Genomic DNA, 55,362 nt, shown 5'->3' with positions numbered 1-55,362 from the left:
GGCGACCAGCGCATGCGGATCGACGACGACGCCGTTGCCGATCACCGAGATCTTGCCCGGACGCACGATGCCCGACGGCAGCAGCGAAAGCTTGTAGCTGACGCCGTCGATGACGAGCGTATGGCCGGCATTGTGACCGCCCTGGAAACGCACCACCACATCGGCGCGTTCGGAAAGCCAGTCGACAATCTTGCCCTTGCCTTCGTCACCCCATTGCGAACCAACCACGACTACGTTCGTCATCTTTGCTTCCTGTACTGCGGGCAAAAAGCCCCACGCGACCATACGCGCACCGCCATAGGTCAATATCGATTGACTACGGTCGATGCGCCATTTCCGATTTCCCGCATTGCCGGGAGCGACGAAAACCGCCCAAGGCACTGCAAACGGCCGCATCTATAATGCCTTGGCCGGAGGAAAGCGACCTGTTTGTGACTCCGCCATGGTTTTTACGTGACAAAAGCGCGAGCCACACGCTATTTCCCGCCCCAACCTTACAAATCGCCGCCATCCGGCCGGCGCCGGAGACGCAATCTTGCACAGAACGGCCTATCTTTCCCTCGTTATCGCGACCTTGGCCTGGGGCGGCAATGCGGTGGCCGGCAAGCTTGCCGTCGGCCATGTGAGCCCGATGATGCTGACCTTCTGCCGGTGGTTCGTCGCCGTGGCGATCATCTTCGCGATCTCGATGCCGCAGATCAGAAAGGACTGGCCGGTCGTAAAGAAGAACCTGCCGATTCTCACCTTCCTCGGCATCATGGGCTACGTCTTCTTCAACGCCGCCATCTACACGGCCGTCAACTACACCACCGCGATCAACGTCACCGTCGAGCAGGTGCTCATTCCGATGCTGATCTTCGTGATGAACTTCGCGCTGTTCCGAATGAAGGTCTCCTGGGCGCAGGTTCTCGGCTTCACGCTCACCTTCGTCGGCGGACTGATCACCGCCGTCCACGGCGATCTCAATACGCTCATGACGCTGACGGTCAATATCGGCGATGCGATCATGATGATCGCGATCGTCAGTTACGCCGTCTATACGGTGGCGCTCAGATGGCGGCCGCCGATCAACTGGCGGACGCTGATGGCGGTACCCGCTCTCGTCGCGATGATCTTCAGCGCCCCGCTGGTGTTGTGGGAATATTCGGCCGACCGGTTGGTCTGGCCGGACGCGACCGGCTGGATGGTGGTGCTATACACGGCCGTTTTCGCATCGCTGGTCGCGCAGGTCCTCTATATCGTCGGCGTCGAGAAGATCGGCCCCAATCGGGCGGGCCTGTTCATCAATCTCATACCCGTCTTCGGCACCCTGCTCTCCGTCACCCTCGTCGGCGAGGCCCTGCAATCCTTCCATATCGTCGCGCTGGCACTTGCCCTCGGCGGCATCGCCATCGCCGAATGGGGAAAGCCCGCCTCCGTTTGAGAAGGCGGGCCTGCGAAGGCGCGAGACGCCAGAAGATCAAAGATCAGATGAAGATCAAAGATCAGATATCGTAATAGGCCCGCGTGACGGCCGGCTCGCGCCGGGGCGCAAGGCTCGGCGACTGCTTGCCGGACATGTCGACCACCGGGCTGTCATTGCCGAGGATCACGTCGCCGCGGTCCGTTGCGATCACCAGAACCCGCTCGACGCGTCCCATGCCGTCGATCGCATAGGCGATCCGCATCGACCTTGCCGGCCAGCCGCGGGAAAGCAGATGATCGCGCTTCAGATCGGCGCAATCGAAGCAACTGCCGGTGCCCAGATCGAGGGAGAAATCGCCGGCGATTTCGTCGAGATAGCCGTCGATGTCGGAAATCGTGCCGTTGACCGCGGAGTTGATCCGCAGCAATTCGCGCCGTTTTGCGAAAGTCAGCACCAGCAGGCCGTCTTCTGCGCCGTCGTGGCGCTCGATCGCCGGGATCTCCGACGTATGGATCTGTGCGGTCGATACGGACGAAAGCGCCCGGGCGAAACCGCCGGCGCCGGCGGCATTCGCTTCCTTGCCGGCAATGAGGGCCGTCAGGACGACCGCGGAAATAATGAGTTTCTTGATCATGACGCTGCACCCTGTTTCACCGGACGACTTCACTGCCGTCTCGTCTCTTGATGGCACAACCATATGCGGGATGGTTTTCGGGGCGCTTAAGCGGATCGATGCAATTTTATTGAAATCGGCTTTTTTCCCGTCCTGGCACAATGCCGGAGCCCGACCGCACGCAAAAAAGCATCGTACCGGGCGGAAATTGATGCTTTTCGAGACGTGCCCTATCTCCTAACCGTGTGGGGAGCATGAAGGAAAGGCAGGGCAGCATGGGCAAGCCGTTTTACTGGAACGAACTCAACACACTCGATTTCGCTCATCTTTCGCCTGAAAAGACCATCGCCATCCTGCCGATCGCCTCGACGGAGCAGCACGGGCCGCACCTGCCGATCGCGACTGACGTGGCGATCGCCAACGGCATGCTGGCGGAACTCAAGGTCCAGCGGCCGGAGGACCTGGACATCCTCGTGCTTCCGACCCAGGAGATCGGCAAGGCGAACGAGCATGTCTACGGCGCCGGTTCTCTTTCCCTCGGCCCGGAAGTCCTGATCCCGGCCTGGACGGCGATCGGCGCCAAGGTGGCGGAGGCGGGCGTCAGGAAGCTCGTCATCGTCAATTCGCACGGCGGCAATGTCGACATCATGAGCATCGTCGGCCGCGAGCTGCGTGTCCGCTACAAGATGGCGGTGATCGGCACGCAATGGGGCCGCTTCGGGCACCCGGAGGGACTGATTTCCGAACACGAGCAGAAATTCGGCATCCACGGCGGCGAGGTGGAGACGTCTCTCATGCTGCACTTCCGCCCCGATCTCGTCCGGATGGAGAAGGCGGAGAATTTCGTCTCCAAGGCGGAGTGGATGAAGTCGCAGTCGAAATACATCCAGCCGACACCGCCGCATGCGCTCGCCTGGATCGCCCATGACCTGAACCCGAACGGCGTGGTGGGCAATGCGGCGGCCGGCACGGCGGAAAAGGGCGCGCTCATCTGCCGTCACCAGGTGGCGGGCTTCGTCGAGATGCTGCGCGATTTCGAAGCCTATCCGCTCGACAATCTCTATTCGCGCTGAGCATCCTTCGCCTGGGATTGCGCCGGCACATGTCCTTTTGACTGCAGTTCGGCGACGATCGCCGCCAGTTCCGACAGCAGGAATTCCACGAAAAGGCTGGTCGCCGTATCGAGCGTCGCACGCGAGCGGGCGAAAAGCTTCATCGGCTGGTGCCGCGCGTGGGGATTGGCGAGCGGCCGGAAGACGAGCTCGCCGCGCCGGCATTCCGGCAGCACGTCGAGTGGATTGAGCAGCGTCAGCCCGGTGCCCGCCTTGACGAGTTTCTTCAGCATTTCGGACGCATTGGTTTCGACCACCGGCTCGACCGGGACGGAGAGCGGCGAAAGCGCCAGGTTGATGATGTTCCTGAGGCTCGTGCCGGGCTGGGCGAGCACCAGCGGCTCCTGCACCACGTCCGCGAGATCGACCGCGCCCTCGCCCGCCAGCCGATGCCCTGGAGGTATCACGGCGCCGACCGGAATATCGAAATTGGCGAGCGTCCGGATGCCGGGCGTCGCAGGGATGTTGAAGCCGAGACCGATATCCACCTCCCCTGAAATGACCGGCTGGATGGTGTTGGAAGGTCCGTCGTTGCGAAGATGAATGCGCACGCGCGGATGTTGCGTGACGAACCGCGCGATGATCTCCGGCAGCGGGCCGGCGGCAAGCCCGACGGTCGAGACGATCGATACCTTGCCCACCTGCGGCATCTTGAGACCCCGGATGCGCGCCTCCATCCGCTCATAGGTCTTCAGCACCTCGCGGATATGCTCGATGCAGAGCTCGCCGGCCGCGGTGAGCTTCAATCCGCGCGGCATGCGCTCGAAGATCGGCGCGCCCAGTTCGTCCTCCAGGGCCAGGATCTGCCGGTTGACGGCCGAGGACGCGACGTTCAGCCGGGCCGCCGCCTTGCGGATCGATCCGCAGCGGGCGATCTCGTCGATATAAAGCAGCTTTCGCGAATGCAGCATTTTACCTCAACCCTCATTGCATATTTTTTGATCATGCCGCACAATTTGGCATATCAAATTTCGACCGCTGCCTCAAAGGCATCAATGCGGACGAATTTTGATGCTTTTCAAAGAGCAAGGCAACCGTTCAAATGCTGTGAAGAAAAAGCTCTCACGATGCCGCAAGGTTTAACAGGGGAACAAAACAACATGTCCAACGCATTGACGATGAAGAGTTTTCTGGCCGCCATCGGCCTTTCCGCGGCAGCCCTTGCCGCACAGCCCGCCGCAGCGCTCGATGAAGTCTCCTACGGCACCAACTGGCTCGCCCAGGCGGAGCACGGCGGCTTCTACCAGGCCGTCGCCGACGGCACCTACGAGAAGCATGGTCTGAAGGTGACCATCGTGCAGGGCGGCCCGAACGCCGCCAACCGCGCGCTTCTGATCGCCGGCAAGGTGGATTTCTACATGGGCGGCCCGTTGGGCGACATGGACGCCGTCAAGCAGGGCATTCCGCTGATCAGCGTCGCCTCGATCTTCCAGAAGGACCCGCAGGTCCTGCTCGCCCATCCGGATGCCGGCGTCGAGACATTCGCCGACCTCGCCAAGCTCAACACGATCTTCATGGGCAAGGAAGGCTACGTCACCTATTTCGAATGGATGAAGAAGAATTTCCAGGGTTTTCGCGACGACCAGTACAAGCCCTATACCTTCAATCCGGCGCCCTTCATCGCCGACAAGAAATCAGCGCAGCAGGGCTACCTGACCTCCGAGCCCTATGAGATCGAGAAGCAGGCCGGCTGGATGCCGAAAGTCTTCCTCATCGCGGATGCCGGCTACGGCTCCTATTCGACGATGATTACCACGACCCAGCCGATGATCGACGCGAAGCCGGATGTCGTGCAGCGCTTCGTCGATGCCTCGATCGAGGGCTGGTACAACTATCTCTACGGCGACAACAAGGCGGCCAACGACCTGATCAAGAAGGACAATCCGGAGATGACGGATGGCCAGATCGCCTATTCCATCGCCAAGATGAAGGAATACGGCATCGTCGAATCCGGCGACGCGCTCGACAAGGGCATCGGCTGCATCACCGACGAGCGCTATAAGAAGTTCTTCGACAGCATGGTGGCGATCGGCGTCGAGCCGGCCGATCTCGATTACAAGAAGGCCTATTCGACCAAGTTCGTCTGCAAGGGCGTCGGCATGGCGTTGAAGAAATAGAACGGACTTAGCCCCTCATCCGGCTGCCGCCACCTTCTCCCCGCCCGCGGGGAGAGGGATATGCCGCCCGCTCTTCCTCCGACCGGGACGTCGCGTTGGCAAGTCCCCTCTCCCCGCAAGCGGGGAGAGGGTTAGGGTGAGGGGCAGATTTCTTCGCATTCATCGCAAGGCCCGTAATGACCACGTCCCAAGCCCCGTTGATACCAGCTCCAGGAGACAGCCGCCGGCGGCCGCTGGTCGTCATGCGCAACGTCTCGAAAATGTTCTCGAGCGGAACGCTCGCGCTCTCCGACATGTCGCTGACGGTCGAGCCCGGCGAATTCGTGAGCCTGCTCGGTCCCTCCGGCTGCGGCAAGTCGACGGCGCTGCGCATCATCGCCGGATTGGGCGACGTCTCGACCGGCACGATCGACTGGCCGAGCTCCCGCATCAATTCCAAAGGCCTGCCGGAGGGCGACATTTCCTTCGTCTTCCAGGAGCCGACGCTGATGCCCTGGCAGACGGTGTTCGGCAATGTCTACCTGCCGCTCAAGCTGCGCGGCGTTTCGAAATCCGCCGCCCGCGACGAGATCATGAAGACGCTGGCGACGGTCGGGCTGCAGGATTTCGCCGGCGCCTATCCGCGCGAGCTTTCCGGCGGCATGAAGATGCGCGTTTCGATCGCCCGCGCGCTGGTGACCAGGCCGAAGCTGCTTCTGATGGACGAGCCCTTCGCCGCGCTCGACGAGATCACCCGCCAGAAGCTCAACGACGACGTGCTGCGGCTCTGGCGCGAGACGGGCATCACGGTGATCTTCGTCACCCATTCCGTCTTCGAATCGGCCTATCTTTCCAACCGCATCGTGGTGATGAAGGCGCGGCCAGGCCGGGTGCACGCGGATTTCCCGCTGGTGACGAGCATGAGCCGCGACGCCCATTACCGCACCTCGGAGGAATACCGGCAGGCCTGCGAGAAGGTCTCCAACATGCTCCTGGAAGCGATCGGCGGGGAGGAACACTGATGGTACCGGCCAGCCTTGAAAACAGCCCGCCCCTTGCGCCTTCGAAACCCGGCTTCTTCGGCCGCAATCGCGACAGGCTCCTGCGCACCTTGATTCCGGTCGGCGTGGTGATCTCGCTGATCCTGCTCTGGCAGGCGATCATCACCGTCAACGGCATCCCGCAATACATCCTGCCGGGACCGCTGGCTGTCGCCAATTCGCTCTACAACGACTGGGGCACGCTCTGGCCGGCGCTCTGGGTCACGACGCAGATCACCATGCAGGCGTTGGCGCTCGCCCTGATCGGCGGCGTCGGCATCGCCATCTTCCTCGTTCAGTCGAAATGGATCGAGACCGCCTTCTACCCGATCACCGTCATATTGCAGGTGACGCCGATCGTGGCGATCGCGCCGCTGATCCTCATCTACGCCCCGACGACGCAGGTCGCGCTGCTGATCTGCGCCTTCCTCGTCGCCTTCTTCCCCATCCTGTCGAACATGGTGCAGGGCCTGAAGAGCGTCGACCACAACCTCCTGAACCTCTTCGATCTCTACGGGGCCTCGCGCTGGCAGATGCTGCTTTACCTCAAGCTCCCCTCCTCGCTTCCCTATTTCATGACGGGTCTGCGGATCGGCGGCGGCCTGGCGCTCATCGCCGCGGTGGTGGCGGAATTTGCGGCAGGCTCCGCGGGTGCCGGCTCCGGCCTCGCCTTCCGGCTGCTGGAATCCCAGTACCGCCTCAACATCCCGCGGCTCTTCGCTGCACTTATCCTGCTCTCCGTGCTCGGCGTGGTGATCTTCATGATTACCTCGTTCATCGCCTGGATATCGCTGCACCGCTGGCATGAAAGCAGCCTCAAGAGGGAAAACTGATGGCCGGCGAATTCATGACGCTTCCCGATGCCCGCCGCTTCGCGCTGACCGACGCGACATTGCCGGCCGTCCTCGTGAAGGACTTTTCCGGGCTTGCCCGCGAAGGCCTGATCCAGGCGGATATCGTCATCGCCGACGGCAGGATCGAAAGGATCCTGCCGGCCGGCTCCGCACCCGCTGACATCGTCAAGGCCGATATGCGCGGCGGCATGGCGTGGCCCTGTTTCGTCGACATGCACACGCATCTCGACAAGGCGCATTTCTGGGATCGCCGCCCAAACCCCGACGGAACCTTCATGGGCGCGCTGGAAAATGTCCGGGCCGACCGCATCGCCAACTGGTCGGCGGAGGACATCCGCGCCCGCTTCGAATTCTCGCTGAAAAGCGCCTATGCGCACGGCACCAGGCTGATCCGCACGCACCTGGACTCCATCCCCCCGCAACCGGATATTTCCTTCCCGCTGTTTGCGGAACTGCGCGAGGAATGGAAGGACAGGATCGCGCTTCAGGCGGTCGCGCTACTGCCCCTCGAATGCGTTCTTGAACCGGAGATTTTCGACGGCATCGTCGCGACGACGAAACGTTACGGAGGCTTGCTGGGCGGCGCCACGCGCATCCTTCCCGATTTCGAACGCATTCTCGACACGCTGTTCCGCGCCGCCGCGGACAACGGTCTCGATATCGATCTGCACGCGGACGAAACGGAAGACCGGCAGGTCCTGACGCTGGAAGCCATCGCCGAAGCGAAACTCCGCAACCGCTTCGAGGGATCGGTCACCGTCGGCCATTGCTGCTCGCTCGCAAGGCAGGACGAAGAGACCGCCAGGCGCGTCATCGGCAAGGTCGCCGAAGCCGGCATCTCGGTCGTGTCGCTGCCCATGTGCAACATGTACCTGCAGGACCGTCATGCCGGTGCGACACCCCGCTGGCGCGGCGTCACGCTGTTCCACGAACTGACCGCCGCGGGCGTCAAGACGGCCGTCGCCTCCGACAACACCCGCGATCCGTTCTACGCCTATGGCGACATGGACCCGGTCGAAGTCTTCCGCGAGGCGGTGCGCATCCTGCATCTCGATCACCCACTCGATACGTCGGCGCGCGTCGTCACGGCGACGCCCGCCGAAATCCTCGGGCGGCCGGAGATCGGCGTCATCGCCGAAGGTGCTCCCGCCGATCTCGTCCTCTTCAGCGCGCGCCGCTGGAGCGAATTCCTTTCCCGTCCGCAGGCCGACCGCATTGTTATGCGGAATGGCATGGGCATCGACCGTCGCCTGCCGGATTACCGTGACCTTGACCCGCTAATGGAGAAATGACCCTGCGCCCGAAAAACGGAAGCCGTTTTCGGACAGGCGCAAGGTCTGGAGGATGAAGTGACAATGCCGGATTATGCGAAGATCAAACAGGAACTCGAAGGCATCGCGGTGGAGGACAACCCGGCGCTGGTGCGCCAGAAGAGCCGCGACTTCTATTGGTATTCCCCGATCCTGAAAGCCGAGCTCGACAATGTCACGGCCGACCTCGTCGTCTCGCCGAAAACCGAGGAAGAGGTCATCCGCACGCTGAAAGTCGCCTTCGCGCATGGCGCGCCGGTGACCCCGCGCGGCGCCGGCACCGGCAATTACGGCCAGGCCATGCCGCTTTCCGGCGGCATCGTTCTGAACCTCATCAACATGAACAAGGTCAAGGAAATCCATCCCGGCCGCGTCGTCGCCGAACCCGGCATCGTCATCGCCGAGCTCGACCGCCAGACCCGGGCCCATTCCGGCCAGGAGCTGCGCTTCCACCCTTCGACTGCCCAGACGGCGACGATCGGCGGCTTCGTCGCCGGCGGCTCCGGCGGCGTCGGCTCGATCCACTGGGGGGGCCTGCGCGATCTCGGCAACATCCTCAGGCTGCGCGTCGTCACCATGGAGGCCGAGCCGCGCGTGCTGGAGCTCACCGCCTGGGACCTGCAGAAGGTCACCCATGCCTACGGCACCAACGGCATCATCGTCGAAGTCGAAATGCCGCTTGCGCCGGCCTATGACTGGGTGGACGTACTTGTCGGCTACGACGACTTCATGGACGCGGTGCGCTTCGGCGACGCGATCGCCCACAAGAACGGCATCCTGGTGAAGGAGATCGCTCCGATCGCCGCACCCATCCCCCACGATTATTTCCCGCGCCACAAACAGTTCATCCGTCATCGCGGCCAGTCGATCTGCGTGCTGATGGTGGCCCCGCATTCGATCGATGCCTTCACCGCCTTCGCCGAACGCCAGAAGGGCGAGATCCTCTTCCGCTCCGACAAGGTCGAGAGCATGAAGGGCATCCCGCACGCCTATGAGCTCGCGTGGAACCACACGACGCTGCGCGCCCTGAAAGTCGATCCCAGCTTCACCTATCTGCAGGTTCAGTATCCGGGACCCGACCATGTCGCCAAGGTCGAGAAGATGGTAAAGCTCTTCGGCGACGAAGTGCCGGGCCATCTGGAATTCATCAGGTTCGACGGCCGCATGCAGTGCTCCGGCCTGCCGCTGGTGCGCTACACGACCCGCGAACGGCTGGAGGAGATCATCAGGATCCACCAGGACAACGGCTGCCCGATCTTCAACCCGCACCGCTACACGCTGGAGGAAGGCGGCATGAAGCAGACCGACGTGGTGCAGCTCGCGTTCAAGAAGGAGACCGACCCCAAGGGCCTCCTCAATCCCGGCAAGATGATCGCCTGGGAGAACCCGAACTTCGATTTCTCCGCCGGCAAGAACTATCTCTTCCCCGGATTGGCCGTCGCGGAGGGCTGATGCGGGTCCTGCTTCTACACTCGCATCCGGTCGAATCGAGCTATGGGGCGGCCCTGCACGCGCAGGCGCGCGAGAGCCTGAAGAAGGCCGGACACGAAGTGGATGACTGCAACCTCTATGCGGAAGAATTCGATCCGGTCATGTCGCGTCGTGACCGGATGATCTATCACACCTATCCCGACAATCTGGAACTGGTCAGGCCCTATGTCGACCGGCTGCAGAAGGCGGAAGGCCTGGTGATCGTCACCCCGGTCTGGAATTTCGGCTGGCCGGCGATGCTGAAGGGCTATTTCGACCGCGTCTGGCTGCCGGGCGTCACCTTCGAACTTAACGGCGGCACGCTGACCCGGAAGCTGCATATCGAGAAGGTCGCCGTCGTGCTCACCTACGGCGCCACCCGCTGGCGGGCATTCCTCGCCGGCGATCCGCCCCGAAAGCTTGCCAAGCGCGTGCTCAGGGTGCAGACCAACCCCGCCCGGGCGGTCAGGTTTCTCGCCCATTACGACATGAACAACTGCACGCCACAGACGCGTGCCGCCTTCCTGGAGAAGGTGAGGCGCGAGATGGAGCGATTCTAGGCCGCATAGCGCAAATGGACGATGCCGTCGTTGAACGGCAGCGCGTCGATGAGCGTCATCTGCCCGACGGAATAGCCTTGCGGGAAAAGCCGCGTGCCGCGTCCGAGGACGGTCGGATAGATCATCAGGTTATACTGGTCGATCAGCCCCGCCGGCATCAGCGAATGCACCAGCCCGGCGCTGCCATAGATCAGGATTTCACTCTCCAGCGTTTCCTTGAGTTCCCGGACCTTCGCCGCGACATCGCCGGACAGTACCATTGTATTGTTCCAGGCCGCTTCCGAAAGGCTGTTGGAGGCGACGAATTTCGTCATGGCGTTGATCCGGTCGGCAAACCCCTCCTCATCCTTCACCAGTGGCCAGACGGCAGCGAAACCGTCATAGGTCGTGCGGCCGAGCAGCAGGGCGGAAGCGGAGAACAATTCGTCATGCTTGAACCGGTCGCCCTGAGGGCCACGGGTAAAGGGGCCGATCCAGTCGCCTAGGCCGGAATTCTCCATGCCGACAGGGTCCTGTATCACGCCGTCGAGCGAGATATATTGCGAAACGATGATCTTGGCGGTCATTGTCATGTCCTCTGGGGTTCATTGACGGGAGGCTTTCTCACGTCCTTCCCTGCCTAGGACGCGTCTGCTTCGCAGCTGCCGACAGCGCCCACCTCCAGATTAAATTCTTTCTTATCTTCAACACCGGCCGGTTTTACCGAAACGGCGGGCCTCCACCTCGATCATCGCGACCCGCGTCGCCGGATCGAGACCGCCGACGTCGGACCCGTCCCGCTCCGAAATGAACAGGAACCGATCCACCTCGGCACCTGCCGCCGTCACCGTCCGATAGGTTTCCCACCGCTGGTGAACCCGCGCGGCGGCGCGCAGGGACGGAATATTGTCCGGACTGACGATCGAGACGATCCGGCCGAAGCCGAGTTTGTAGAGACCGAAGTCCCGGCAGGCTGAAGCCGCTTCAAAGGCATAACCGCGCCCCAGCCATTCGCGCCTCAGGTGATAGCCGATCTCCGGCTCCATGCCCGATGGCGTTTTCTGAAGGGTGATCCCGCAATCGCCGATCAGCTCTCCGCTCGCCTTCTCGACCATTCCCCAGAGCCCGAAACCGTTCTCGGCATAGCTTTGAAACGCGAGCTTGTCGAACCAGTCGAATGTCTCTTCCAGGGTCTTGGCGCGGGGATAGTAGCGCATGCTGACGGGATCGCCGAAGATGCGATGGAGGACAGGCACGTCGTTTCGCGTGAGCTCCCGCAAGACCAGCCGGTCCGTCGTCAAAACCTCTCTCATCGGCCCCTGCCCTTCATATCGACCCCGATGCCAACCCTGACAACGACCACTAAACTTTTCCTTAAATTTTACCGGTTATTAATCTCTCGAAGTTGAGAGATTTTGCGATGCGTACTGCGTTTTTCATCGCCCTCATGGCCCTTTCGCTGACCGCCTGCGCCTCCGCGCCCAGCCGGGTCACCAATGCCTGCGCGATCTTCGAGCAACGGGACGGGCTTTTCAACAACTGGGCGCGCCAGGCGAAAGCCGCCGAACGGGAGTTCGGCGTGCCGGTGCCGATCCTGATGGCGACGATCTATGTGGAATCCGGCTTCCAGCCCTATGCCAAGCCGCCGCGCAAATACGTCCTCGGTTTCATCCCGTGGGGACGCGTCTCCTCCGCCTACGGCTATGCCCAGGCGCTCGACGGCACGTGGCTCACCTACAAGAAGGATACCGGCCGCTGGAGCGCGAGCCGCAGCGATTTCGGCGATGCGATCCATTTCGTCGGCTGGTACCACAATCGCAGCCATCAGAAGAACGGCATTCCGCTCACCGACGGCTACAATCTCTACCTCGCCTACTATTCCGGCCATGCGGGTTATTCGCGCGGCCAGTTCGGCAGCGGCGTCAGGCAGACGGCGCAAAAATCCGCCGCCATGGCGGCAAGATACGAGGCCCAGCTCAGAAGCTGCGGATACTGACGATATCGAACGGCGTGCTCAAAGCACCTTGGCCGCCGTCACTTCCACCTCGACCAGGAATTCGGCGCGCGTGAATCCGCCGACGACGATCAGCGTCGAGACCGGCTTCGGCTCCATGGTGTAGCGGTCGCGCACCGTCATATAGGCCGGAAAATCCTCGCGGCTCGTCACGAAGCCGCAGATGCGGATGACATCCGCATAGGTCATGCCCGCCTCATCCAGGATGGCGCCGATCGCCTTGAAGCAGAGTTCCGCCTGGCTTGCCACGTCCGGCGGGATCTTCTCTTCCGACGAAATGCCGAGCTGGCCGGAGGTGACGAGCAGGCTCGCGCCCGGCGGCACCAGAAGCCCGTGATTGTACTGCCCGAACGGCTTTCGGACGGATGGCGGATTGAAAACGCGCTTCATGGCGGCAAGCTCTCGTTTGGCGTGGGACTCACCTGACGGCAAACCAATAAACCGGCTTTCATCGTCGGGTTCAAGGCATGGGGACGAACCGCACATCTCCAGGCCCTTGCCTCGCCCCTGTTTCTGATTATTCTTCACCGGGAAAAGAAGTAAGGACAAGACGAGGGGGCTTCATGTCGCGTGCTGTCGCTTGGTGGCGCTATCCCGCTTTCGCTCTCGGCATCCTCGGAAGCGAGAAATCTTTCCGGAAGAACCCGCTGCTCGGCCATCCCCGCCTCAACGAACTCGGCCTGCATCGCGAGCGTGTCCGGCTCGCCGCCCGCATGGCTGATTACCGTCGCAGCCTCCTCGGCATGTCCGTGAGCGCGGAGGAACGGGCGGCCTTCGACCGGGACGGCTTCGTCGTCCGCGAGAACGCCCTGCCCCAGGACGTATTCCAGCGCATCCGCGATTACCTTGAGAACGAGCCGCTGCCGGCGCGCGAGATGCGTCAGGGACAGGCGGTGACGCGCATGACGCCCATCAATCCGAACGCCCTGGAGAAACTGCCGGACCTGGCCCGCTTCAGCCGGGACCCGTCGATCGCCGGCCTCATCCGCTATGTGGGCGGCGTCGCCGGCGACCCCATCTATTTCGTCCAGACCGTCATTGCCGAACCGGCGATCAAGCAGGCCGACCCGCAGACGGCCCTGCACGCGGATACCTTCCACTCGACGTCGAAGGCCTGGCTATTTCTTCAGGATGTCGGCCCGGACGACGGTCCTTTCGTCTTCGTGCCCGGCAGCCACAAGCTCACCGAAAAGCGGCTCGAATGGGAATACCGGCAGAGCCTGCTGGCCAATGTCGACAAGCGCACCCATCATGCGGACGGATCGTTCCGCATCACGCCCGCCGAACTGCTGGAACTCGGCGATTTCACTCCGCAGAAGGTGGTGGTGCGCGCCAATACGCTGGTGGTGGCCGATACCTACGCCTTCCATTCACGCGCCGTCAGCGACCGGCATACGGTTCGGGTGGAGCTGCACGCCTATCATCGCGCCAATCCCTTCACACCGCTTCCCTTTTCGCTCACCGGCCTCGTCCCCGGCATTCGCGACCGCCGCCTCGATCTCTATCTCGCCTTTGCCGACAGGAAAGCGAAGCGCGCCGGCAGGCAGCCCGTCTGGAAGGATGTCGGCGCCTGCACCGCCTTCTCCGAGCCGCATATCTGACCGGCGGTCCTTGAGGCGCCCGGTCAGGCGCCGTAACCGACGATGCCTTTGACTTCGAGGAAGTCGTGAATGCCCCAGTCGGCATACTCCCGGCCGTTGCCGGACTGCTTGTAGCCGCCGAACGGCGCGAAGAGGTCCCATTCGGGATAGTTGACGAAAACCGAGCCGGCGCGCAGGCGCGACGCCACCTTGCAGGCGTGATCGATATCGCCGGACTGCACGTAAGCAGCCAATCCGTAAGGCGTGTCGTTGGCGATCTCGATCGCCTGCTCCTCGCTGTCATAGGGCAGGATCGAAAGCACCGGGCCGAAAATCTCCTCTCGGGCAATCGTCATGTCGTTGGTGACGTGGCCGAACACGGTCGGGCGCACGTAATAGCCGCGGTTGAGGTTTTCCGGCCGGCCCGGTCCGCCGGTGACGAGCGTCGCCCCTTCCGAAACGCCGGCCTCGATCAGCCGCTGGATCTTGTCGAACTGCACCTTGCTGACGACCGGGCCGAGATCGGTATCTTCGGCGCGCGGATCGCCGGTCTTGAGCTTTTCCGCAGCCGCCTTGGCCACCTGAAGCGCCTCGTCATGGCGCCCGGCGGGCACCAGCATGCGGGTCGGCGCATCGCAGGACTGGCCGGAATTGCCGAAACAGGCCGTGACGCCGTCCGCCACCGCTTTTTCGAATTCCGCGTCGGGCAGGATGATGTTGGGCGACTTGCCGCCGAGCTCCTGCGCCACGCGCTTCACGGTATCGGCCGCCGTCTTCGCGACGATCACGCCGGCGCGGGTCGAGCCCGTGAAGGAGACCATGTCGACATCCGGATGGCCGGCCATTACCTGGCCCACGTCCGGCCCGGTGCCGTTGACGAGATTGAAGACGCCCTTCGGCGTGCCGGCCGCTTCCATCACCTCCGCGAAGATGATGCCGGAAATCGGCGCGATCTCGGAGGGTTTCAGGACCATGGTGCAGCCCGCGGCGATCGCCGGTCCCACCTTGCAGGTGATCTGGTTGAGCGGCCAGTTCCAGGGCGTGATGAGGGCGCAGACGCCGATCGGCTCATTGACGATCATCGTCGATCCGCGTGGTTCGGTGAATTCGTATCTCTCCAGAGCCTCGATCGTCGCCTTGAGATGCCCCTGGCCGGCTGCGGCCTGCGCATCGCGGGCAAAGGCGAGCGGCGCGCCCATTTCCCGGGAGACGGCCTGGGCGATATCCTCGTAACGCTTTTCGTATTCGGCAAGGATGCGCTTGAGCAGCGCCAGCCGCTCCGCCTTCGGCCATTGGGAAAATGCCGGAAACGCAGCCTTGGCGGCGGCGACCGCCTTGTCCACATCCGCTTTCGATCCAAGCGCGATCTGCGTATAGGCCTCTTCCGTCGAAGGATCGATCACGTCGAGCGCGACGGGTATCGCGGGCGCCACCCAGGCGCCGTCGATGAAGAATTTCAGATGATTGCTCATGGAAGACCTCCCGGACAGCCGGAGAAACGGCAGGCCACTATCGGACATGGCCGTTTCCCCCGCAAGTCCGGAAGTCATTAGACCTGCCCCTCATCCGGCTGCCGCCACCTTCTCCCCGCTTTGCGGGGAGAAGGAATATGCTGCGCCGCCTCTTCCACTTTCGAGTATTGCGTTTGGCACATTCCCTCTTCCCGTTTCTACGGGGAGAGGGTTAGGGTGAGGGGCAAGCATCAAGCACCGTAAGGCGCGAAGAATTTCTTGGCCGCTTCGATCTCGTTCGGCCGGATCTCATGACCGCCGAGATGCCATTCGAGCGTCACCCTGTCGCCCTGCCGCTTGAAATAGTCGGCAAGCGCGGCGGTCTGCGGCACGGGGCAGATCGGATCGTGCTGGCCGGCGGTGATCAGCACATGCGCCTGCTCGCCGGTCTTGCGATCCTCCGGCTGGAACGGGATCAGCGGATGCATCAGCACCCCCGCCTCGAACAGGCCGGGCTTCTCGATCATGATGTTGGCGAGGATGTTCGCGCCGTTCGAGAAGCCCAGGCCGAGCACGGTCGAGGATTCATGAGCGTCCCGGTTGGCGGCCACGAATTCGCTCATCCGCTCCGTCGCCCGGGCAAGGTCGTCGCAATCGTAGACGCCTTCCGCCTTGCGCCGGAAGAAGCGCGCCGCGCCATGTTCGGAAACATCGCCGCGCGGCGAGATGACGGTGGCGTTCGGCAGCAGCCGGCCGCCGAAATCGAAGAACTGGTTCTCGTCGCCGCCGGTGCCGTGAAAGACGAACAGGATCGGCGCCCCGGGCGCACCGGGTCTCGCCCGGTGCACATAGCTGTCGTAACTCATCTTATTCTCCTGGTGCCCGAACCGTTATTCAATGGGTTCAAGGTGCTGTTCGAGGGCTTCCCTCAGATGCGCGTGCTGCCTCGGCAGCTTCAGCGCCTCGCCGAGATGGGCCGTGTCTTCGTCGCGATCGAAGCCGGGCTCGTTGGTGGCGACTTCGAAAAGCACGCCGCCGGGGGTCCGGAAGTAGATCGCCCAGAAGTAGTCGCGGTCGATCACCGGCGTGACCTGATAGCCGGTATCCATCAGCGCCTTGCGGACTTCGAGCTGCTTTTCGCGGTTCTCGACCGCAAAGGCGATGTGATGGACCGAGCCGGCGCCAAGCCGCGCGCCGCTGATATTGGGCATGGTTTCGATGTCGATGACATCGGCGCCGTTGCCGCCCGGAATGCCGAAGCGGGTCACGCCGTCCTTGGCGTCGATCTGGCTGTAGCCCATGTATTTCAGGAGCTCGGCGGTGGCGCCTTCGTCGCGCAGACGAAGCGACGCGGAATGGAAGCCGCGGATCGCTTCCGCCTCGCCGACGCCGTTGCCGGTCCAGGGCGCGCGCGGATCGTCCTTCACCTCGACGAGCGCGAAACCGTCGCCGTCGGGACCTGCGAAATGCAGGCGGCTCTCGCCGAAAGCGCTATCCGTCTTCAAGCCTTCGACGCCGGCCTTGGTAAGCCGGTCGGTCCAGTAGCCGAAGGAACCTTCCGGAACGGAGAAGAGCGTCGTGCCGACTTCCCCGGTGCCGGGACGGCCGCGGGCGATGTGCGGGAACGGGAAGTAAGTCATCACCGAACCCGGCGTGCCGACTTCGTCGCCGTAATAAAGATGGTAGACGTCGGGAGCGTCGAAATTGACGGTCTTCTTCACCCGGCGCAGGCCGAGCGTATCGGTGAAGAATCTGTTGTTGATACCGGCACTCGCGGCCATGGATGTGACGTGGTGGAGGCCCTTGATCTGGTCGAGCATTGTAAACCCCTTTTCTGGCTCAGCGAGCCGTTGTTCTGGGGCAATATTTGGTTCACCGGGCCCGGCTTGGATAGACGGCCGGGTCCGAACGCATCGTTCACTTAACGTAGACGGGAAATGGTTAATTGTTCACAGAACAGGCCGTTCCGGCAGCTGCCAGTCGATAGGCTCGCGGCCGCGCGAAACAAGGAAGTCATTGGCTTTGGAGAAATGCCGGCAGCCGAAGAACCCGTTATGGGCGGAAAGCGGCGAGGGATGCGGCGCCTTCAGCACGAGATGCTTTCGCGTATCCACGAAAGCCGCCTTCTTCTGGGCGTAGGAACCCCAGAGCATGAAGACGACCCCGTCGCCTTCCTCGTTGACGGCGCGGATGACCGCATCGGTGAAGCGTTCCCATCCCCGCCCCTGATGCGAGGCCGCCCGCGCCTCCTCCACGGTCAGCACGCTGTTCAGAAGCAGCACGCCCTGGCTCGCCCAGTGTTCGAGGAAACCGTGCTTGGCAGGCGGGATACCGAGATCGCTCTGAAGCTCCTGATAGATGTTGACGAGCGACGGCGGGATGCGCACGCCGGGCTGCACGCTGAAACAAAGCCCGTGCGCCTGGCCATGGCCGTGATACGGATCCTGGCCGAGGACGACGACCTTCACCTGTTCGAGCGGCGTCAGGTCGAGGGCGCGGAAATATTCGCTGCCCTTGGGGAAGATGCGCTTGCCCGCCTGCTTCTCGGCGACGAGGAAGCGCCTGAGCTCGCTCATGTAAGGGTTTTCGAATTCCGGCCCGAGCACCCGTTTCCAGCTTTCTTCGAGCCTGACCTCGCCTTCCGCCATGGCTTTTTCCTCAAATGACGTGGTGGTTCGAGCGCGAATGCCAGTCCCAGGCGGACCGGATGATGTCGGTGAGGGTATATTTCGGCTCCCAGCCGAGCACCGCCCGCGCCTTGTCGTTGTTGGCGACCAGCGAGGTGGAATCGCCCTCGCGCCGGCCGACATATTCCACCGGGAACGGCTTGCCCGATACTTCCGAGATCGCTGCCAGCAGTTCCTTCACGGTCGTGCCGGTTCCCGTGCCGAGGTTGAGTTCCACCGTCTCGCCTCCTTCAAGCAGGTAATCGACGGCGCGCACATGCGCGTCCGCGAGATCGAGCACGTGGATATAGTCGCGCACGCAGGTGCCGTCGCGGGTGTCGTAATCCTCGCCGAAGACCTTGAAACCCTGGCGGCGGCCGAGCGCCGCCTCGATCGCCAGCGGGATCGCATGCGTCTCCGGCGTATGCCATTCGCCGATCCGGCCCTCGAAATCCGCGCCCGCGGCATTGAAATAGCGCAGCATCACCGACTTCAGGCCCTTGTAGGTGCCGTAGTCCTTGAGCGCCTGCTCGATGATGAACTTGGTGCGGCCGTAGGGATTGATCGGCGCCTGGCCGTGCGTCTCGTCCATCGGTACGCGCTCCGGCAGGCCGTAGGTGGCGCAGGTCGAGGAGAAGACGAAGGCCTTCACGCCGGCATCGAGTGCCGCGGAGAGCAGCGTCAGCGCGCCGATGACGTTGTTGTCGTAGAAGGCGACGGGGTTCTTGACCGATTCCCCCACCTCGATCAGCGCCGCGAAATGCAGGACCGCATCCGGCTTGTGGGTCGCGAACACCTCGTCGAGCCGGGCGCGGTCGCGGATGTCGCCCTGTTCCAGCGCTCCCCAGCGGACGAATTCCGCATGACCATTGGAGAGATTGTCGAAGACGATCGGTTCGTAACCCCGTTCCGCCAGTACCAGAGAGGTATGGGAGCCGATATAGCCGGCACCGCCGACGACAAGCACTTTCTTCTTCGACATCATGTCTCCTGAAGGCTGTTGAAGTCGCCGGCACTATAACGGCCGTCGATGAAATGGAAAGGGCAGATAGAGCGTGGGACGATACGCTTGATAAGCATAGCACCTGGTGCTATGTATCTGGTATGGCCTATCGGGTATTCAAGACGGCATGGTTTACCCGAGCGGCGCGGAAAGCCCGTATCTCGGACCATGAGCTCTGCAAGGCAATCGCCCAGGTCGCCCTGGGTCAGGCCGACGACCTCGGAGGTGGCGTTTTCAAGAAACGCCTGAACGACAACCGGCACCGGTCGATCATTCTGGCGAAGGCCGGAGAATTCTGGGTCTATACCTATCTCTTCGCCAAGCAGGACCGGGCCAATATCGATGACGATGAGTTAGCCGCCTTTCGGAAACTGGCGGAACTCTACCGCAAAAAGACGGCTGATGCTTTGGCCGCCGAATTGAAAAACGGTGCACTGGTGGAGATTTGCAATGGCAACTAGGCGGAAATTCAAAAGCGATGCCTTCGAGGCGATCCATAGCGCCGTGGAAGGCATGTATGAAGCCGGGACGATAGACAAGGAAACCCTGCGGACCTTTGATGAGACTTGCCTTTCAATACCCCCAGAGCTTTCTCCAGGCGAGATCAAAGCCCTGCGCGAGGGCAACCACGTCAGCCAGCCGGTCTTCGCCCGGTATCTCAACACCAGCGAGTCCACGGTCCAGAAATGGGAAACGGGCGCGAAGCGCCCAAGCGGGCCGGCTTTGAAACTGCTGGACATCGTGCGTAAACATGGACTTCAAGTGCTCTCCTGACTCATTTTATCAAAGAGCTTTCATGCGTCTCCTGTTTCTTGTCCTCGGCTGGCTGTTCGTTGCCCTCGGTGTCGCGGGGGCCTTCCTGCCGGTGCTGCCCACCACGCCTTTCCTGCTGCTGGCGGTCGCCTGTTTCGCACGCTCCTCGCCGCGGCTGGAGGCCTGGCTGATGAACCATCCGAGGTTCGGGGAACCGCTCAGGAACTGGCGGGAAAAGGGCGCCATCCCCCGCAGGGCCAAGACCGCCGCCGTCGCGATGATGGCCGCAAGCTATGCGATCTTCTGGTTCGGCACATCGCCGCCCTTCTGGCGGGCCGTCCTGGTCGCGGCCCTGATGATCGGGCCGGCGATCTTCGTCGTCACCCGGCCGGAACCGGGTGCCTGATCCTCACAGGCTCAACGATGCCGCGATTGCGGCAGGACGTAAGGAATATGCTGGGCCGGCAGCCGCCCGACGGCGCCGGCGATTCCGTAGACGCTGGCGATGATCTCGTCGCTCACCGTCTCCGCGCAGGCGCCTTCGGCGACCACCCGGCCGTGGTTCAGCACCACGAGATGGTCGGCGAATTCCGACGCGAGATTGAGGTCGTGCAGGATGGCGAGCACGATGCCGCCGGCGGCCGCGAAATCGCGGGCGATCTCCAGCACCGATATCTGATGGCCGAGATCGAGGCTCGCCGTCGGCTCGTCGAGAAACAGCGCCCGCGGCACGCCGTCTGCGATCGGCTGCGGCACCTGGGCGAGCGCCCGGGCGAACTGCACCCGCTGCTGCTCGCCGCCCGACAGCGACGGATAGGGCCGGCTTTCGAAACCGCGCAAGCCGACGCGGGACAATGCCTGCCGCGCCTGTTCCGTCGGGTTCGGCGCCCCTTGCGCCACCGCCCCCATGCGGGCGATTTCGAGCGCGGTGAAGGGAAAGGCGAGCTGCGTCGCCTGCGGCAGCACCGCCCGGCGCCTGGCGAGATCGGCCGGCTGGCACAGATCGAGGCTGGCGCCGTAATAGGATACGAAGCCCGTGTCAGGCTTCAGCTCGCCGGACAGTACCTTCATCAGCGTCGATTTGCCGGCGCCGTTCGGACCGATGATCACGGTGAACCGCCCGGGTTTCAGCTCGACCCCGACATTGTCGAGAAGCCTGCGGCCGGAGCGCGTGACGGTGATATGCTCGCCGGAAATCATGGCATGTCCCGCATCGCGCCGTTCTTTCCGATGAGCAGGAAGAGGAAGACCGGCGCGCCGAACAGCGCGGTGACGACGCCGATCGGCAATTCCGCGGGTGCGGCCACCGTGCGCGCCACGCTGTCGGCGATGAGCAGCAATGCCCCTCCTCCGAGCGCCGAACCCGGCAGCAGGAAACGATGCGAGGGGCCCATGGCGAGCCTCAGCAGATGCGGCACGACGATGCCGACGAAACCGATCGAGCCCGCGACGGCAACCGTCGAGCCGCAGGCGGCCGCCACCGCGACGATGACGATCCTCTTCAGCCGCTGCACCGGAATGCCCATGTGGAAGGCGGCGGCATCGCCGAGGATCAGTGCGTCGAGCCCGCGCGCCACGAAAGGCATGACGGCGAGCACGGCCGCTATGAACGGCAGGATCGAGAGGACGCGGCCGAACGTGGCGCCGCCAAGCGAGCCGAGGGTCCAGAAGGTGATGTCGCGGAGCTGCCGGTCGTCGGCCATGACGATCAGCAGGCCCATGAATGCGGCCGAAAGCGCGCCGATCGCAATCCCCGAGAGGATGAGCGCCGTGGTCGAGGTCCGGCCGTCGCGGGTGGCGATCAGATAGAGCATCCAGGTGTTGAAGAGGCCGCCGAAGAACGCCATCAGCGGCAGGAACTGGTTGCCGAGCAGCATGGCAAGCGGCGCCAGCATGGTGTTGCCGAGCACGATCGCGGCCACCGCGGCAAGCCCCGCGCCTGATGTGACCCCGACGACGCCCGGATCGGCGAGCGGATTGCGGAACAGGCCCTGCATCATCGCGCCGGAGACCGCAAGCCCGGCGCCGACCAGGAGCCCGAGCGCCGTGCGCGGCAGGCGCACCGCTTCGAGGATCACCCGCTCCTGGACCGAAAGGCTGTCGCCGTTGCCGGTCGCATAAGCCCAGAGATCGCGCAGGCCCACGCCGGTCGGACCGATCCCGAGCGAGATGAGGCAGGCGGCAAAGAGCAGCACGGCGAGCAGCCCGAGCACCACTGCGCCCTGCCGCGTCCGGTCGCCGTCGGCCGCGGCGCGAAAGGGCATGGTGAGCGCCTTCATCAGTGGATCGCCCCCGGATAGATATCGGCGGCGAGCGCGCGGGCGGCTTCCGGCGTGCGTGGGCCGAAGCCGAGCAGCAGCAGGCCGTCCATGGTGATGAGCGCCTTGTTGGCGGCAGCCGGCGTCGTCTGCATCGAGGGCATGGCGAAGACCTGTTCCGGCGTGAGGGCATGATCTCCGCGCGACATGGACAGGATGACGTCAGGCTGCGCGGCGATCACCGCCTCGTCGGCGAGCGGCTTGTAGCCGTTGATCGTCGGCGCCGCATTGACGCCGCCGGCCAGCGCGATGACGGCGCCGGCTTCGGTGTCGGCGCCTCCGGCCATCACGCGGTTGTTCGACAGCGAGAGCACGAAAAGAACCTTCTTTTTCGGTCCGGGAATCTTGGCGACGTCCTCCTGGAGCGTCTTGAGGTCCGCCTCGGTCTTGGCGGCCAGCGCCTCGGCCTTGTCGGAAAGCCCGACGGCCGCGCCCACATCGCGGATCTTTTGGCCGATCGCATCGACCTTCGGCGGCGTCGGAACCACCACCATCGGCACCTCGCTCGCTTTCAGGATTTCGAGAACCGGCGGCGGCCCGGACCCTTCCTCCATCAGGATCAGGTCGGGCTTCTGTCCGAGAATGCCTTCCGCCGAAAGCTGCCGCATATAGCCGACATCGGGCTTGGAATTGGCCGCGTCGGGATAGAAGCTGGTGGAGTCCCTCGCCACGATACGGTCTTCGGCCCCGAGCGCGTAGAGGATCTCGGTGATCGTGCCCCCGACCGAGACGATGCGCTTGGCTTCCGGATTGCCCCTGTCGGCCGCGGCGGCACCGCCGGCGACGAGACCCGCAGCCAGCACGGCGGCAGCGAAACGCCCGCGGAAACTAAAGGAAGACCCCATCATACTATGCCCCTTTCTTGCCCAAGCCGGGGCCTATGCTGGCCCCGCTTCGTCGCTTGCGCGGCGATAACTTGAGTTGACTACGCAAGTTTTTTAGGGTTTTCAAGGGGAACGGCCGCAGATATCTTGAGCCGAAAATGACACTTAAGTGAGGGACTGATCCGATGTATATCGCAATGAACCGTTTCCGTGTGGTGCCGGGCTATGAAGAGGCCTTCGAAGCCGTATGGCGCGGCCGCCAGGGCCGTCTTGCCGAAATGCCGGGCTATATCGAATTCCACATGCTGAAGGGTCCGAAGGCCGAGGATCACACCCTCTATGCGTCCCACACCGTCTGGGAAAGCTTCGAGCATTTCCAGGAATGGACCAGGTCGGAACAGTTCCGCGCCGCCCATGCGAAGGCCGGCGAGAACCGGGGCAAGATCGAATATCTCTCCGGTCCGCATTTCGAAGGTTTCGAAGTGATCATCCACGAAGACAAGAACGGCGTTCGCGCCGACGCCGCCTGAGGTTCGCGATGAACGCCGTTTCCGACATCGGGCCGGACCGCCGCGAACGGGCGCTGGCAGCGCTTGCCGAAAAGCCCGACGGCGTCGTCGAGGCGATCGCCGGCAAGGCCGAGGTCACGCCGGCCGAGATCCTCGAGATCCTGCCGAAGGGTGCCGCCGTCATCGCCGGCAAGGAGCATTTCCTGGATATCTGGGCCGAGATGACGAACTGGGGCGAAGTCCTCTTCATCGTCCACACGGAAGACATCGTGCTGGAGGCGGAAGGCAGCCTTCCGGCAGGCTCCGAAGCGCATGGCTGGTTCAATATCCACGGTGACAGCCCGATCGGCGGTCACATCAAGAAGGACAACTGCGCCTCGGTGACCTTCGTCGACCGCGCCTTCCACGGCCGCCGTTCCTGTTCGGTCTGGTTCATGAACGAGAAGGGCTCGGCCATGTTCAAGGTCTTCGTCCGCCGCGACGAGAACCGCGAGCTGATCGCCGGACAGCTCGTCAAGTTCGAAGCCCTGCGCGACCGCTACGCCGCCCTGTAGGCCCGGCGATCAGGATTGATGAGCCAGGTTTGATGAGCCGGGCGTCGGAAAATTATCCGTCCGGCTCATTTTTTACGGAACCACTTGGCGACTTTCCCGTTTACGGCGTCGCGGGACCGTGTGTTTCCGGTATATGTCTTTCACGAGGGGCGTTTCCGCTTCGCCGGTCCCCTATCGTTGCGTGAAGTGCCGCCGCGCCAAAGGCGGACCGATTTCGCCCGCCCCGCACGGGGAAGCGAAACTTGAAATGGCGCGGCGAGCCTTGCTTTTCCGGCAGCCCGGTTTCCCCCGCTCTCAGAGCGCGGGCACCCATTTCCAGAACACGCCCTCCATCCGTTCGGGATAATATTTGAACTCGCATTCGAAGCGGCGGCCATAGGTTTCGGCAGCCTTCAGGGCTGCCTGGCTCACCGGGTTCATGCCCGTGCCGGGCGCGAACCAGTCTTCCATGAGATCGTCGGGAATATAGACGCCGATCCTGAGCGGCAGGGTTGTCAACGTCGCGTCGAGTTCCTCCGGCGGCATGGCTTTTCCTCCTCCACGAAAAGACGAACGCTTTTCAACGCCCGCCTTTCCGGGAAGTTCCGGTCTTGGACCGGGGGCCTAAGCACCGGGGACCCGGCCTTGGGCCATGCAGCCCTACGGCATCGGCCCGAAAATCGGAATCGATTTTCGGTAAGCACGATGCATAGATTCAATAAGTTAAAGCGTCCTTTGTGCGTCCGTTCGGACGCACGGCGCTCTAGTGGTGCGCCGCGTGTTCGGGCTTGCCCTTGCGCTTCGTCGACGCCATGTCGTGCAGCTCTTTCTCGCTCATGGATTTCTCCATGCCCTTCGAAGCGCCCTTGAGCTCGCTCTTCTTGATCTCGCCGCGCTTGGCGGCAAGTGCCGCGCCGGCGGCCTTCTGCTGTGACTTGGATTTCGCTGGCATGTCTGCCTCCTCGGTTTCTTGCACGAATCCAACCGGTCTGTGCCGTTTTGGTTCCGAATTCGGCGGCGGAACATGTCGTTTGCCCGGGGGTTTTGATTCATCAGCGGCGGCGCATCCGGCGGCGGCGCGAGAAAGTAGAAAGGAACCACGATGGACGCCGAACGCAAGACCACCGAGAACGGCGAGTCCGCCCGCTTCGAGAGGGCCCGCTTCGAAAGGGAAGGACGGGAACGCGTCGAAGACGCTCTGCATGCGCAGACGGACATGACCAACCAGGAAGCCGTGAAGGAAGCAACGCGGCTCGGCGGCGGCGACACATACCTCGTCGAAACCGATCTGGAGGACCGCGACGAGCGCGAGGACGAGGATCAGCCGGACGGCCGCCCCGGCCCTCTGGCGAATGCGGACAATCCCGAGCGCTGACGGGCGGCGAACGACTTGAAGCGGAACCTCCGGGCCCTCCCGGGTGTTCCTCTGCGCGAACCACGATTCGGAGAACCTTGATGAACGCCGACGTCAACACCGCGCAGAACCTGGCAGAGGCTCCAAATCCGCCCCGGGAGAAGGTTACCCATCCGGTCGAGACCATGCCCGGCATGGAGGTGAAGGCCGCCCCGACGCTGGTGGATGCGGAAGCCGAAGTCTTCGTCGCGGAGGCGGTGGAAGATCTCGCCAAGTGCCATATCCCGTTTCTCCTCGCCGGCACCTTCGCGATCAGCGCCTATACCGGCATCACCCGCCAGACGAAGGACCTCGACATCTTCTGCAAGGCCGGCGACTACGCCCGCATCCTCGCCCACTTCAAGGAGAAGGGCTACGAGATCGAGGTGGAAGACGACCGCTGGCTCGGCAAGGTGAAGAAAGGCCGGCATTTCTTCGATGTCATCTTCGCCGCCTCGAACGGCACGATGCCGATCAGCGACGCCTGGTTCGAGAATGCCCGCCAGATCGAGATGAACGGCCACAAGGTGCGCATCATTGCGCCGACCGAGCTCATCTGGTCGAAATGTTTCGTGCAGCTCCGCCACCGCTACGACGGCGGCGATATCGTCCACATGATCCTGCGCGCCCACGACCAGATCGACTGGGAGCGGCTGCTGAACCACATGGAAGTGCACTGGGAAGTGCTCTTGATCCACCTCCTGAACTTCCGCTGGATCTACCCGACCGAGCGCGACAAGGTGCCGGACTGGCTGCTGGACGAACTGCTCGATAGGCTGAAGGCGCAGCGCGAGCTGCCGCTGCCGCAGATGAAGGTCTGCCGCGGCCGCATGTTCAGCCGGGTGGATTTCGAGATCGACGTGAAGGAATGGGGCTTTGCCGACGTGGGCGGCGAAGGCGACCTGCGTGAGGATCTGACGAAGGATCTGCCCAAAGACTTGCCCAAGGATTTGCCCAAGGACTTGCAAGGAGCATCGGCGTGACGAAAGCGACGGAGGCGAAAGGCGAAGCCGCCAGGACCGAAGCGAAGAAGGCAAACGGCAAGCTGAGGATCGCCGCCATGGGCGACCTGCATGTGAAGGAGCATGGAGAGACTTTCAGGGATCTTTTCAGCGAGATCTCTCAGGTTGCCGACATCCTCGTCCTGACGGGCGACCTGACCCACCTCGGCAAGCCCAGGGAGGCGGAGATTCTCGCCGCCGATCTGCGCTCCTGCTCCATCCCCATGGTGGGCGTTCTCGGCAATCACGACTACGAATGCGGCCATGTGGAAGAGGTGACCTCGATCCTGAAGGATGCCGGCGTGCAACTGCTCGAAGGCCAGGCGGTGGAGATCGACGGCGTCGGCTTTGCGGGGGTCAAGGGTTTTGCCGGCGGTTTCGGCCGCCACATGCTCGGTTCGTTCGGCGAGCCGGCGATCAAGGCCATGGTGGCGGAAAGCGTGGAAGAGACGATGCGGCTCGAAAACGCCCTCCGGCAGGTGCGCTCCGAACGGGCGATGGTCGTGCTGCACTACGCGCCGATCGTCGAGACCGTGCAGGGCGAACCGATGGAAATCTATCCCTTCCTCGGTTCCTCGCGCCTCGCCGAGACGATCGACCGCTTTCCGGTGAAGGCCGTGGTGCACGGCCATGCCCATCGCGGCACCTATTCCGGCAAGACCCCCGGCGGCGCCCCGGTCTACAACGTCGCCTCCCATATCGAGAAGCCGACCGGCAGGCCTTATGCGCTGCTGGAGCTGTGAGGGCGGCGGTTCAGGGAAATCCCCCTCATCCGACCCTTCGGGCCACCTTCTCCCCGCTGGGGAGAAGAAGGTCTGGTGGCTGCCTCGCCGTTCTACTCCCATACATGCGATAGCATAGCGGCCGGGAAGCATGCGACGGCGAGGCATATCACCTTCTCCCCGGCGGGGAGAAGGTGCCGGCAGGCGGATGAGGGGGCCGTCGGCCGCATGCCAACACGGATACAAGTCACGCGTGCCTCCTCACACATGCAGCGCATACCCCAACGCCTTCATCGCCGCCTCCGCAAACCCCTCCGACTGCGTCGGCGGCCGGAAAGCATGCGACGGCGAGGCATATCCCCTTCTCCCCGGCGGGGAGAAGGTGCCGGCAGGCGGATGAGGGGGCCGGCGGCCGCATGCCAACACGGATACAGATCGCGCATGCCAACACGGATACAAGTCACGCGTGCCGATCACACATGCAACGCATGCCCCAGCGCCTTCATCGCCGCTTCCGCAAACCCTTCCGACTGCGTCGGATGCGCGTGGATCGTACCGGCGATATCCTCCAGCCGCGCGCCCATCTCGACCGCCAGCGAAAAGGCAGCCGACAATTCCGAAACCCCTGCCCCGACCGCCTGGATGCCGAGGACGAGGTGATTGTCGGCCCGCGCCACGACGCGGACAAAGCCCTCTTCCGAGGACAGCGTCATCGCCCTGCCATTCGCCGTAAACGGAAATTGCCCGATCTTCACCTCGCGCCCGGCCGCCCTCGCCTCCTCAGGCGAAAGCCCCACAGAGACGATTTCCGGATCGGTAAAGCAGACGGCGGGGATGGCGCGCTTGTCCCAGCTCCGGCGTTTTCCGGAGACGATCTCCGCCACCATCTCGCCCTGCGCCATCGCCCGGTGCGCCAGCATCGGCTCGCCGGTCACGTCGCCGATCGCATGGATGCCGCGCATCGAGGTGCGGCACTGTTCGTCGATCTTCAGGAACCGGCCGTCCATGTCGAGTTCCAGTTCCTCGCGGCCCCAGCCCTCGGTCACCGGCCTGCGGCCGACGGTCACCAGTACCTTGTCGGCGGCGATCCGCCTCTCCTCGCCATCGGCGGTTTCCGCCAGCAGCGCCTCGCCGGTCGCCGACAAGCCCTCCACCCTGGTGCCTAAAAGCACCTCGACGCCGAGCGCCGACAACCGTTTCGCCACCGGCTGCGTGAGCTGCGCGTCGTAGAGCGGCAGGATGCGGTCGAGCGCCTCGACGATCGTCACCTTCGAGCCGAGCTTGGCGAAGGCGATGCCGAGTTCGAGGCCGATATAGCCGGCCCCCACCACCGCCAGCCTTTGCGGCACGTCCGTCAGCGACAATGCACCGGTCGACGAGATCACCTTTCCGCCGAAGGGCAGCGCCGGCAGCTCGACCGGCGCCGAGCCGGTGGCGATGACGATATTCTCCGCCCGGATCACCTGTTCCCCGGTTTCGGTCTCCACCGCCACCGTCTTGCCGTCCCGGAACGTCGCCCGGCCGACGACGATCTTGACGCCCGCTTTCTTCAGCAGGCCCGACACGCCCATGGTCAGCCGTCCGGTGATGCCGTCCTTCCAGGCCATGGTCCTGGCAAGGTCGATGGCCGGGCTTTCGGCCCGGATGCCCATGGCATTCCGTCCGGCCGCCATGGCGACCGTCCTGTGGAAATCGTCGGCCGCGTGGATCAGCGCCTTCGACGGAATGCAGCCGATGTTGAGGCACGTGCCGCCCGGCTTCGCCATCTCGACGATGACCGTATCGACCCCGAGCTGGCCGGCACGGATGGCGCACACATAGCCTCCCGGCCCGGCCCCGATGACGAGAAGCTTGCAGGTGATCTCCTTCATCATCTCACTCCTCGACGAAGATCAGCGCCGGCGTCTCCATCAGCGCCTTCAGCCGCTGCACGAAGGTCGCCGCATCCCAGCCGTCGATCACCCGGTGATCGAAGCTGGAGGACAGGTTCATCATCTTGCGCGGCACGAATTGCGTGCCGTCCCAGTGCGGCCGGATGGCGAGCTTGTTGACGCCGACGATCGCCACTTCCGGATGGTTGATGACCGGCGTCGAGACGATGCCGCCCATGGCGCCGAGCGAGCTGATGGTGATCGTCGAACCGGAAAGCTCTTCCCGCAGGGCCGTGCCGTTCTTCGCGGCCTCGCTCAGCCGCGCCACCTCGCGGGCGCAGTCGAAGATGTCGCGCGCCTCCGCATGCCTGACGACCGGCACGACGAGCCCGGCCGGCGTCTGTGCGGCGATGCCGATATGCACGCCGCCATATTCGCGGATGACGCCCGCCTCGTCGTCGAAATGGGCGTTGATGCCCGGCTGCTCGGCGATCGCCTTCACCATGGCGCGCATCAGGAAGGGCAGGATGGTGAGTTTCGGCTTGCCCGGCTTCTGGCTGCCGTTGAGCCGGGCGCGCAGCTCTTCCAGCGCCGTCATGTCCACCTCCTCCACATAGGTGATGTGAGGAATGCGCGACTTCGAAAGCGCCATCTTCTCGGCGATGCGGCGGCGAAGGCCGACGACCTTAACCTCCTGCACGCTTTTGTTCGGCTGCAGGCCGGTTGCCGTGCCTGCTCCGCTCTCGCGGCTCAGAAAGGCATCGAGATCCTCGTGGGTGATGCGGCCGGCCGGTCCGCTTCCCGGCACCTGGCGCAGATCGACGCCCGCTTCCCTGGCCCTGAGACGCACGGCCGGTGTCGCCAGCGGCTTTTCGCCCTCCGCACGCGGCGCCCCGCTGCCTTTGGACATCGCAGCTGCCGGCGATTTCGCGGCAACGGTCTCCGGCGCCGGCTTCGGCTTTTCCGCTGCCGGCTCAAACTTCCTCTCGGCTTCGACCGGCAGCGCCTCCGGCTTTGGTGCCGGCAGATCGATTTCCGGCTCAATCTCGCCGTCACTGCCTTCCCCCGCGGTCCTGATCTTGAGGATCACGGTGCCGGTGGCGATCACGTCGCCGATCTCGCCGTGCCGGAAGGTCACCTCGCCCTCCACCGGCGAGGGGATTTCGACGGTCGCCTTGCCGGTCATGACGGCCGCGAGCACCATGTCCTCGCGCACCAGATCGCCGACATTCACGTGCCATTCGACGAGCTCGGCTTCCGCGACGCCTTCGCCGACATCCGGCAGCTTGATGATCTTCTCGGGCATTCAGGCCTCCATCATCTCGCGCAACGCCCGGCCGACACGGACCGGCCCCGGAAAGTAATCCCATTCCTGCGCATGCGGATAAGGCGTGTCCCAGCCGGCGACGCGCACGATCGGCGCTTCCAGGTGATAGAAGCAGTGCTCCTGCACCAGCGCCGCGAGCTCCGCGCCGAAGCCGGAGGTCAGCGTCGCCTCGTGCACCACCATGCAGCGGCCGGTCTTCTTGACCGAAGCGACGATCGTCTCGAGGTCGAGCGGCAGCAGCGTGCGCAGGTCGATCACCTCCGCATCGATGCCGGTCTCTTCCGCCGTCGCCTCCGCCACATGCACCATCGTACCATAGGCGAGCACGGTCACCGCCGAACCCGGCCGGCGCACCACCGCCTTGCCGAGCGGCACCGTGTAATGCTCCGCGGGCACCTCACCGAGCGGATGGGCGGCCCAGGAAGTCACCGGCCGGTCGTGATGGCCGTCGAACGGGCCGTTGTAGAGCCGTTTCGGTTCGAGGAAAATCACCGGGTCCGGGTTCTCGATCGAGGAGATCAGCAGGCCCTTGGCGTCGTAAGGATTGGACGGCACCACGACCTGCAGCCCGCAGACATGGGTGAACAGCGCCTCCGGGCTCTGGCTGTGCGTCTGTCCGCCGAAAATACCGCCGCCGGTCGGCATGCGGATCGTCACCGGGCAAGTGAAATCGCCGTTCGAGCGATAGCGCAGCCGCGCCGCTTCCTGCGTGAGCTGGTCGTAGGCCGGATACATGTAATCGGCGAACTGAATCTCGACGCAGGGTTTCAGGCCATAAGCCGCCATGCCGATCGCGGCCCCCACGATGCCGGATTCGTTGATCGGCACGTCGAAGCAGCGCGTCTTGCCATATTTCTGCTGGAGCCCCTGCGTGCAGCGGAAGACGCCGCCGAAATAGCCGACATCCTCGCCGAACACCACCACATCGCCGTCACGCTCCATGGAAACATCCATCGCACTGCGGATCGCCTCGATCATCGTCATGCGCGCCATGGGGAGGCCTCCCATACGATGATGCTGGAGCAAGTCGCCCCCTCGCCCGGCCTCCGCTTCGCTCGGCCACCTACCGGGGACGGGTCGGCGGCCCCGTCCCGTCCTCCGGACCCCCAAGGGGAGAGGAGGGAATAGCAACGCCGCGGCTCTTCCCCTTCTCCCCAGCGGGGAGAAGGTGGCCCGAAGGGCCGGATGAGGGGGCTCCGGGTAGAAACGCTCAACAATAAAGCCATCCGCTCACACCCCCGCCTGCTGCCGTTGCCGCTTCAGATGCGGCGGCATTTCCGCATAGACGCCTTCGAACATGTCGCGCATCGAAGGCCGGCCGCCGGAATGGAGCGTGCCGTGCCGCTCGGCCTCCTTCTGGGCCGCGACGACCGTGTCGCGGATTTCCGCCTCCATCTGCGTGTGCCGCTCCTCGCTCCAGGCGCCGACCCGGATCAGGTGGTTCTTCAGCCGGATGACCGGATCGCCGAGCGGCCAGGCCTCCGACTCCTCCTTCGGCCGGTAGGCGGAGGGATCGTCGGAGGTGGAATGCGCCCCGACGCGATAGGTCACGTATTCGATCAGCGTCGGACCGATGTTCCGCCTGGCCCGCTCCGCCGCCCATCTGGCGACCGCATGCACCGCGAGATAGTCGTTGCCGTCGACCCTGAGCGACGGCAGGCCGAAACCAAGCCCGCGGGCCGCGAACGTGCCGGAACCGCCGCGGGCGATCCCCTGGAAGGTGGAAATGGCCCACTGGTTGTTGACGACGTTGAGGATGACCGGCGCCCGATAGGTGGAGGCGAAGACCAGCGCCGCATGGAAATCCGATTCCGCCGTCGCCCCGTCGCCGATCCAGCCGGCGGCGATCTTGGTGTCTTGTCTGATGGCGGAGGCCATCGCCCAGCCGACCGCCTGGATATACTGGGTGGCGAGATTGCCGGAGATCGTGAAGAAGCCGTATTCCTTGGAGGAGTAGAGGACGGGCAACTGGCGGCCCTTCAGCGGATCGGCGTCGTTGGAATAGATCTCGTTCATCATGTCGACCATCGGATAGCCGCCGGCGATCAGGAGGCCCGCCTGCCGATATGTCGGAAAGTTCATGTCGCCGGGCAGCAGCGCCTTGCGGAAGGCGCAGGAGACCGCCTCCTCGCCGAGATGCTGCATGTAGAAGGAGGTCTTGCCCTGCCGCTGCGCCATCAGCATGCGCTGATCGAAGATGCGCAGCAGCATCATGTGGCGCAGCCCCTCCATCAGCTCCTCGTTGGTCAGCGTCCCGGCCCAGGGGCCGACGGCCTCGCCTTCCCGGTTGAGCACACGGATGATCGAGAATGCCAGGTCGCGGATTTCCTCCGGATCGACATCCACCTCCGGCCGTCGCACGGAACCCGCCTTGGGGATCGTCACATTGGAAAAATCCGGCTTGCCGCCCGGCCTAACCTCCGGTTCCGGCACATGCAGGCTCAGCCTGCCGGCCGGGTTCGGCTTCATGTCGTGCATCATTCGCTTCTCCTCCCAAAGAACCGGGCAGTTCACGCAGCGCTTCACCTCATCAGGCGAAGCCTCTGGCAATGATGATCTTCTGGATGTCCGAAGTACCCTCGTAGATCTGGCAGACGCGGACATCCCGATAGATGCGCTCGACGGGGAAATCGGAAATGTAGCCATAGCCGCCGAGCGTCTGGATCGCCGCGGAGCAGACCTTTTCGGCCATTTCCGAGGCGAAGAGCTTGGCCATGCAGGCTTCCGAAAGACAGGGCTCGCCGCGATCCTTCAACCGTGCGGCATGCAGCACGAGCTGCCGCGCCGCCTCGATCTCGGTCCTCGCCTCGGCCAGCCGGAAGGCGATCGCCTGATGGTCGAGCAGCAGTTTTCCGAACGTCTTGCGCTCCCTGGCATAGGTGAGCGCCACGTCGAAGGCCGACTGCGCCATGCCGACACATTGGGCGGCAATGCCGATACGGCCCGCCTCCAGCCCCGAAAGCGCGATCTTCAGCCCCGCCCCTTCCGCACCGATCCGCTGGCTTTCCGGAATGCGCAGGTTGTCGAACATCAGCGCGGCCGTGTCGGACGCCTTCTGGCCCAGCTTGTCCTCGATCTTGGAGATGGAAAAGCCGGGCACGTCGGTGGACGTCACGAAAGCGGAAATGCCGCGCTTGCCGGCGGCGGGATCGGTGACGGCGAAGATGATCACGGTGCCGGCGATCTTGCCGGAGGTGATGAACATCTTCGAGCCGTTGATGACGTAGTCGCTACCGTCCTTCACCGCTCGCGTGCGGATCGCCGCGGCATCGGAGCCCGTGTCGGCCTCCGTCAATGCGAATGCGCCGATATGCCGGCCCTCCGCAAGCGGCCGCAGGAACTTTTCCTTCTGCTCGTCGGAGGCATGCGCGTCGAGCAGCGAACAGACCGGGGAATTGTGGACGCTGACCAGCGTCGAGACCGCGCCGTCGCCGGCGGCGATTTCCATCAGCGCACTCGCATAGGCGACATAGGAACAGCCGACGCCGCCCCATTCCTCCGCCGTCCGCATGCCGAGAAAACCGAGCTCGCCGAGCTGCTGCAGCACCGCAGGCTCGATCGCATGCGCCTTGTCGCGCGCCGCGGCGCCCGGCTTCAATACGTCGCGGGAAAACTCCGCGGCCGTCGAACGGATGAGTTCCTCCTCATCGGTCAGCATGCAAAGATCTCCTCCCCGAAACCGTCTGCATGAGATCTAATCTAGGGCCGGAATCCGCGGCGTGCCACTCCCGCGAACTTGTTATTTGTTACGCGTTTCAGCAATTTTATTGCGCAGCCGCCCGATGATGGAACCGAGAGCCCCTCTGGCCGTTTGCCGGTTCTCTCCAACCAGGGGCTGGTCGACATGTCGGAACTGGATACCGTCACCGAATTCCGCACATTTCCGAAGACATGGGGGGCCGAATATGTCGCGGCCGGCGAAGTGCGCTTCCGGCTTTGGGCGCCCGGCCAGGAAACGATGATGCTGCGCCTGAACGGCGAAGACACCGAGATGACCCGCACCGACAACGGCTGGTTCGAGCTGCTGGCGACGGGCATCTCCCCCGGCGCGGAATACAACTATGTCCTTTCCGACGGCAAGGTCGTGCCGGACCCAGCCTCGCGCGGCCAGAAGGACGACGTCAACGGTCCCTCGCTCGTCATCGACCCCACGAACTACGCCTGGCGGCATCCGGAATGGAAAGGCCGGCCCTGGGAAGAGGCGGTCGTCTACGAACTCCATATCGGCACCTTCACCAAGGAAGGGACGTTCCGCGCCGCGATCGGAAAGCTCCCCTATCTCGCCGAACTCGGCATCACCATGATCGAGGTCATGCCGGTCGCCCATTTCGGCGGCAAGCGCGGCTGGGGTTACGACGGCGTGCTGCTCTATGCGCCGCATGCCGCCTACGGTCCGCCGGAGGATTTCAAGGCGTTTATCGATGCCGCCCACGGCCACGGGCTGATGGTGGTGCTCGACATCGTGCTCAACCATTTCGGACCGGAGGGAAACTATCTGCCGCTGCTCGCGCCAACCTTCTTCCATCCGGAAAAGACGACGCCCTGGGGTGCGGCGATCGCCTACGAGACGGATGCCGTGCGGCGCTACATCGTCGAAAACCCGCTCTACTGGCTGGAGGAATTCCACCTCGACGGGCTGCGCTTCGATGCGATCGACGTGATCGAGGACAAATCCGAAAAGCACGTGCTGATCGAGATCGCCGAGCGCATCCGCGCCGAGATCACCGATCGGCCGATCCATCTGACGACCGAGGACAACCGCAACGTCATCTTCCTGCATCCTCGCGACGGGAACGGCAATGCGCCGCTCTTCACCGGCGAATGGAACGACGATTTCCATAACGCGGCCCACGTCCTCGCCACCGGCGAGACGCATGCCTATTACGAGGATTTCGCGAAGGAACCTGAAAAACTGGTGGCGCGCGTGCTGGCGGAGGGCTTCGCCTATCAGGGTGAGGCGAGGCCCGGTACAGGAAAAAAACGCGGTGTCGAAAGCACCGGCCAGCCGCCGACCGCCTTCGTCGATTTCATCCAGAACCATGACCAGGTCGGCAATCGCGCCCAGGGCGAGCGGCTGATCTCGCTTGCGGGACCGCATAAGGTGAAGACGCTGCTCACCGCCCTTCTGCTCTCGCCGCACATTCCGCTCCTCTTCATGGGCGAGGAATACGGCGAGACCAATCCCTTCCTCTTCTTCACCGACTTCCACGGCGATCTCGCGAAAGCGGTGCGCGACGGCCGGCGGAAGGAATTCGAAGGCCATGCCGGCCACGAGGCCGACGCCGTGCCCGATCCGAATGCGAAGAAGACCTTCGAAACCTCGAAACTCGATTGGAAGAAGCCTGCCTCGACGGAAGGCGGGGACTGGCTGGACTTCACGAGGGCGCTCCTCAAGCTGCGGCGGGAGATCGTCGTTCCCATGCTCGGCTCGGCGACCGGCCGTTCCGGCAAGGTGGTGAAGACGGACAAGGGTTTCCTTGCCGTCTCCTGGAGCTTCCCCAAGGGAAAGCTCTCCATGGCGATCAACGTCGGCGACAAGAGACAAGCCCTTCCGGATATGCCGGGTAAAGGCGTCTTCGCCTATCCCCTCAAGGATCATCCTGAAAACGTCGAGGAGCTGCCGCCCAATTCCGCCCTGGTTTGCTTCGAGGCCGCGGGAGCCGCCCCATGAAGGTTCCGACCGCCACCTACCGCATCCAGTTCCGCAACGGCATGACCTTCGACCGCGCAGCGGCGCTCGTGCCCTATCTGAAACGGCTCGGCATCAGCCATCTCTATGCCTCGCCGGTTTTCACCGCCACCTCCGGATCGACCCACGGCTACGACGTCACCGACGCCAACGAGATCGATCCCGCGATCGGCGGCCGCGACGGCTTCGAGCGGATGGTGAAGGCGCTGAAGATGGAAGGCCTCGGCCTCATCCTCGACATCGTGCCGAACCATATGGCCGCTTCGCTTGAAAATCCCTGGTGGCGCGACGTGATCGAGAACGGCGGGAAGAGCCGCTACGCTCGCCATTTCGACATCGACTGGACCCGCCGCCTGACGCTGCCCTTCCTCGGCGACACCTTCGAAAAGGTGCTGGAAGCCGGCGAGATCGCGATAAGACCCGATCCGGAGACCGGCAAGCCGTCGCTTGCCTATTATGACGCGTTCTATCCCCTGACGCCGCCGAGCTATGCCGGCCGCGAGGCCGAGGTGCTGAGGATCGCCGACAAGGCCGCGATCGCCGCGCTGCACGACCGGCAGCCCTATCGGCTGATGTCCTGGCGGGATGCGCCGCGCGAACTCAGCTACCGCCGCTTCTTCGAGATCACCGGGCTCGTCGGCGTCCGGGTCGAGGACGGCACGGTCTTCGACGACACCCACCGCCTCATCCTCGAACTCGTCCACAGCGGCAACGTGGACGGGTTGCGCGTCGACCACGTCGACGGACTTGCGGACCCCAAGGCCTATCTCGAAAGGCTGCGGCACGAGACGGGGCCCGGCTGCTACATCACGGTGGAAAAGATCCTCGGCGAAGGCGAGCACATTCCCCGCGACTGGCCGGTTTCCGGCACGACCGGCTACGAATTCATCGCGGCGCTCGGCAATGTCTTGGTGGATGGAGAAAAACTCGATACGCTGCGCGATGCCTATCACCGGGTCGCCGGCCGGCCGGTCGACATGGAAGCGGAGCTCCGTGCGGCGAAATTGCTGATGGCGGACAACAACTTCGCGGGCGAGGTTGAATCGCTTCTGAAGCTCGCCATCGAAATCAGCAAGGCGGAGGACCGCGAGTCCACGCTTTCCGAAACCGCGATGAAATCCGCCCTGCGCGAACTGCTCACCGCCTTCCCCGTCTACCGCACCTACGGCACCCGCGCGGGCCTGCCGCCGGAAGGCCGGGCGATGCTGGACACGGTTCTGGCCAAGGTCCGCGGCGGCCCGGATGCGCCGGACGCGCATGCCCTCACCTTCCTCGAACGCATCCTGATCGGCGATGTCGAACAGGCGGCGGCCGGCCAGGCTTCCGTCTTCCGCACCCGCTTCCAGCAACTGACTGGCCCGCTGATGGCGAAGTCGGTGGAGGACACGCTCTTCTTCCGCCACCATATGCTGCTGGCCCTGAACGAGGTTGGCGCCGAGCCCCTGCCCCATCCGTTCTCGCCCGGCCGTTTCCACGCGGAAATGCAGGCGCGGCTGGAGAGCCAGCCGGATGCGCTTTCGGCCACTTCCACGCACGACACCAAGCGCGGCGAGGATGCCCGCGCCCGGCTTTACGCCTTGAGCGAGGCGCCGCAACTCTGGGCAGACGCCTTCTCCCGCTGGCGTAAGACGAACCGCGCCGCCGTGCGGATGCTCGGCGATGGCCCGGCCTCCGAACCGGAGGTCGTCCCAGAACCGGAGGTAGAGTGGATGCTCTACCAGGCGCTGGCCGGCGTCTGGCCCGCCGACCTGCACCTGGAAGACGCAGCCGGCCTCAAAGCCCTGGAAGAGCGCTTTGCCGCCTATGCGCAAAAGGCGCTGCGCGAGGCGAAACTCCGCACCAACTGGGGCGATGCGAACGAAGCCTATGAAGAGGCCGTCATCGGCTACGCCCGGCAGCTTCTCGCGCCGAACAACCGGGCATTCCTGGCGGATTTCACCGAAACGATCCGGCCATTCATCCGCGCCGGCCTGGTCAACAGCCTCACCCAGACGATCGTCAAGCTCGCCGCCCCCGGCGTGCCGGACATCTATCAGGGCAGCGAGGGCATCGATCTCAGCCTCGTCGATCCCGACAACCGGCGGGAGCCGGACTTCGGGACGCTGCAGAAGCGCCTGGCGGAAGAGGGAAAGCTGACCTCGGGAGAGACGGAATGGCAAAGCGGAAGGCTGAAGCAGCAGGTGATCGCCGCCCTTCTCCACCTTCGGCAGGAAGCGCCGACCCTGTTCCGCAAGGGCGAGTATCTGCCGCTTGAAGCCATCGGCAAGCGCAAGGACAATATCGTCGCCTTCGCCCGCGCCGAGGCTGACGACGCGCTGATCGTGATCGCCCCCCGCCTGGTCCTGGAGGCCTTCCATGCCGGTCTTTTCCCGGCCGGTACCGAATGGTGGGGAGAAACCGAAATCACCCTGCCGCCGAAACTCGCCAACCGCCGCTATCGCGACATCCGCGGCGGCGGAACCGTCGACCCGCAGGAACGGATCGCGGTCGCCCCCCTTTTCGGCGAATACCCCTTCGCCCTGCTTTTGGCGGAATAGGTCTTCCGCGTTTCGCGAAGGAAAAGGCGTCGCCCCTGCCGGAACGGCGCCCTGATTCTCTTGCTGAAGTTTAACTGCGGGAAAATTCTACAATGGAATCAGGCAAATCCGACGAGATTCAAGACGGCGATGATGATCACGACGGCGCCGACCAACCAGATGATGCTGTTCATGACGTTCTCCTTTTTCTGTTGTAAAACGAACGGTGTCGCGCCGAAAAGGTTCCGGCGGGACGCGCCTGGAACAAACGCCGGGGCCGCGTGTTGAACGAGCATCGCGCGGAGATCCGCTCTCCGCCAGTACGTGGGGACGAGATGGCCGGCGAGACCTTTCCGAACGGGACCGTGAACGAAGCAGGACACTCGCGGGTGGTGATCGTCGGCGCCGGCTTTGCCGGCCTCGCCGCCGCCCGGGAACTCGGCAACACGGAGATCGACGTCACCGTCATCGACCGGCGCAACCACAATCTCTTCCAGCCGCTGCTCTATCAGGTCGCCACCGCCGCGCTTTCGCCCGCCGATGTTTCGGAGCCGATCCGCCGCACGCTGGGCCGGTATCGCAACATCAAGGTCATGCTCGCGGAAGTCACTGGTATCGATGCGGCCGCAAAGGACGTGAAGCTCGATTACGGCTCCTCGGTGCCTTACGACCGGCTCGTCATCGCGACCGGCTCGGAATACAACTATTTCGGCCATGAGGACTGGCGCGCCTGGGCGCCGGGTCTCAAGACCATCCATGAGGCGCGGCTCATCCGCCAGCGCCTGCTGCTCGCCTTCGAAAAGGCGGAGCTTTCTCAGGATCCGGAAGAGAAGAAGGCGCTGCTTACCAGCGTCATCATCGGCGGCGGCCCGACCGGCGTCGAGATGGCGGGCGCCATTTCCGAGCTCGGCCGTTTCATGATCACCCGCGATTTCCGCAAGCTGGAGCCCGACAACATGCGGGTGATCCTCATCGAGGCCGGCCCGAAGATTCTCGCGGCCTTTCCGGACAATCTGGTGCAATACGCCATGAAGGTGCTGGAGAAGGAAGGCGTCGAGGTGAGGACGAACCTGCCGGTCGCATCCGTGACCAAGGACGAGGTGATCGCCGGCTCGGAGCGTATCCGCACCGGCTGCATCATCTGGGGCGCGGGCGTGAAGGCGTCTCCGGCCGCCCGGTGGCTCGGCGTCGAAGGCAAGGCCGGCGGCCGCATCCCGGTCGAACCCGATCTTTCCGTCACCGGCCTCCCCGACATCTTCGCCATCGGCGACACCGCGCTCGGCCTCGAGGACGGCAAGCCGCTGCCGGCGCTCGCCCAGGTCGCCAAGCAGCAGGGCGAATATGTCGGCAAGGCGCTCAGGCTGCGCCTGCTGGAAGACAAGCCGAGCGGCCCCTTCCGCTTCCATAACCGCGGCAACACGGCCGTGATCGGCCGCAATACGGCGATCTTCGATTTCGGCCGCTGGACGTTGAAGGGCCGGTTCGCCTGGTTCCTCTGGGCGCTCGTCCACGTCTATCTGCTGGTCAATTTCGAGAAGCGCCTGCTCGTCAGCATCCAGTGGATCTGGCGTTATCTGACCCGCCAGCGCGGCGCCCGGCTGATCGACGAGAACGCCGCCTCCTTCGTCCCCTCTTCCACGCAAAGGACAGAGACATGAACACCGCGAACCCGCAGCTCGAAGGTCTTTATCTCGCCATCGCGGCGATCAACCGGCTCATGGTCGAGAAGGGTCTCCTCTCGCATGCGGAAATCCAGGATGTCCTGCAGACCGTGGAACGCGACGTGCTGACCGACGACAAGCAGCTCAACGTTTCCAGCTCCCACCAGAAGGCGGTCGCCTTTCCGATCCGCCTGCTTCTGCTGGCGAACGAGGCGGACGAACAGGGCACGAAATTCTGTTTCGACGACCTGGCCCGGGAGATCGGCCGCCGGACATAGGAACCCGGAAAGACAGGAAGCCGCCCTGCCGGAAAGCGGCTTCGTGATGACGAATATCCGCAAGCCGGAAACATGAGCGGCGGCATGAGCGCATGCCGCCGCTTGTGGCTTGGGAGGAGAGTGGCTTTCAGAGGATCGGCTTGCCGCCTGTCACCGCGATCGTCGTGCCGGAAACGTAGCTCGACAGCGGATCGGCGAGCATGACGTAGGTCGTCGCCAGTTCCGCCGGCTGGCCCGGCCGTTTCATCGGCACCTGCTTGCCGAATTCCTTCACCCGGTCTTCCGGCATGGTGGAGGGAATGAGCGGTGTCCAGATCGGCCCCGGCGCGACGGCATTGGCGCGGATGCCCTTCTCGGCCAGAAGCTGCGCCAGCCCGGCCGTGAAATTCTGGATCGCGCCCTTGGTGGTCGCATAGGCGAGCAGGGTCGGGCTCGGTGCATCGGCGTTGATCGACGCGGTGTTGATGATGGCGCTGCCCGGCTTCATATGCGGGACGGCGGCCTTGGTGAGATAGAACATCGAATGGATGTTGACCCTGAAGGTCAGCTCCCATTCCTCGTCGCTGATATCCTCGATCGAGGCGAAAGTCGCCTGGTGCGCCGCGTTGTTGACGAGGATGTCGATGCCGCCGAGCTCCTTCACCGCCCTGTCGACGATCGACCGGCAATGGGCCGCCGTCTGGATGTCGCCGGGCACGAGCACCGCCTTGCGGCCCGCCTCTTCCACCAGCCGCCTGGTGTCCTCGGCATCCTCGTCCTCGTCGAGATAGGAGATCAGAAGATCGGCGCCCTCGCGGGCATAGGCGATCGCCACCGCCCGGCCGATGCCGCTGTCGCCGCCGGTGATCACCGCTCTCTTGCCGGTGAGCCGGCCCGAACCGCGATAGGATTGCTCGCCGTGATCCGGCACGGGTTTCATCTGTCCCGTAAAACCCGGCATCGGCTGCTGCTGTTCGGGAAAGGGCGGGGTCGGATACTGGGCCATGGGCGCCTCCTTGCTTTCGGGTGGACTTGCTCTCGGGTGGAAAATCGCCTTCTCCAACTGTCCGCAACCGCGGATGTTCCCGGCTGAAATCGAGGGTGCGGCCGAAAACGGAAAGGCGCCGGGAAAGCGCCTTCGGGACCCCGCATCCTCCAATCCGCCGATCAGGCTCCGGGGGTCATCGCCCCGTCGCCCTGCCGCAGCCGCTTCAACTGGTTGACGATCCTCAGCGAGCAGGCGGCCCGCGCGGCGGAGAAATCCGAGCTCTTCGACAATATCCGCAGCATATCCTCCGCTTCGTCGGCGGAGATGGTGCCGCGGGCGGCGAGCCCGTCGATCAGCAGAAGCATGGCTCCTTCGACGGCCAGCGATCGCCGGCGCACTTCCATTTCGATTTCATCCGAGTCGGGCATCTGAAGCTCCTTCAACCGTCCCTTGTCGAATGGTTTGGGAAAGAAATTGTTCCTGACCTTTCGATGCGGCTTATCGGAAGCTTCAGCGCCTTCGCAGGCTCAGCCGCCGCTCTGGCGATCGCCGGCCGGCGGGTTTGCAGGCCCCTTGTCGAGCCTGCCCTGCTCGGCCTTGTAGAAATACTGGCTGTTGACCAGCCAGCCTTTCAGCGGCCGGAGCGGCAGCACGCAGGTGACGATCAGCACCGGCAGCGAGATCAGCAAATGCACCCAGAACGGCGGCTGGAACATCACCTCGATCCAGACCGCGAGCGCCACGCTCGGCACGCAGGCGAAGCAGATGACGAAGAAGGCCGGACCGTCCGCCGGATCGGCGAAGGAATAGTCGAGGCCGCAGACTTCGCAATCGGGCCTGAGCGTCAGGAAGCCCTTGAAGAGATGCCCCTGGCCGCAGCGCGGGCAGCGCCCGCGGATACCCGTGCTGTAGGGAGAGAGTGGCGCCCAGTCCGCTTCATATGCCATGACGTCTGCCTTTCGTGACAGGATACGATTGATGGGTCGGCGATACCGCCCAACAGGTGCATGCGGCAAGGGGTTCCCTTGACGCGCGTCAAACTGCCTCGCCTGCAACCGCTACAGCATCGGCCCGAAAATCGGAATCGATTTTCGGTAAGCACGATGCGTAGATTCAATAAGTTAGAGCGTCCTTTGTGCGTCCGTTCGGACGCACGGCGCTCTATAGTGTACAATCGCGACTCCTTCCGCGGAACTGACGCCGGTCACTCGTCGCAGAACGGCGAACGGCAGACCCGCCGGTCGACCAGCTTCAGGCTGCGGTCGGGCTGGATGATGTAGGTCTCATCGACACGCTGGCCCAGCTGATTGCGGAACTGGTGCGGCACGACGCTGCCGACCGGAGCCCGGGTGAGCCGGGTGCGCGGCTGGCCGCCATAGGTGATGCTGCCCGGAATGGGTTCAAGCCCCGGCCCGGTGTTGAAACTGCCCGTGTAGACGTTGCAGCCCGCGAGCATGATGGCGAGCCCGGTCATGGCGATGATGGTTTTCATGAAAATGATCCCTCCCATTGTCCGCAAGGCGGTCAGGTCGCTCAACTCGGCTTGTGGGCCAGAGGTTCCGCGGACCTGCGTCGCGCCGATAAATCTTCTATCCATCGCGAAAATATCCGTTACACCTGTAGGCCGCCAGTAGAGGAAATGAGGAGAATGCCTGCCGTGACGAAACCCTTTGGAGCGATGTCGATTGCCGAACTTTCCGCGCTGATCCAGACGGGGTCGGCCGATCCGGTGGACGTGACCGAAGCGGTGCTTGCGGGCATCAAGGCTTCTCCGGACAAGGCAATCTTCGTCACCCTCCTCGAGGATCGTGCGCTCGCCGAAGCGAAAGCCTCGTCGAAACGCCTGAAGGAAGGGCGCTCGCTCGGGGCTCTCGACGGCATTCCGATCGCCTGGAAGGACCTCTTCGATATCGAGGGCCTGCCGACCACGGCCGGCTCGAAGGTGCTGAAGACGGCCCCGCCGGCCACGAAGGATGCTGCCGTGGTCGACCTCCTCAAGCAGGCGGGCATGATCGCCGTCGGCCGCACCAATATGAGCGAATTCGCCTTTTCCGGCATCGGCATCAACCCGCATTACGGCACGCCTCACAATCCGAGGGCCAAGGATGCGCCGCGCATTCCGGGCGGCTCCTCCTCCGGCTCGGGCGTCGCGGTGGCCGCGGGCCTCGTCCCCGTCGCCATGGGCACCGACACCGGCGGCTCGATCCGCATCCCGTCCGCGCTGAACGGTATCGTCGGCTACAAGGCGACCCGCGGCCGCTATGCGATGGGCGGCGTCTATCCGCTGGCGACCAGCCTCGATTCGCTGGGCCCCCTCTGCCGCAGCGTTCAGGACGCGGTCTGGATCGATGCCGCGATGCGTGGTCTTGCCGTGCCGCAGACCGCCCGCAAGCCGGTCGAACCGCTCGACGTCGTGATCCCGACCAACATCGTCTTCGACGGCGCCGAGCCCGGCGTCGTTGCCGCCTTCGAAGCGGCGGTCGGACGCCTCGAAAAGGCGGGCTGCAGGGTAAGCCGCATCGCTTTCCCCTCCTTCGACGAACTGCCGCAGCTGATGGCGAAATACGGACCGCTGGTGACGGCGGAAGCCTTCGCGCTGCATCGCGAGCGTCTGGCGGGACCGGCGGCGGCCGAGATCGATCACCGTGTGGTCGCCCGCACAAGGCTCGGCAAAAGGACCGGCATAGCGGACTACATCGCCATCCTGGAAGCTCGCGCCCGGATGATCGCCGAGACGGAAGCGCTGATCGGCGACCGCTTCGTCGCCATCCCCTCGGTCGCGCATGTCGCCCCGAAGATCGAGCCGCTTCTTGCCGACGACGACGCCTTCTTCGCCATGAACGGCAAGACGCTGCGCAATACCGGCTTCGGCAATTTCCTCGACTGGTGCGGCGTGTCGATCCCCTGCGGCACCGGCGACGCGGACATGCCGGCCGGCTTCCTGCTCTCGGCCAATGCCGGGCGCGACGAGCCGCTGCTGCAGGCGGCGATGGCCTATGAGGAAACTATAAGAGGATGAAGAATGGTAGCGGGAGAATGCACTGGTCACGACAGCCAACAGGACGAGCAAGACGAGATCATTCGATCGTCCTAGGTAAGGAGATGCGCCCTGCCTGCGAAGATCGGCTCCATGTCGCGCGGCCTTGCAGTTAATTGCCGGCACCGTAAGAAAGCGAATTTCGCCGTTCCCCGGCTAGTGCTGATTCTCTTAATTCTTGAATTCCACAAGGCGCAGATATGAAGTTCGACGCTTACAAGCTTCCCTCCGTCGTCAATGACTACGATGTTTGTATCATTGGAAGCGGCCCCGCTGGTCTTACTGTTGCGCTCGAGCTGATGCATTCCGGCCAGCGAATTTGCGTACTGGAGTCAGGCGGACTGAATCCAGGCGAGCGAGAGAACGCCGACCTAAAGGATGTTGAAAGCCGAGGCATTGTCATTCGCGCTGATTCCCGAGAGCGAGGTCTGGGAGGAACATCGGAGACATGGTCCGGTTTCATGGCTCCACTGGATCTCGTGGACTTCGAGGCCCGCCCTGGCCTACACGAGGGCTGGCCCATCTCACCCCCTGAAATTGCATCCCACATAGATCGAAAGGGGCATCGGTTTAGCATTCCGCCCTCTGACCAGTTCGAATTTGGGGACGAAAGCCTCCCTCTCGCGAGCCTCCAAGGGCTGCACAGCAAGACGTTCCAGGTCCAGTTAAAGCCCCTACGATTCCGCAAAGCGTATGAGCACGCTTTCCTGTCTCCTCACCTGGACCTCATTTACGGAGCAACCGCTACCAAGTTGCTTAAGGCCGAGTCCGACGGAGCCGTGACAGTTGAAGGCGTCGAAGTTCTCGATCGCGCTGGGAACAAGCACACGGTAGGTGCCAAGATATTCGTGCTTGCCGCGTCTGCCATAGAGTCGGTGCGCATTGCTTTGCATTCGGAGATTAAAGATCCCCACGACCAGATTGGTCGAAACTTTATGAATCATCCGAAGGGCAACGTGGCAAAGATTTTCTTTTCTGCCCCCATTAGCCGGGATCACCCTCTATTCCTGACGAGGGGCAAGAAATTCGGCCGATACATTGGTCTACGTCTGCCCGATGAGAATCAAAGGAAGCAAGGACATCTCAACGCCTACCTTCGTTTGGAGCCTGCCTACGACTTTCCCGATCGGCCGCACGCGGACAGACTTTCATCGGCGTTCAGACGCCTAAAGCGAGAGAGGGGTGAAGCGGGTACCGGCAAGCGCATCCAACTCGCATGGAACGTCGTCGTGGAATTGCGGGGACTACCGGGCGTAATCTCCAAAGCCGTGCACCGGGCCAAGGCAAAGAAACAGAAATTCGTTACCAGCGCAGTTGTGCGATGCTTCACTGAAATGGAGCCTCTTCCGGAGAACCGGATCACACTTTCGGAAAAGAAAGATCGATTTGGCGTTCCAGTTCCCACAGTCGCGCACGCAAATTCGGTGCTATCGGTAGCGACCGTTGAGGCCCTGTTGTCCACACTGAAGGAGAGCCTCGCGACCACTGGCTTGGGGCGAGTGGAGAAGCTCCCCGGAGAGTTGGGGACGCTGCTGGCAAACGACGCAAGCCATCACCTCGGCGGCTTGAGAATGGGTTCTGATCCGAAAACGTCCGTGGTCGATCAGAACCTCAAGTTTCACAACGTAGAAAACTTGTACGCTGCGGGCGGCGCCGTTTTCCCCACCGGCGGCAGTGCAAATCCCACGATGACGGTGATTGCGCTTTCGATCAGGCTTGCCGAGAAACTCCGGCAGCTTTCCCCATCCAAGCGCCCCGCCGTCCAAGCTCCCCGAGAGGAAAGTGCGGGATTTTTGATCGTTGGGGCCGGGAGGCGGGTCCGCGAAGACGTCGTTCCTACCATCGAAAACCTGCGGGGTTCACACGTCGCCGGGATCTACTCGACGTCGAAGCATGCGCTTTACGGGCTGAACGACGTTTACGAGGTAGCCCCTCTCTCAGAGCTGAACGAGGACGCTATCTCGGGGCAAAAATACCTCTACGTGGCGGTTCCACCAAGCCAGCTCAAGCAGGTTCTTGAACTCCTGACGCGTTTCGACTGCGCGAATAAGGTCCTGATCGTAGATACGCCGGCTATCCTTGAAACCGATCTTAAGGCTTTGTACAGCAAGTTCGCAAAGGTCGTCGTGGCGGAAGATTGTGCCTATCTGCCGTGGATCCCCTTGTTGAAGAACAGCTATGCGCCGGTCGAGCGTATTGAATTCAATCGGTCCGGTTTCGCCTACCACGCCGTTGCGCTTGGCAGAGCTATTGCTGCCAATGGCGGAGCAAGGCCGCTCATAAAAAGCTCCAGGACACGCAGAGACCGCACTACGGTGGACTTCTCCAACGGAACCTCTATGGCCATCGTCGGCCCGCGCGACTATCGGAAGGGGACCATGCGCTTCGTCGCAGCGGACGACACGGTCGTAGCCTCTCATCCATTCCACGACACTGAGGTCGTTATCCAGCCGGTTGTCGAGAACGGCAGATGTATTGCTTTCCGACAGGGTCCGAACAGCGTCTCACTGAGCGACGAGGAAGTTATTCTCGCAGGTTCATTTTCTTCTGAGGACTCGATCGTCTCCCGCATGCTCGACATCAAACGTGTAGGTCTGCATCGCCTCCTCTCGGAACTGCTTGATGGTGACGATGCCTACACCCTCTCCGAAGGGGTAAGTGATGCGAAAGCGGCTAAGATACATTGAGATCCGAAGCCGCATGCTTGAGATCGGGAGAAGGTTATCGTCCATAGCCGGACCAGAGTTGTCGGCTGTAGAAATGGTAGCGGGAGGCAGAATTGAACTGCCGACCTTGGGGTTATGAATCCCACGCTCTCACCAACTGAGCTATCCCGCCACAAGGATGCGAAACTGTCCGGAAGAGCCCGGTCCGCTTCGGTCGTGCGGCTTATAAGACCCGCGTCACCAAAGTGTCAAGCTCGCTTTTGGCAAATCCGGCGGCAATTTTCGCGGCTGCCGGAAGTGTCCGGTTCAGGCCGCGACCGGCGCGGAAAGCAGCGCCTTCAGAGAGGCTTCCGCATCCGCGGCACGTTCCGAACGTTCGATGAAACCGCCGCCATAGACGCGCGCATCCGGGCCTTCGGCCGAATAGAGCACGCAGGCCTGGCCGGGCGCCACGCCCGCCTCGCCGATCGCCAGGTCGACATAGACGCCGCTTTCGTCGCAATGCACGGTCGCAGGCGTCGGCGGACGGGTGGAGCGCACCTTGGCGAAGCAGGCGAAACCGTCCTTCGCATCGGCTTGAAGCGAACCGTCGCCGATCCAGTTGACGTCGCGCAGATAGACGCGGTGCGTGTCGAGCGCTTCCTTCGGCCCGACGATCACGCGGCGCGAACGGGCGTCGAGATAGATCACGTAGAGCGGCTCGCCGGTCGCGACGCCCAGGCCCTTCCGCTGGCCGATCGTGTAATGCACGATGCCCTCGTGGCGGCCGAGCACGCGGCCGTCCATATGCACGATGTCGCCGGCCAGCGCCGCATTCGGCTTAAGCTTGTTGATGATGTCCGTATACCGGCCCTGCGGCACGAAACAGATGTCCTGGCTGTCGGCCTTCTTGGCGACGACGAGGCCCATGTCCTCGGCAAGCGCCCTCACCTCCGCCTTCGACATGCCGCCGAGCGGGAAGCGCAGGTAATCGATCTGCTCCTGCGTGGTCGCGAACAGGAACCAGCTCTGGTCGCGGTCGCTGTCGACGGGGCGGAAGAGCGCGCGGCGGTTCGGGTTGTCGGGCGAAGGGTTCGGCCGCGAGCGGATGTAATGGCCGGTCGCCAAGGCGTCGGCGCCGAGCTCCTTCGCCGTCGCCAGAAGATCGGCGAACTTGACCGTCTGGTTGCAGGCCACGCAGGGGACCGGCGTTTCGCCCATGGCATAGGCTTCTGCGAAAGGATTGATCACCGTTTCGCGGAACCGCTTCTCGTAGTCGAGCACGTAATGCGGGATGCCGAGCGTTTCGGAAACACGCCGCGCATCGTCGATATCCTGGCCGGCGCAGCAGGAGCCGGCGCGGTGCACGGCCGCGCCATGATCGTAGAGCTGCAGGGTGATGCCGAGAACGTCGTAGCCCTGGCGTTTGAGCAGGCCGGCGACGACGGAGGAATCCACTCCCCCCGACATGGCAACGACAACGCGTGTGTCTTCCGGCCTCTTGTCAAAATCCAGCGTGTTCAAGGGTAACTCTCTCGGTGTCTCGGGCCGCCGGTGCAATTAATTGCACAAAGGCGAGTATCGGCGCCAGGCGCGGGATCGGCCGCTGTCCAGGCAATTCTTGCCGCATATAGAAAGGATTTGAGGCCGGTGCAAGGCGGACGGATATTTCAGCGGCTTCGGCATGTTTGTCTCTCGCGCTCGGTATCGGACGTCGTTTCGCGAAAGGCGATGGATAGACACACTACGCCCTTATCCTCGGGTCAAGCCCGGGGGTGACGAGCAGGCATACTCCGCCCTTGGCGATCTCGGTATTTCTTGTTTCGGCCGGGACACGTCGTGTGCCTCGTATTGAATTTTTATATGTGACACGCGACGTGTCCCGTTCGGTCAGTTTTTCCGCGCAACTCCGGTCCCTCTGCGGCGGTATGGTCTTACGTCCTTGCGGATGCCAACCGGGTTGTGTGCGACACACGCACGCCCCGCCTTGAGGCGAGAGGGGGACCATTTTCTGCGCAGCCCCTGATGGCCCGCCTGCATCAACGGCAGACCGCCAGGGCACCGGTCCCGTCTCGCCGGCGATGCTTGAACCGGTGTAGCCGAAACGGAACGGGGAGAAGGATGGCATGGGTTTGGAGGGCGGGGATGAACGGAGGGGATTTTTTCTGGCGTTTTTTTCAAGGCTTTGATTTGGCTTGTGGTACCCCCTCTGCCCTACCGGACATCTCCCCCACAAGGGGGGAGATCACAAGCGGCACGGTCTTCCCGCCAAAGCGATGATGTGCCGAGTAGCGACGTTTGTTGTTTGGGGAAGCCGGTGCACCCATCCGATCTCCCCCCTTGTGGGGGAGATGCCCGGCAGGGCAGAGGGGGGTGGCGGTCCACATCCCGTCTCACATCCCGGCCCACCGCGCCTCTATCGGAACGGCATCGACGCAAGCCCGACCGCCGCGCCCGCTGAGGCGCCGCCGGAATCGCGGGGCATCAGGAAAAAGAGCGGCCGCAAATTTTTCATGTTTGGCGCTCTTGATGGCGGCCGGGTGATCGTGGAGCCACCGATGGGTGCAAATCCGACGGAATTCGATCTCATGCGCTTCGTGGATGCGCAGGCGCCCGTCTACGACCGGGTCATCGCCGAACTGCGCGACGGCCGGAAGCGCTCGCACTGGATGTGGTACATCTTCCCGCAGGCGGCCGGGCTCGGCTTCTCGATCATGTCGCAGCGTTTCGCGATCGGCTCGAGGGCGGAGGCCGCCGCCTATCTCGATCATCCGCTGCTTGGCGGCCGGCTCGTCGAATGCACCGAGGCGATGCTTTCCCACAAGAACCTCTCGGCCCATACGATCCTCGGGTCTCCGGACGACATGAAATTCAAAAGCTCGATGACGCTGTTCGAGATGATCAGCGAAAAGGGCTCGCCTTTCGAGCGAGCCCTTGAACAGTTCTATCATGGCGAGCGCGACGGGAAGACCGTCGCGCTGCTGGGAAGTTAGGCGGCCGCCTGGATCGCCGAGAGCTTCCAGTCGTTGGCGGGCTTGCGGACGAAGGTCCACACTTCCACCGTCTCGGTGGCGGCGTTCGGATCGCCCTCGGCCACGGCGCCGGTCTCGCGGTCGCGCATGTAGTCGACGCTCGAATAGCGCATCGCCACCGTCGCATAGTCCTGGCCGTTTTCGCGCCAGGCTTCCGCCAGGTCGCCCTGCAGGAGCTTCACGTCGCTCACCTCGTTCTTGAGGCCGTTGGTGGCGTTCTCGCCCAGTTCCTCGGCGAGGTAGGACATGGCTTCCGGCGTCGTGAGGCTGCGGAGCTTCGCATAATCCTCGGCCGCATAGGCGGACTGAACGTTCGTCAGCAGCTTCTCGAACTGGTCGAGGTCGCGGTTGGTGATGCCGATCTCGTCGGTTTCCGGCCCGGCCTGACGCGGCGCCGCCGCGTACCCGCCGCCCGAGCCGCCACCGAAGCCTCCCCCCAAACCGCCCCCCAAACCGCCTTGGGCACCCGAACCGATCTTCGGGATCTGGAAGCCGGACTGGTTCTGGCGCGGGGCCTCATAGGCGTTGCGCTGCTGGCCGTAGCCGCCTGCCGGACCGGCGGGCTGCTGACGGCGCGCGAACAGGCGGAAGGCAAGCATGGCAAGACCCGCGATCAGCGCGATCTGCAGAAGCATGCCGAGGAAGCCGGCCATGCCGCCGAAGCCCGTGCCCATCATCATGCCGATCAGGCCGCCGAGGGCGAGACCGCCGAGAAGGCCGCCGGCCATGCCGCCGAAGAGGCCGGGACGCCGCTGCTGGGCCGCGGCCTGCTGGCCGAGGCCGCCTTGCGGGCTGGCGGCGTTCTGCTGGGTGTTCGGGGTCATCGAACGGTTGATGCCGGTTGCCGGTCCGGGCGCGGTATTGGTCGTCGGCGGAGCGGAATAGGTGCGCGTGCCGCGGCTGCCGAAACCGCCGCCGGCGCGACGGGCTTCCGCGAAATCAACGGCGGCCAAGGAAACCGCCATCCCGATCGCAGCGACCGCGAACAGCTGCTTGAAACGCCGAAGGTTGGATAACATCTCTTTCTCCTCATAAACCGCTCAATGCGGTGTTCCCGGTTTATATAGCGACGGGCGGTCCGCCGTTTTAGAGGCGCCACCGATTTTTCCCGCCGAAGTAGATAACGAACTTTGAAACGGGAGCCAAGTTCCGAAAATACAACCTATGAGAAAGAAGACGGCGCGAATGGTCGCAGCCGGCAGGAAAGGAAAAAGCCCGGCGCGCGAGGCACCGGGCTCAGACTGCTGACAACGGTCGAAAATCTCTGATCGTCATGCTCGGGCTTGTCCCGAGCATCTGCAAACCATCGACGTTTATAGATCCTCGGCACAAGGCCGAGGATGACGCCGAGCAAGACGCGAGGTTTGTCGTCAAGCTGAGCCCGGCGCGCGAGGCACCGGGCTTTTTCGTTGGGCTCCTTGGGAGGAGGTTTCAATGGAGAGCAGCTCCATTGAGGTCGCATGCGACGCTGCCCCTCATCCGCCTGCCGGCGCCTTCTCCCCGCAAGTCGGAAGAGATGAAACAGGTCCCCTCACTTGCGATTTCTAACACTTGGCTGAAGCTAAGATGTTGAAATCGCTTTCTCTCCCACAAGGGGAGAGATACCGATGCCGCACTCTCGGCGTTCTACCTCTCCCCTTGTGGGAGAGGTTACAAAATCAGCATCTTAGCCGAAGGCTAAGTGCTAGATTTTGTTGGTGAGGGGGTCCGCTTCCCCTCAATCCACGTTGAACGCCAGCGGCTTGGCTTGGCGGATCGCCGGGTTGGCGGTGAGCTTTGCCAGCACTTCTGCCGAGACGGGACCATCGACATAAAGCAGCGCGATCGCGTCGCCGCCCTGCTTGTCGCGGCCGAGATGGAAGTTGGCGATGTTGACGCCGGCATTGCCGAGCGTCGTGCCGATGAAGCCGATCATGCCGGGAACGTCGGTATTGGCGATATAGACCATGTTGGCGCCGACATCCGCGTCGAGGTTGATGCCCTTGATCTGGATGAAGCGCGGCTTGCCGTCGGAGAAGACCGTGCCGGCGACCGAGCGGGTCATCGTGTCGGTGGTGACGGTGAGCTTGATATAGCCGTCAAAGACGCCCGACTTGTCGCGCTTGGCCTCGGAAAGGATGATGCCCTTCTCCTTCACCATGATCGGCGCCGAAACCATGTTGACGTCGGCGACCTGCGGGCGGATGAGGCCGGCAAGCAGCGCGCTCGTCAGCGCCTTGGTGTTCATGTTGGCGGTCGAACCGTCGTAGAGGATCTCGATTTCCTTGATCGCATCCTCGGTGACCTGGCCGACGAAGGCGCCGAGCACATCCGCCAGGCGGATGAACGGCTTCAGGATCGGCGCTTCTTCCGCGGTGATCGACGGCATGTTGATGGCGTTGGAAACGGCGCCCTTCACCAGGTAGTCCGCCATCTGCTCGGCGACCTGCAGGGCGACGTTCTCCTGCGCTTCCGTCGTGGAGGCGCCGAGATGCGGCGTGCAGACGACGTTGTCGAGGCCGAAGAGCGGGCTTTCGGTGGCGGGCTCCACCTCGAACACGTCGAAGCCGGCGCCGGCGACATGGCCGGACTTCAGCGCTTCGGCAAGGGCCGCCTCGTCGACGAGGCCGCCGCGGGCGCAGTTGATAATGCGCACGCCCTTCTTCGTCTTGGCGAGCGCATCCTTGTCGAGGATGTTGCGGGTCTTGTCGGTCAGCGGCACGTGCAGCGTGATGAAATCGGCGCGCGGCAGCAGCTCGTCGAGCTCGACCTTCACGACGCCCATCTCCTCGGCACGCTCCTTGGAGAGGAACGGGTCGTAGGCGATGACGTGCATGCCGAGCCCGATCGCCTTCTTGCAGACGATGCCGCCGATATTGCCGGCGCCGATGACGCCGAGCGTTTTGCCGGTGATCTCGACGCCCATGAAGCGCGACTTTTCCCATTTGCCGGACTGGGTGGAATTATCGGCCGCCGGAAGCTGGCGGGCGACGGCGAACATCAGCGCGATCGCGTGCTCGGCCGTCGTGATCGAGTTGCCGAACGGCGTGTTCATGACGATGATGCCGCGGCGCGAGGCGGCCGGGATATCGACGTTGTCGACGCCGATGCCGGCGCGGCCGACGACCTTGAGGTTCGTCGCATTGGCGATCAGCTTCTCCGTCACCTTGGTGGCGGAACGGATGGCAAGGCCATCGTAATTGCCGATGATCTCGGCGAGCTTTTCCTTGTCCTTGCCGAGCTTCGGCTGGAAATCGACTTCGACGCCGCGATCGCGAAAGATCTGGACGGCGGTTTCCGACAATTCGTCGGATACGAGAACGCGAGGTGCCATGGCGATGGGCTCCTGATAAGGGTTTGAACTTGGACCTTCGTCATGCCCGGGCCTGTCCCGGGCATCTGCGACGTATCGGTTTTGTCGATGGGATCAGATCCTCGGCACGAGGCCGAGGATGACGGCAGCAGGGCGCAGAATACTTACGCGGCGGCCTTGGCGAGCGCGGCCTTCTGGGTGTTGAAGGCGTAGGAAAGCCAGGGCATCAGGGCCTTCATGTCGGCTTCGTCGATCGTCGCACCGGCCCAGATGCGCAGGCCCGACGGGGCATCGCGGTAAGCGCCGGTATCGAAGGCGACGCCTTCCTTTTCGAGGATCGAGACGACGCCCTTGGCGAAAGCGGCCTGCGCGTCGTCATCGAGCGCGGTGACCTCCGGATCGACGATCTTGAGGCAGACGGAGGTGTTGGACCGCGTCGCCGGATCGACGGCGAGGTTCTCGATCCAGGCGTTCGCCGCGACGAAATCGTGGATGACCCTGGCGTTCGCATCGGCGCGGGCGATCAGCCCCTTGAGGCCGCCGACCTGCTTGGCCCAGTTGAGCGCGTCGATATAGTCCTCGACGCAGAGCATCGACGGCGTGTTGATCGTCTCGCCGACGAAGATGCCCTCGATCAGCTTGCCGCCCGAGGTGAGGCGGAAGATCTTCGGCAGCGGCCAGGCCGGAACGTAGGTCGTGAGGCGTTCGACGGCGCGCGGGGAAAGGATCAGCATGCCGTGGCCGCCCTCGCCGCCCAGGACCTTCTGCCAGGAGAAGGTGACGACGTCGAGCTTGGAGAAATCGAGGTCCTGCGCGAAAGCCGCCGAGGTGGCGTCGCAGATCGTCAGGCCCTTGCGGGTCGCCGGGATGAAATCGGCGTTGGGGACGCGCACGCCCGAGGTCGTGCCGTTCCAGGTGAAGACCACGTCGCGGTCGAAATCGACGGTGGAGAGATCGGGCAGCAGGCCGTAGCCGGCCTCGATCTTGCGGACGTCCTTGAGCTTCAGCTGCTTGACGACGTCGGTGACCCAGCCGGCGCCGAAGCTTTCCCAGGCGAGCATATCGACGCCGCGCTCGCCGAGCAGCGACCAGAGCGCCATTTCGACGGCGCCGGTGTCGGAGGCCGGAACGATGCCGATGCGGTAATCCGCCGGAACGTTCAGAATTTCACGGGTGAGGTCGATCGCCTGCTTCAGTTTCGCCTTGCCGACCTTGGCGCGGTGCGAACGACCGAGCGCGGCATCGGAGAGGGCTTCGAGCGACCAGCCGGGGCGCTTCGAGCAAGGACCAGAAGAGAAATGGGTATTGTTCGGACGTACGTCCGGCTTTGCGGCTTCAGCCATGATGCTATCCTTCCAGATAGATGGCCTCTCGTTGGGGAGAGGTGTCCCGCCGCCGTGGATATTACCGTCCGCCTGCACAGTCAAGCGGGCAATGTCGCTCAGGGAAAAATTTCTGCCGCAGCCCGCATGCGCAGCACCGGAACGAAAAAGGCCGCCCCGGAGGGCGGCCCGTGATCCTGCAGATGCGCGAAGCTTACTTGTAGACGATCGGCTCCGGCGGAGGCTCGTAGGCGACCGGCGTATCGCAGCCGCCGAAGACGTAGCGGGCGCCGACTCGGGCCTCGTGGCTGTAGAAGCCCTTGTCGCGGCCCGGACCGCCGCCGACCGCATAGCCGAACATATCGCCGCCGTCGACGTAGCGGAAGCGATAGCCGAGATCCGCCTTGAGGTTGCAGGTGATGTCGACCGACGCACCCGCCATGAGGGCCGCGGTGAAGCGCCAGCGGCCCTTGCCTTCGTGCTCGCTCGAATAGCAGCCCGGCACTCCCGGATCGTCGC

General features: G+C 63.6%; 56 protein-coding genes and 1 tRNA gene (2 of these 57 running past the window's edge). 25 read left to right on the top strand and 32 right to left on the bottom strand.

Features of this window, described 5'->3' with window-relative positions; genetic code table 11:
- Positions 1–243, bottom strand: partial view of an adenylosuccinate synthase gene (locus QTA58_RS15995; RefSeq protein ID WP_085420055.1) — the beginning only. The gene continues 1,056 nt to the left of window position 1, outside the view; the window shows 243 of its 1,299 coding nt (coding positions 1–243); its start codon is at positions 241–243; its stop codon lies off the left edge, out of view.
- Between the two features lie 292 nt (positions 244–535).
- On the opposite strand from QTA58_RS15995, the gene QTA58_RS15990 reads away from it, so the two are divergent.
- A complete protein-coding gene (locus tag QTA58_RS15990) occupies positions 536–1,423 on the top strand; it encodes a DMT family transporter (protein WP_289669593.1) in 888 nt (295 codons plus the stop codon).
- Between the two features lie 61 nt (positions 1,424–1,484).
- Here QTA58_RS15990 and QTA58_RS15985 read toward each other — a convergent pair whose 3' ends face one another.
- Positions 1,485–2,039 carry a transglutaminase-like cysteine peptidase gene (locus QTA58_RS15985; protein ID WP_289669592.1) on the bottom strand — a complete coding sequence of 185 codons (555 nt, stop codon included), beginning with the start codon at positions 2,037–2,039 and terminating at the stop codon, positions 1,485–1,487.
- A 254-nt stretch (positions 2,040–2,293) separates the two neighbouring features.
- Between QTA58_RS15985 and QTA58_RS15980 the strand changes: the two genes are divergently transcribed.
- Positions 2,294–3,091, top strand: coding sequence for a creatininase family protein (locus QTA58_RS15980; RefSeq protein WP_289669591.1), 798 nt, complete (start codon positions 2,294–2,296; stop codon positions 3,089–3,091).
- Here QTA58_RS15980 and QTA58_RS15975 read toward each other — a convergent pair.
- Entirely contained in the window at positions 3,079–4,041 is a 963-nt protein-coding gene (locus QTA58_RS15975) for a LysR family transcriptional regulator (RefSeq protein ID WP_085420057.1), read from the bottom strand. The genes QTA58_RS15980 and QTA58_RS15975 overlap by 13 nt on opposite strands.
- Before the next feature lie 189 nt (positions 4,042–4,230).
- Between QTA58_RS15975 and QTA58_RS15970 the strand changes: the two genes are divergently transcribed.
- The 6 genes from QTA58_RS15970 to QTA58_RS15945 all read left to right on the top strand — a co-directional run bounded on the left by QTA58_RS15970 (position 4,231) and on the right by QTA58_RS15945 (position 10,460).
- Positions 4,231–5,247: an ABC transporter substrate-binding protein gene (locus QTA58_RS15970; RefSeq protein WP_085420058.1), complete on the top strand. Its 1,017-nt coding sequence runs from the start codon at positions 4,231–4,233 to the stop codon at positions 5,245–5,247.
- 176 nt (positions 5,248–5,423) lie between these two features.
- Positions 5,424–6,248 (top strand): ABC transporter ATP-binding protein, encoded by an 825-nt coding sequence (locus QTA58_RS15965; protein ID WP_085420059.1) that lies wholly within the window; start codon positions 5,424–5,426, stop codon positions 6,246–6,248.
- Complete coding sequence (locus tag QTA58_RS15960; RefSeq protein ID WP_085420060.1) at positions 6,248–7,099, top strand: ABC transporter permease; 852 nt, start codon at positions 6,248–6,250, stop codon at positions 7,097–7,099. The genes QTA58_RS15965 and QTA58_RS15960 overlap by 1 nt, the downstream gene beginning before the upstream one ends.
- Positions 7,099–8,412, top strand: coding sequence for a cytosine deaminase (locus QTA58_RS15955; RefSeq protein ID WP_289669590.1), 1,314 nt, complete (start codon positions 7,099–7,101; stop codon positions 8,410–8,412). Before QTA58_RS15960 ends, QTA58_RS15955 begins: the two co-directional genes overlap by 1 nt.
- Before the next feature lie 63 nt (positions 8,413–8,475).
- Entirely contained in the window at positions 8,476–9,882 is a 1,407-nt protein-coding gene (locus QTA58_RS15950; protein WP_289669589.1) for an FAD-binding oxidoreductase, read from the top strand.
- On the top strand, positions 9,882–10,460 hold the full coding sequence (locus tag QTA58_RS15945; RefSeq protein WP_085420063.1) for an NAD(P)H-dependent oxidoreductase: 579 nt from the start codon (positions 9,882–9,884) through the stop codon (positions 10,458–10,460). Before QTA58_RS15950 ends, QTA58_RS15945 begins: the two co-directional genes overlap by 1 nt.
- On the opposite strand, the gene QTA58_RS15940 is transcribed toward QTA58_RS15945, so the two are convergent.
- Together QTA58_RS15940 and QTA58_RS15935 are read right to left on the bottom strand one after the other, a co-directional pair.
- Positions 10,457–11,026 (bottom strand): dihydrofolate reductase family protein, encoded by a 570-nt coding sequence (locus tag QTA58_RS15940; RefSeq protein WP_289669588.1) that lies wholly within the window; start codon positions 11,024–11,026, stop codon positions 10,457–10,459. The genes QTA58_RS15945 and QTA58_RS15940 overlap by 4 nt on opposite strands.
- Positions 11,027–11,143: 117 nt before the next feature.
- Complete coding sequence (locus QTA58_RS15935; RefSeq protein WP_341850266.1) at positions 11,144–11,752, bottom strand: GNAT family N-acetyltransferase; 609 nt, start codon at positions 11,750–11,752, stop codon at positions 11,144–11,146.
- Positions 11,753–11,886: 134 nt separating this feature from the next.
- Between QTA58_RS15935 and QTA58_RS15930 the strand changes: the two genes are divergently transcribed.
- Positions 11,887–12,435 carry a transglycosylase SLT domain-containing protein gene (locus QTA58_RS15930; RefSeq protein ID WP_234810921.1) on the top strand — a complete coding sequence of 183 codons (549 nt, stop codon included), beginning with the start codon at positions 11,887–11,889 and terminating at the stop codon, positions 12,433–12,435.
- 18 nt (positions 12,436–12,453) lie between these two features.
- Here the strand turns inward: QTA58_RS15930 and QTA58_RS15925 are convergent, their stop codons facing one another.
- A complete protein-coding gene (locus QTA58_RS15925) occupies positions 12,454–12,843 on the bottom strand; it encodes a RidA family protein (protein WP_289669587.1) in 390 nt (129 codons plus the stop codon).
- Between the two features lie 173 nt (positions 12,844–13,016).
- Between QTA58_RS15925 and QTA58_RS15920 the strand changes: the two genes are divergently transcribed.
- Positions 13,017–14,054, top strand: coding sequence for a phytanoyl-CoA dioxygenase family protein (locus QTA58_RS15920; protein ID WP_289669586.1), 1,038 nt, complete (start codon positions 13,017–13,019; stop codon positions 14,052–14,054).
- Positions 14,055–14,077: 23 nt separating this feature from the next.
- Here the strand turns inward: QTA58_RS15920 and QTA58_RS15915 are convergent, their stop codons facing one another.
- The 5 genes from QTA58_RS15915 to galE form a co-directional block, all read right to left on the bottom strand.
- Positions 14,078–15,505 carry an aldehyde dehydrogenase family protein gene (locus QTA58_RS15915; RefSeq protein ID WP_289669585.1) on the bottom strand — a complete coding sequence of 476 codons (1,428 nt, stop codon included), beginning with the start codon at positions 15,503–15,505 and terminating at the stop codon, positions 14,078–14,080.
- 230 nt (positions 15,506–15,735) lie between these two features.
- Positions 15,736–16,350, bottom strand: a complete 615-nt coding sequence (locus QTA58_RS15910; protein WP_289669584.1) for an alpha/beta hydrolase — start codon at positions 16,348–16,350, stop codon at positions 15,736–15,738.
- A 24-nt stretch (positions 16,351–16,374) separates the two neighbouring features.
- A complete protein-coding gene (locus QTA58_RS15905; protein ID WP_289669583.1) occupies positions 16,375–17,304 on the bottom strand; it encodes a VOC family protein in 930 nt (309 codons plus the stop codon).
- 129 nt (positions 17,305–17,433) lie between these two features.
- Positions 17,434–18,132: a uracil-DNA glycosylase gene (ung, locus tag QTA58_RS15900; protein ID WP_289669582.1), complete on the bottom strand. Its 699-nt coding sequence runs from the start codon at positions 18,130–18,132 to the stop codon at positions 17,434–17,436.
- A gap of 10 nt (positions 18,133–18,142) precedes the next feature.
- Positions 18,143–19,132 carry a UDP-glucose 4-epimerase GalE gene (gene galE, locus QTA58_RS15895; RefSeq protein ID WP_289669581.1) on the bottom strand — a complete coding sequence of 330 codons (990 nt, stop codon included), beginning with the start codon at positions 19,130–19,132 and terminating at the stop codon, positions 18,143–18,145.
- Between the two features lie 122 nt (positions 19,133–19,254).
- Here galE and QTA58_RS15890 point away from each other — a divergent pair, with 122 nt between their 5' ends.
- Genes QTA58_RS15890 through QTA58_RS15880 form a run of 3 tightly spaced genes read left to right on the top strand, consistent with a single transcriptional unit; the run spans position 19,255 to position 20,312 of the window.
- Positions 19,255–19,614: a type II toxin-antitoxin system RelE/ParE family toxin gene (locus QTA58_RS15890; protein ID WP_289669580.1), complete on the top strand. Its 360-nt coding sequence runs from the start codon at positions 19,255–19,257 to the stop codon at positions 19,612–19,614.
- Complete coding sequence (locus tag QTA58_RS15885) at positions 19,604–19,927, top strand: DNA-binding transcriptional regulator (protein WP_085420073.1); 324 nt, start codon at positions 19,604–19,606, stop codon at positions 19,925–19,927. Before QTA58_RS15890 ends, QTA58_RS15885 begins: the two co-directional genes overlap by 11 nt.
- Before the next feature lie 22 nt (positions 19,928–19,949).
- A complete protein-coding gene (locus QTA58_RS15880; protein WP_289669579.1) occupies positions 19,950–20,312 on the top strand; it encodes a YbaN family protein in 363 nt (120 codons plus the stop codon).
- Between the two features lie 11 nt (positions 20,313–20,323).
- Here the strand turns inward: QTA58_RS15880 and QTA58_RS15875 are convergent, their stop codons facing one another.
- From QTA58_RS15875 to QTA58_RS15865, 3 genes are read right to left on the bottom strand one after another with little or no spacing between them, the layout of a single operon-like run.
- The gene (locus QTA58_RS15875; RefSeq protein WP_289669578.1) at positions 20,324–21,106 is read right to left on the bottom strand and encodes a heme ABC transporter ATP-binding protein; all 783 of its coding nucleotides are present in this window, start codon (positions 21,104–21,106) and stop codon (positions 20,324–20,326) included.
- A complete protein-coding gene (locus QTA58_RS15870) occupies positions 21,103–22,185 on the bottom strand; it encodes an iron ABC transporter permease (protein WP_289669577.1) in 1,083 nt (360 codons plus the stop codon). The genes QTA58_RS15875 and QTA58_RS15870 overlap by 4 nt, the downstream gene beginning before the upstream one ends.
- Positions 22,185–23,072 (bottom strand): ABC transporter substrate-binding protein, encoded by an 888-nt coding sequence (locus QTA58_RS15865; protein ID WP_289669576.1) that lies wholly within the window; start codon positions 23,070–23,072, stop codon positions 22,185–22,187. The genes QTA58_RS15870 and QTA58_RS15865 overlap by 1 nt, the downstream gene beginning before the upstream one ends.
- A 161-nt stretch (positions 23,073–23,233) precedes the next feature.
- Here QTA58_RS15865 and QTA58_RS15860 point away from each other — a divergent pair, with 161 nt between their 5' ends.
- Together QTA58_RS15860 and hutX are read left to right on the top strand one after the other, a co-directional pair.
- Complete coding sequence (locus QTA58_RS15860) at positions 23,234–23,578, top strand: antibiotic biosynthesis monooxygenase (protein WP_085420078.1); 345 nt, start codon at positions 23,234–23,236, stop codon at positions 23,576–23,578.
- Positions 23,579–23,586: 8 nt separating this feature from the next.
- On the top strand, positions 23,587–24,111 hold the full coding sequence (gene hutX, locus QTA58_RS15855) for a heme utilization cystosolic carrier protein HutX (RefSeq protein WP_289669575.1): 525 nt from the start codon (positions 23,587–23,589) through the stop codon (positions 24,109–24,111).
- A gap of 294 nt (positions 24,112–24,405) precedes the next feature.
- Here hutX and QTA58_RS15850 read toward each other — a convergent pair whose 3' ends face one another.
- Together QTA58_RS15850 and QTA58_RS15845 are read right to left on the bottom strand one after the other, a co-directional pair.
- On the bottom strand, positions 24,406–24,636 hold the full coding sequence (locus tag QTA58_RS15850) for a hypothetical protein (protein WP_085420080.1): 231 nt from the start codon (positions 24,634–24,636) through the stop codon (positions 24,406–24,408).
- A 217-nt stretch (positions 24,637–24,853) separates the two neighbouring features.
- Positions 24,854–25,042, bottom strand: coding sequence for a DUF3008 family protein (locus QTA58_RS15845; RefSeq protein ID WP_085420081.1), 189 nt, complete (start codon positions 25,040–25,042; stop codon positions 24,854–24,856).
- Between the two features lie 150 nt (positions 25,043–25,192).
- Here QTA58_RS15845 and QTA58_RS15840 point away from each other — a divergent pair, with 150 nt between their 5' ends.
- From QTA58_RS15840 to QTA58_RS15830, 3 genes are all read left to right on the top strand, one after another.
- Positions 25,193–25,465 (top strand): hypothetical protein, encoded by a 273-nt coding sequence (locus QTA58_RS15840; RefSeq protein WP_289669574.1) that lies wholly within the window; start codon positions 25,193–25,195, stop codon positions 25,463–25,465.
- 173 nt (positions 25,466–25,638) lie between these two features.
- Positions 25,639–26,466 (top strand): nucleotidyltransferase family protein, encoded by an 828-nt coding sequence (locus QTA58_RS15835; protein ID WP_289673185.1) that lies wholly within the window; start codon positions 25,639–25,641, stop codon positions 26,464–26,466.
- Positions 26,467–26,528: 62 nt separating this feature from the next.
- Positions 26,529–27,227 carry a metallophosphoesterase gene (locus QTA58_RS15830; protein ID WP_272937833.1) on the top strand — a complete coding sequence of 233 codons (699 nt, stop codon included), beginning with the start codon at positions 26,529–26,531 and terminating at the stop codon, positions 27,225–27,227.
- Positions 27,228–27,679: 452 nt separating this feature from the next.
- On the opposite strand, the gene lpdA is transcribed toward QTA58_RS15830, so the two are convergent.
- The 5 genes from lpdA to QTA58_RS15805 form a co-directional block, all read right to left on the bottom strand.
- The gene (gene lpdA / locus QTA58_RS15825) at positions 27,680–29,077 is read right to left on the bottom strand and encodes a dihydrolipoyl dehydrogenase (RefSeq protein ID WP_289669573.1); all 1,398 of its coding nucleotides are present in this window, start codon (positions 29,075–29,077) and stop codon (positions 27,680–27,682) included.
- Positions 29,078–29,081: 4 nt separating this feature from the next.
- Positions 29,082–30,383: a dihydrolipoamide acetyltransferase family protein gene (locus tag QTA58_RS15820; protein WP_289669572.1), complete on the bottom strand. Its 1,302-nt coding sequence runs from the start codon at positions 30,381–30,383 to the stop codon at positions 29,082–29,084.
- A complete protein-coding gene (locus QTA58_RS15815; protein WP_289669571.1) occupies positions 30,384–31,397 on the bottom strand; it encodes an alpha-ketoacid dehydrogenase subunit beta in 1,014 nt (337 codons plus the stop codon). It abuts the gene before it with no gap.
- A 237-nt stretch (positions 31,398–31,634) separates the two neighbouring features.
- The gene (locus QTA58_RS15810) at positions 31,635–32,882 is read right to left on the bottom strand and encodes a 3-methyl-2-oxobutanoate dehydrogenase (2-methylpropanoyl-transferring) subunit alpha (RefSeq protein ID WP_234810923.1); all 1,248 of its coding nucleotides are present in this window, start codon (positions 32,880–32,882) and stop codon (positions 31,635–31,637) included.
- 52 nt (positions 32,883–32,934) lie between these two features.
- Entirely contained in the window at positions 32,935–34,062 is a 1,128-nt protein-coding gene (locus QTA58_RS15805; protein WP_289669570.1) for an acyl-CoA dehydrogenase family protein, read from the bottom strand.
- 186 nt (positions 34,063–34,248) lie between these two features.
- Between QTA58_RS15805 and treZ the strand changes: the two genes are divergently transcribed.
- Together treZ and treY are read left to right on the top strand one after the other, a co-directional pair.
- Positions 34,249–36,075 (top strand): malto-oligosyltrehalose trehalohydrolase, encoded by a 1,827-nt coding sequence (gene treZ / locus QTA58_RS15800; protein ID WP_289669569.1) that lies wholly within the window; start codon positions 34,249–34,251, stop codon positions 36,073–36,075.
- The gene (gene treY / locus QTA58_RS15795; RefSeq protein WP_289669568.1) at positions 36,072–38,630 is read left to right on the top strand and encodes a malto-oligosyltrehalose synthase; all 2,559 of its coding nucleotides are present in this window, start codon (positions 36,072–36,074) and stop codon (positions 38,628–38,630) included. Before treZ ends, treY begins: the two co-directional genes overlap by 4 nt.
- A 98-nt stretch (positions 38,631–38,728) precedes the next feature.
- On the opposite strand, the gene QTA58_RS15790 is transcribed toward treY, so the two are convergent.
- Complete coding sequence (locus tag QTA58_RS15790; protein ID WP_289669567.1) at positions 38,729–38,905, bottom strand: hypothetical protein; 177 nt, start codon at positions 38,903–38,905, stop codon at positions 38,729–38,731.
- 39 nt (positions 38,906–38,944) lie between these two features.
- Between QTA58_RS15790 and QTA58_RS15785 the strand changes: the two genes are divergently transcribed.
- Both QTA58_RS15785 and QTA58_RS15780 read left to right on the top strand, forming a co-directional pair.
- Positions 38,945–40,267 (top strand): NAD(P)/FAD-dependent oxidoreductase, encoded by a 1,323-nt coding sequence (locus QTA58_RS15785; protein ID WP_289669566.1) that lies wholly within the window; start codon positions 38,945–38,947, stop codon positions 40,265–40,267.
- The gene (locus QTA58_RS15780) at positions 40,264–40,548 is read left to right on the top strand and encodes a hypothetical protein (protein ID WP_085420088.1); all 285 of its coding nucleotides are present in this window, start codon (positions 40,264–40,266) and stop codon (positions 40,546–40,548) included. Before QTA58_RS15785 ends, QTA58_RS15780 begins: the two co-directional genes overlap by 4 nt.
- A 127-nt stretch (positions 40,549–40,675) precedes the next feature.
- On the opposite strand, the gene QTA58_RS15775 is transcribed toward QTA58_RS15780, so the two are convergent.
- The 4 genes from QTA58_RS15775 to QTA58_RS15760 form a co-directional block, all read right to left on the bottom strand.
- Positions 40,676–41,533 carry an SDR family oxidoreductase gene (locus tag QTA58_RS15775; protein WP_085420089.1) on the bottom strand — a complete coding sequence of 286 codons (858 nt, stop codon included), beginning with the start codon at positions 41,531–41,533 and terminating at the stop codon, positions 40,676–40,678.
- Positions 41,534–41,694: 161 nt separating this feature from the next.
- On the bottom strand, positions 41,695–41,943 hold the full coding sequence (locus QTA58_RS15770; RefSeq protein WP_289669565.1) for a hypothetical protein: 249 nt from the start codon (positions 41,941–41,943) through the stop codon (positions 41,695–41,697).
- A 99-nt stretch (positions 41,944–42,042) separates the two neighbouring features.
- Positions 42,043–42,462, bottom strand: coding sequence for a DUF983 domain-containing protein (locus tag QTA58_RS15765; protein ID WP_289669564.1), 420 nt, complete (start codon positions 42,460–42,462; stop codon positions 42,043–42,045).
- Between the two features lie 257 nt (positions 42,463–42,719).
- Entirely contained in the window at positions 42,720–42,971 is a 252-nt protein-coding gene (locus QTA58_RS15760) for a hypothetical protein (RefSeq protein WP_234810925.1), read from the bottom strand.
- A gap of 201 nt (positions 42,972–43,172) precedes the next feature.
- Here QTA58_RS15760 and QTA58_RS15755 point away from each other — a divergent pair, with 201 nt between their 5' ends.
- Positions 43,173–44,534: an amidase gene (locus QTA58_RS15755; RefSeq protein ID WP_289669563.1), complete on the top strand. Its 1,362-nt coding sequence runs from the start codon at positions 43,173–43,175 to the stop codon at positions 44,532–44,534.
- A gap of 218 nt (positions 44,535–44,752) precedes the next feature.
- Complete coding sequence (locus QTA58_RS15750) at positions 44,753–47,239, top strand: GMC family oxidoreductase (RefSeq protein WP_289669562.1); 2,487 nt, start codon at positions 44,753–44,755, stop codon at positions 47,237–47,239.
- A gap of 74 nt (positions 47,240–47,313) precedes the next feature.
- Here QTA58_RS15750 and QTA58_RS15745 read toward each other — a convergent pair.
- Positions 47,314–47,390, bottom strand: a tRNA-Met gene (locus QTA58_RS15745).
- Positions 47,391–47,524: 134 nt separating this feature from the next.
- The gene (gene mnmA / locus QTA58_RS15740; protein ID WP_289669561.1) at positions 47,525–48,721 is read right to left on the bottom strand and encodes a tRNA 2-thiouridine(34) synthase MnmA; all 1,197 of its coding nucleotides are present in this window, start codon (positions 48,719–48,721) and stop codon (positions 47,525–47,527) included.
- Positions 48,722–49,755: 1,034 nt separating this feature from the next.
- Here mnmA and QTA58_RS15735 point away from each other — a divergent pair.
- A complete protein-coding gene (locus tag QTA58_RS15735; protein WP_289673182.1) occupies positions 49,756–50,190 on the top strand; it encodes a DUF1810 domain-containing protein in 435 nt (144 codons plus the stop codon).
- On the opposite strand, the gene QTA58_RS15730 is transcribed toward QTA58_RS15735, so the two are convergent.
- From QTA58_RS15730 to QTA58_RS15715, 4 genes are all read right to left on the bottom strand, one after another.
- A complete protein-coding gene (locus QTA58_RS15730) occupies positions 50,187–51,248 on the bottom strand; it encodes a Tim44 domain-containing protein (RefSeq protein WP_085420095.1) in 1,062 nt (353 codons plus the stop codon). The two genes, QTA58_RS15735 and QTA58_RS15730, sit on opposite strands and share 4 nt — an antisense overlap.
- 698 nt (positions 51,249–51,946) lie before the next feature.
- Complete coding sequence (gene serA / locus QTA58_RS15725) at positions 51,947–53,542, bottom strand: phosphoglycerate dehydrogenase (protein ID WP_085420097.1); 1,596 nt, start codon at positions 53,540–53,542, stop codon at positions 51,947–51,949.
- Between the two features lie 143 nt (positions 53,543–53,685).
- The gene (locus tag QTA58_RS15720) at positions 53,686–54,864 is read right to left on the bottom strand and encodes a phosphoserine transaminase (protein WP_289669560.1); all 1,179 of its coding nucleotides are present in this window, start codon (positions 54,862–54,864) and stop codon (positions 53,686–53,688) included.
- Positions 54,865–55,057: 193 nt separating this feature from the next.
- Positions 55,058–55,362 carry the 3' end of an outer membrane protein gene (locus QTA58_RS15715; protein WP_085420099.1) on the bottom strand. 529 nt of this gene lie beyond the right edge of the window, so 305 of the gene's 834 nt are visible here — the last part of the coding sequence; its start codon lies off the right edge, out of view; the stop codon is at positions 55,058–55,060.

The organism is Neorhizobium sp. CSC1952 (assembly GCF_030378245.1).
GTDB classification, from domain to species: domain Bacteria; phylum Pseudomonadota; class Alphaproteobacteria; order Rhizobiales; family Rhizobiaceae; genus Neorhizobium; species Neorhizobium oryzae_A.
This window is presented reverse-complemented; position numbering and strand designations above follow the sequence as displayed.

Bases quoted from the DNA above. Each gene is read 5' to 3' on its own strand.
- QTA58_RS15850 (WP_085420080.1), bottom strand. From the start codon at position 24,636: ATGCCGCCGGAGGAACTCGACGCGACGTTGACAACCCTGCCGCTCAGG.
- QTA58_RS15970 (WP_085420058.1), top strand. From the start codon at position 4,231: ATGTCCAACGCATTGACGATGAAGAGTTTTCTGGCCGCCATCGGCCTT.
- QTA58_RS15975 (WP_085420057.1), bottom strand. From the start codon at position 4,041: ATGCTGCATTCGCGAAAGCTGCTTTATATCGACGAGATCGCCCGCTGC.
- QTA58_RS15935 (WP_341850266.1), bottom strand. From the start codon at position 11,752: ATGAGAGAGGTTTTGACGACGGACCGGCTGGTCTTGCGGGAGCTCACG.
- serA (WP_085420097.1), bottom strand. From the start codon at position 53,542: ATGGCACCTCGCGTTCTCGTATCCGACGAATTGTCGGAAACCGCCGTC.
- galE (WP_289669581.1), bottom strand. From the start codon at position 19,132: ATGTCGAAGAAGAAAGTGCTTGTCGTCGGCGGTGCCGGCTATATCGGC.
- QTA58_RS15980 (WP_289669591.1), top strand. From the start codon at position 2,294: ATGGGCAAGCCGTTTTACTGGAACGAACTCAACACACTCGATTTCGCT.
- QTA58_RS15945 (WP_085420063.1), top strand. From the start codon at position 9,882: ATGCGGGTCCTGCTTCTACACTCGCATCCGGTCGAATCGAGCTATGGG.
- QTA58_RS15940 (WP_289669588.1), bottom strand. From the start codon at position 11,026: ATGACCGCCAAGATCATCGTTTCGCAATATATCTCGCTCGACGGCGTG.
- QTA58_RS15775 (WP_085420089.1), bottom strand. From the start codon at position 41,533: ATGGCCCAGTATCCGACCCCGCCCTTTCCCGAACAGCAGCAGCCGATG.
- QTA58_RS15765 (WP_289669564.1), bottom strand. From the start codon at position 42,462: ATGGCATATGAAGCGGACTGGGCGCCACTCTCTCCCTACAGCACGGGT.
- lpdA (WP_289669573.1), bottom strand. From the start codon at position 29,077: ATGAAGGAGATCACCTGCAAGCTTCTCGTCATCGGGGCCGGGCCGGGA.
- QTA58_RS15955 (WP_289669590.1), top strand. From the start codon at position 7,099: ATGGCCGGCGAATTCATGACGCTTCCCGATGCCCGCCGCTTCGCGCTG.
- QTA58_RS15770 (WP_289669565.1), bottom strand. From the start codon at position 41,943: ATGCCCGACTCGGATGAAATCGAAATGGAAGTGCGCCGGCGATCGCTG.
- treZ (WP_289669569.1), top strand. From the start codon at position 34,249: ATGTCGGAACTGGATACCGTCACCGAATTCCGCACATTTCCGAAGACA.
- QTA58_RS15760 (WP_234810925.1), bottom strand. From the start codon at position 42,971: ATGCTCGCGGGCTGCAACGTCTACACGGGCAGTTTCAACACCGGGCCG.
- QTA58_RS15860 (WP_085420078.1), top strand. From the start codon at position 23,234: ATGTATATCGCAATGAACCGTTTCCGTGTGGTGCCGGGCTATGAAGAG.
- QTA58_RS15785 (WP_289669566.1), top strand. From the start codon at position 38,945: ATGGCCGGCGAGACCTTTCCGAACGGGACCGTGAACGAAGCAGGACAC.
- QTA58_RS15985 (WP_289669592.1), bottom strand. From the start codon at position 2,039: ATGATCAAGAAACTCATTATTTCCGCGGTCGTCCTGACGGCCCTCATT.
- QTA58_RS15875 (WP_289669578.1), bottom strand. From the start codon at position 21,106: ATGATTTCCGGCGAGCATATCACCGTCACGCGCTCCGGCCGCAGGCTT.
- QTA58_RS15880 (WP_289669579.1), top strand. From the start codon at position 19,950: ATGCGTCTCCTGTTTCTTGTCCTCGGCTGGCTGTTCGTTGCCCTCGGT.
- QTA58_RS15780 (WP_085420088.1), top strand. From the start codon at position 40,264: ATGAACACCGCGAACCCGCAGCTCGAAGGTCTTTATCTCGCCATCGCG.
- QTA58_RS15870 (WP_289669577.1), bottom strand. From the start codon at position 22,185: ATGAAGGCGCTCACCATGCCCTTTCGCGCCGCGGCCGACGGCGACCGG.
- QTA58_RS15810 (WP_234810923.1), bottom strand. From the start codon at position 32,882: ATGCACGACATGAAGCCGAACCCGGCCGGCAGGCTGAGCCTGCATGTG.
- QTA58_RS15885 (WP_085420073.1), top strand. From the start codon at position 19,604: ATGGCAACTAGGCGGAAATTCAAAAGCGATGCCTTCGAGGCGATCCAT.
- QTA58_RS15820 (WP_289669572.1), bottom strand. From the start codon at position 30,383: ATGCCCGAGAAGATCATCAAGCTGCCGGATGTCGGCGAAGGCGTCGCG.
- QTA58_RS15925 (WP_289669587.1), bottom strand. From the start codon at position 12,843: ATGAAGCGCGTTTTCAATCCGCCATCCGTCCGAAAGCCGTTCGGGCAG.
- hutX (WP_289669575.1), top strand. From the start codon at position 23,587: ATGAACGCCGTTTCCGACATCGGGCCGGACCGCCGCGAACGGGCGCTG.
- QTA58_RS15730 (WP_085420095.1), bottom strand. From the start codon at position 51,248: ATGTTATCCAACCTTCGGCGTTTCAAGCAGCTGTTCGCGGTCGCTGCG.
- QTA58_RS15865 (WP_289669576.1), bottom strand. From the start codon at position 23,072: ATGATGGGGTCTTCCTTTAGTTTCCGCGGGCGTTTCGCTGCCGCCGTG.
- QTA58_RS15910 (WP_289669584.1), bottom strand. From the start codon at position 16,350: ATGAGTTACGACAGCTATGTGCACCGGGCGAGACCCGGTGCGCCCGGG.
- QTA58_RS15960 (WP_085420060.1), top strand. From the start codon at position 6,248: ATGGTACCGGCCAGCCTTGAAAACAGCCCGCCCCTTGCGCCTTCGAAA.
- QTA58_RS15815 (WP_289669571.1), bottom strand. From the start codon at position 31,397: ATGGCGCGCATGACGATGATCGAGGCGATCCGCAGTGCGATGGATGTT.
- QTA58_RS15805 (WP_289669570.1), bottom strand. From the start codon at position 34,062: ATGCTGACCGATGAGGAGGAACTCATCCGTTCGACGGCCGCGGAGTTT.
- QTA58_RS15835 (WP_289673185.1), top strand. From the start codon at position 25,639: ATGGAGGTGAAGGCCGCCCCGACGCTGGTGGATGCGGAAGCCGAAGTC.
- QTA58_RS15920 (WP_289669586.1), top strand. From the start codon at position 13,017: ATGTCGCGTGCTGTCGCTTGGTGGCGCTATCCCGCTTTCGCTCTCGGC.
- QTA58_RS15930 (WP_234810921.1), top strand. From the start codon at position 11,887: ATGGCCCTTTCGCTGACCGCCTGCGCCTCCGCGCCCAGCCGGGTCACC.
- QTA58_RS15720 (WP_289669560.1), bottom strand. From the start codon at position 54,864: ATGGCTGAAGCCGCAAAGCCGGACGTACGTCCGAACAATACCCATTTC.
- QTA58_RS15905 (WP_289669583.1), bottom strand. From the start codon at position 17,304: ATGCTCGACCAGATCAAGGGCCTCCACCACGTCACATCCATGGCCGCG.
- QTA58_RS15790 (WP_289669567.1), bottom strand. From the start codon at position 38,905: ATGCTCGTTCAACACGCGGCCCCGGCGTTTGTTCCAGGCGCGTCCCGC.
- QTA58_RS15965 (WP_085420059.1), top strand. From the start codon at position 5,424: ATGACCACGTCCCAAGCCCCGTTGATACCAGCTCCAGGAGACAGCCGC.
- QTA58_RS15840 (WP_289669574.1), top strand. From the start codon at position 25,193: ATGGACGCCGAACGCAAGACCACCGAGAACGGCGAGTCCGCCCGCTTC.
- QTA58_RS15950 (WP_289669589.1), top strand. From the start codon at position 8,476: ATGCCGGATTATGCGAAGATCAAACAGGAACTCGAAGGCATCGCGGTG.
- QTA58_RS15750 (WP_289669562.1), top strand. From the start codon at position 44,753: ATGAAGTTCGACGCTTACAAGCTTCCCTCCGTCGTCAATGACTACGAT.
- treY (WP_289669568.1), top strand. From the start codon at position 36,072: ATGAAGGTTCCGACCGCCACCTACCGCATCCAGTTCCGCAACGGCATG.
- QTA58_RS15915 (WP_289669585.1), bottom strand. From the start codon at position 15,505: ATGAGCAATCATCTGAAATTCTTCATCGACGGCGCCTGGGTGGCGCCC.
- ung (WP_289669582.1), bottom strand. From the start codon at position 18,132: ATGGCGGAAGGCGAGGTCAGGCTCGAAGAAAGCTGGAAACGGGTGCTC.
- QTA58_RS15845 (WP_085420081.1), bottom strand. From the start codon at position 25,042: ATGCCAGCGAAATCCAAGTCACAGCAGAAGGCCGCCGGCGCGGCACTT.
- QTA58_RS15890 (WP_289669580.1), top strand. From the start codon at position 19,255: ATGGCCTATCGGGTATTCAAGACGGCATGGTTTACCCGAGCGGCGCGG.
- QTA58_RS15735 (WP_289673182.1), top strand. From the start codon at position 49,756: ATGGGTGCAAATCCGACGGAATTCGATCTCATGCGCTTCGTGGATGCG.